This window comes from Sphingobium sp. 15-1 (assembly GCF_013375535.1).
Classification (GTDB): Bacteria; Pseudomonadota; Alphaproteobacteria; order Sphingomonadales; family Sphingomonadaceae; genus Sphingobium; species Sphingobium aromaticivastans.
Window position 1 is genome coordinate 1650832 of record NZ_JABXJG010000001.1, and the last position, 55255, is coordinate 1706086.

At 65.0% G+C, this 55255-nt stretch carries 59 protein-coding genes (2 of these 59 running past the window's edge); 16 read left to right on the forward strand and 43 right to left on the reverse strand.

Annotated elements, in window-relative coordinates; genetic code table 11:
* From murB to HUK72_RS07870, 17 genes are all read right to left on the reverse strand, one after another.
* Nucleotides 1-105: the beginning of a UDP-N-acetylmuramate dehydrogenase gene (murB, locus tag HUK72_RS07795; protein ID WP_176596280.1), read on the reverse strand. Its footprint begins 837 nt before the window's first position; 105 of the gene's 942 nt are visible here — the first part of the coding sequence; the start codon lies at nucleotides 103-105; its stop codon lies off the left edge, out of view.
* Entirely contained in the window at nucleotides 102-299 is a 198-nt protein-coding gene (locus HUK72_RS07800) for a hypothetical protein (RefSeq protein WP_176596281.1), read from the reverse strand. Before HUK72_RS07800 ends, murB begins: the two co-directional genes overlap by 4 nt.
* The gene (gene murC, locus HUK72_RS07805) at nucleotides 299-1735 is read right to left on the reverse strand and encodes a UDP-N-acetylmuramate--L-alanine ligase (RefSeq protein WP_176596282.1); all 1437 of its coding nucleotides are present in this window, start codon (nucleotides 1733-1735) and stop codon (nucleotides 299-301) included. The genes HUK72_RS07800 and murC overlap by 1 nt, the downstream gene beginning before the upstream one ends.
* Nucleotides 1732-1860: a hypothetical protein gene (locus HUK72_RS27195; RefSeq protein ID WP_255325645.1), complete on the reverse strand. Its 129-nt coding sequence runs from the start codon at nucleotides 1858-1860 to the stop codon at nucleotides 1732-1734. The genes murC and HUK72_RS27195 overlap by 4 nt, the downstream gene beginning before the upstream one ends.
* The gene (gene murG / locus HUK72_RS07810; RefSeq protein ID WP_176596283.1) at nucleotides 1857-3023 is read right to left on the reverse strand and encodes an undecaprenyldiphospho-muramoylpentapeptide beta-N-acetylglucosaminyltransferase; all 1167 of its coding nucleotides are present in this window, start codon (nucleotides 3021-3023) and stop codon (nucleotides 1857-1859) included. Before murG ends, HUK72_RS27195 begins: the two co-directional genes overlap by 4 nt.
* Nucleotides 3020-4222 carry an FtsW/RodA/SpoVE family cell cycle protein gene (locus HUK72_RS07815; RefSeq protein ID WP_176596284.1) on the reverse strand — a complete coding sequence of 401 codons (1203 nt, stop codon included), beginning with the start codon at nucleotides 4220-4222 and terminating at the stop codon, nucleotides 3020-3022. The genes murG and HUK72_RS07815 overlap by 4 nt, the downstream gene beginning before the upstream one ends.
* 15 nt (nucleotides 4223-4237) lie before the next feature.
* Nucleotides 4238-5626: a UDP-N-acetylmuramoyl-L-alanine--D-glutamate ligase gene (gene murD, locus HUK72_RS07820; RefSeq protein WP_176596285.1), complete on the reverse strand. Its 1389-nt coding sequence runs from the start codon at nucleotides 5624-5626 to the stop codon at nucleotides 4238-4240.
* Nucleotides 5627-5631: 5 nt separating this feature from the next.
* On the reverse strand, nucleotides 5632-6705 hold the full coding sequence (gene mraY / locus HUK72_RS07825; protein ID WP_176596286.1) for a phospho-N-acetylmuramoyl-pentapeptide-transferase: 1074 nt from the start codon (nucleotides 6703-6705) through the stop codon (nucleotides 5632-5634).
* The gene (gene murF / locus HUK72_RS07830; protein WP_176596287.1) at nucleotides 6705-8081 is read right to left on the reverse strand and encodes a UDP-N-acetylmuramoyl-tripeptide--D-alanyl-D-alanine ligase; all 1377 of its coding nucleotides are present in this window, start codon (nucleotides 8079-8081) and stop codon (nucleotides 6705-6707) included. The genes mraY and murF overlap by 1 nt, the downstream gene beginning before the upstream one ends.
* On the reverse strand, nucleotides 8078-9520 hold the full coding sequence (locus HUK72_RS07835; RefSeq protein WP_176596288.1) for a UDP-N-acetylmuramoyl-L-alanyl-D-glutamate--2,6-diaminopimelate ligase: 1443 nt from the start codon (nucleotides 9518-9520) through the stop codon (nucleotides 8078-8080). Before HUK72_RS07835 ends, murF begins: the two co-directional genes overlap by 4 nt.
* Nucleotides 9520-11220 (reverse strand): penicillin-binding protein 2, encoded by a 1701-nt coding sequence (locus tag HUK72_RS07840; RefSeq protein ID WP_176596289.1) that lies wholly within the window; start codon nucleotides 11218-11220, stop codon nucleotides 9520-9522. The genes HUK72_RS07835 and HUK72_RS07840 overlap by 1 nt, the downstream gene beginning before the upstream one ends.
* Nucleotide 11221: 1 nt before the next feature.
* A complete protein-coding gene (locus HUK72_RS07845; RefSeq protein WP_176596290.1) occupies nucleotides 11222-11875 on the reverse strand; it encodes a colicin transporter in 654 nt (217 codons plus the stop codon).
* A complete protein-coding gene (rsmH, locus tag HUK72_RS07850; RefSeq protein ID WP_336950536.1) occupies nucleotides 11872-12819 on the reverse strand; it encodes a 16S rRNA (cytosine(1402)-N(4))-methyltransferase RsmH in 948 nt (315 codons plus the stop codon). Before rsmH ends, HUK72_RS07845 begins: the two co-directional genes overlap by 4 nt.
* Nucleotides 12816-13313, reverse strand: coding sequence for a division/cell wall cluster transcriptional repressor MraZ (locus tag HUK72_RS07855; RefSeq protein ID WP_176596291.1), 498 nt, complete (start codon nucleotides 13311-13313; stop codon nucleotides 12816-12818). Before HUK72_RS07855 ends, rsmH begins: the two co-directional genes overlap by 4 nt.
* Before the next feature lie 185 nt (nucleotides 13314-13498).
* The gene (locus tag HUK72_RS07860) at nucleotides 13499-14806 is read right to left on the reverse strand and encodes a GldG family protein (RefSeq protein WP_255325646.1); all 1308 of its coding nucleotides are present in this window, start codon (nucleotides 14804-14806) and stop codon (nucleotides 13499-13501) included.
* Between the two features lie 17 nt (nucleotides 14807-14823).
* Nucleotides 14824-15129, reverse strand: coding sequence for a hypothetical protein (locus HUK72_RS07865; RefSeq protein WP_044660141.1), 306 nt, complete (start codon nucleotides 15127-15129; stop codon nucleotides 14824-14826).
* A 41-nt stretch (nucleotides 15130-15170) separates the two neighbouring features.
* The gene (locus tag HUK72_RS07870) at nucleotides 15171-16166 is read right to left on the reverse strand and encodes a cysteine synthase A (RefSeq protein WP_176596293.1); all 996 of its coding nucleotides are present in this window, start codon (nucleotides 16164-16166) and stop codon (nucleotides 15171-15173) included.
* Between the two features lie 229 nt (nucleotides 16167-16395).
* Between HUK72_RS07870 and HUK72_RS07875 the strand changes: the two genes are divergently transcribed.
* Nucleotides 16396-17295 (forward strand): cell wall hydrolase, encoded by a 900-nt coding sequence (locus HUK72_RS07875; RefSeq protein WP_255325647.1) that lies wholly within the window; start codon nucleotides 16396-16398, stop codon nucleotides 17293-17295.
* 394 nt (nucleotides 17296-17689) lie between these two features.
* Entirely contained in the window at nucleotides 17690-17818 is a 129-nt protein-coding gene (locus HUK72_RS07880; RefSeq protein ID WP_025546951.1) for an entericidin A/B family lipoprotein, read from the forward strand.
* A 47-nt stretch (nucleotides 17819-17865) separates the two neighbouring features.
* On the opposite strand, the gene tatC is transcribed toward HUK72_RS07880, so the two are convergent.
* The 9 genes from tatC to HUK72_RS07925 form a co-directional block, all read right to left on the reverse strand.
* On the reverse strand, nucleotides 17866-18651 hold the full coding sequence (tatC, locus tag HUK72_RS07885) for a twin-arginine translocase subunit TatC (RefSeq protein ID WP_176596294.1): 786 nt from the start codon (nucleotides 18649-18651) through the stop codon (nucleotides 17866-17868).
* Nucleotides 18648-19076, reverse strand: a complete 429-nt coding sequence (gene tatB / locus HUK72_RS07890; RefSeq protein WP_176596295.1) for a Sec-independent protein translocase protein TatB — start codon at nucleotides 19074-19076, stop codon at nucleotides 18648-18650. The genes tatC and tatB overlap by 4 nt, the downstream gene beginning before the upstream one ends.
* Nucleotides 19077-19105: 29 nt before the next feature.
* The gene (locus tag HUK72_RS07895; RefSeq protein WP_176596296.1) at nucleotides 19106-19357 is read right to left on the reverse strand and encodes a twin-arginine translocase TatA/TatE family subunit; all 252 of its coding nucleotides are present in this window, start codon (nucleotides 19355-19357) and stop codon (nucleotides 19106-19108) included.
* A 117-nt stretch (nucleotides 19358-19474) separates the two neighbouring features.
* A complete protein-coding gene (scpB, locus tag HUK72_RS07900; protein WP_176596297.1) occupies nucleotides 19475-20068 on the reverse strand; it encodes an SMC-Scp complex subunit ScpB in 594 nt (197 codons plus the stop codon).
* Nucleotides 20065-20859, reverse strand: coding sequence for a ScpA family protein (locus HUK72_RS07905; RefSeq protein ID WP_176596298.1), 795 nt, complete (start codon nucleotides 20857-20859; stop codon nucleotides 20065-20067). Before HUK72_RS07905 ends, scpB begins: the two co-directional genes overlap by 4 nt.
* A gap of 142 nt (nucleotides 20860-21001) precedes the next feature.
* Entirely contained in the window at nucleotides 21002-22015 is a 1014-nt protein-coding gene (gene nagZ / locus HUK72_RS07910; RefSeq protein ID WP_176596299.1) for a beta-N-acetylhexosaminidase, read from the reverse strand.
* Between the two features lie 255 nt (nucleotides 22016-22270).
* Nucleotides 22271-22984, reverse strand: a complete 714-nt coding sequence (locus HUK72_RS07915; protein ID WP_176596300.1) for an SPOR domain-containing protein — start codon at nucleotides 22982-22984, stop codon at nucleotides 22271-22273.
* A 20-nt stretch (nucleotides 22985-23004) separates the two neighbouring features.
* Nucleotides 23005-24732 carry an arginine--tRNA ligase gene (gene argS / locus HUK72_RS07920; RefSeq protein WP_176596301.1) on the reverse strand — a complete coding sequence of 576 codons (1728 nt, stop codon included), beginning with the start codon at nucleotides 24730-24732 and terminating at the stop codon, nucleotides 23005-23007.
* A 114-nt stretch (nucleotides 24733-24846) separates the two neighbouring features.
* On the reverse strand, nucleotides 24847-25455 hold the full coding sequence (locus HUK72_RS07925) for a hypothetical protein (protein ID WP_176597785.1): 609 nt from the start codon (nucleotides 25453-25455) through the stop codon (nucleotides 24847-24849).
* A gap of 139 nt (nucleotides 25456-25594) precedes the next feature.
* Between HUK72_RS07925 and ispH the strand changes: the two genes are divergently transcribed.
* The 3 genes from ispH to rnhA are packed head-to-tail and all read left to right on the forward strand — an operon-like array spanning nucleotide 25595 to nucleotide 27982.
* The gene (gene ispH, locus HUK72_RS07930) at nucleotides 25595-26542 is read left to right on the forward strand and encodes a 4-hydroxy-3-methylbut-2-enyl diphosphate reductase (protein ID WP_176596302.1); all 948 of its coding nucleotides are present in this window, start codon (nucleotides 25595-25597) and stop codon (nucleotides 26540-26542) included.
* A gap of 4 nt (nucleotides 26543-26546) precedes the next feature.
* Entirely contained in the window at nucleotides 26547-27539 is a 993-nt protein-coding gene (gene thrB / locus HUK72_RS07935) for a homoserine kinase (protein ID WP_176596303.1), read from the forward strand.
* Entirely contained in the window at nucleotides 27536-27982 is a 447-nt protein-coding gene (rnhA, locus tag HUK72_RS07940) for a ribonuclease HI (protein ID WP_176596304.1), read from the forward strand. The genes thrB and rnhA overlap by 4 nt, the downstream gene beginning before the upstream one ends.
* 175 nt (nucleotides 27983-28157) lie before the next feature.
* On the opposite strand, the gene folP is transcribed toward rnhA, so the two are convergent.
* Both folP and HUK72_RS07950 read right to left on the reverse strand, forming a co-directional pair.
* Entirely contained in the window at nucleotides 28158-29279 is a 1122-nt protein-coding gene (folP, locus tag HUK72_RS07945) for a dihydropteroate synthase (protein WP_176596305.1), read from the reverse strand.
* Nucleotides 29280-29442: 163 nt separating this feature from the next.
* Nucleotides 29443-30567 carry a site-specific DNA-methyltransferase gene (locus HUK72_RS07950; protein WP_304413928.1) on the reverse strand — a complete coding sequence of 375 codons (1125 nt, stop codon included), beginning with the start codon at nucleotides 30565-30567 and terminating at the stop codon, nucleotides 29443-29445.
* A gap of 287 nt (nucleotides 30568-30854) precedes the next feature.
* Here HUK72_RS07950 and HUK72_RS07955 point away from each other — a divergent pair, with 287 nt between their 5' ends.
* Nucleotides 30855-31196: a helix-turn-helix transcriptional regulator gene (locus HUK72_RS07955; RefSeq protein ID WP_176596306.1), complete on the forward strand. Its 342-nt coding sequence runs from the start codon at nucleotides 30855-30857 to the stop codon at nucleotides 31194-31196.
* A gap of 100 nt (nucleotides 31197-31296) precedes the next feature.
* Here HUK72_RS07955 and HUK72_RS07960 read toward each other — a convergent pair whose 3' ends face one another.
* Together HUK72_RS07960 and HUK72_RS07965 are read right to left on the reverse strand one after the other, a co-directional pair.
* Entirely contained in the window at nucleotides 31297-32094 is a 798-nt protein-coding gene (locus HUK72_RS07960; protein ID WP_176596307.1) for a nucleotidyltransferase family protein, read from the reverse strand.
* Nucleotides 32091-33671, reverse strand: a complete 1581-nt coding sequence (locus HUK72_RS07965) for a M23 family metallopeptidase (RefSeq protein WP_176596308.1) — start codon at nucleotides 33669-33671, stop codon at nucleotides 32091-32093. Before HUK72_RS07965 ends, HUK72_RS07960 begins: the two co-directional genes overlap by 4 nt.
* Before the next feature lie 223 nt (nucleotides 33672-33894).
* Between HUK72_RS07965 and HUK72_RS07970 the strand changes: the two genes are divergently transcribed.
* The 4 genes from HUK72_RS07970 (at nucleotide 33895) to HUK72_RS07985 (ending at nucleotide 38189) form a co-directional block, all read left to right on the forward strand.
* Nucleotides 33895-36552, forward strand: coding sequence for a helicase-related protein (locus HUK72_RS07970; protein ID WP_369805983.1), 2658 nt, complete (start codon nucleotides 33895-33897; stop codon nucleotides 36550-36552).
* The gene (locus HUK72_RS07975; protein ID WP_176596309.1) at nucleotides 36545-36841 is read left to right on the forward strand and encodes an RNA-binding S4 domain-containing protein; all 297 of its coding nucleotides are present in this window, start codon (nucleotides 36545-36547) and stop codon (nucleotides 36839-36841) included. The genes HUK72_RS07970 and HUK72_RS07975 overlap by 8 nt, the downstream gene beginning before the upstream one ends.
* 204 nt (nucleotides 36842-37045) lie before the next feature.
* Nucleotides 37046-37384, forward strand: coding sequence for a ferredoxin FdxA (gene fdxA / locus HUK72_RS07980; protein WP_176596310.1), 339 nt, complete (start codon nucleotides 37046-37048; stop codon nucleotides 37382-37384).
* Between the two features lie 277 nt (nucleotides 37385-37661).
* Nucleotides 37662-38189 carry a CarD family transcriptional regulator gene (locus HUK72_RS07985; protein ID WP_007683582.1) on the forward strand — a complete coding sequence of 176 codons (528 nt, stop codon included), beginning with the start codon at nucleotides 37662-37664 and terminating at the stop codon, nucleotides 38187-38189.
* Between the two features lie 443 nt (nucleotides 38190-38632).
* Here HUK72_RS07985 and HUK72_RS07990 read toward each other — a convergent pair whose 3' ends face one another.
* Together HUK72_RS07990 and HUK72_RS07995 are read right to left on the reverse strand one after the other, a co-directional pair.
* Nucleotides 38633-38872 carry a hypothetical protein gene (locus HUK72_RS07990; protein WP_176596311.1) on the reverse strand — a complete coding sequence of 80 codons (240 nt, stop codon included), beginning with the start codon at nucleotides 38870-38872 and terminating at the stop codon, nucleotides 38633-38635.
* A 70-nt stretch (nucleotides 38873-38942) separates the two neighbouring features.
* The gene (locus tag HUK72_RS07995; RefSeq protein ID WP_176596312.1) at nucleotides 38943-39413 is read right to left on the reverse strand and encodes a hypothetical protein; all 471 of its coding nucleotides are present in this window, start codon (nucleotides 39411-39413) and stop codon (nucleotides 38943-38945) included.
* Nucleotides 39414-39541: 128 nt separating this feature from the next.
* On the opposite strand from HUK72_RS07995, the gene HUK72_RS08000 reads away from it, so the two are divergent.
* From HUK72_RS08000 to HUK72_RS08015, 4 genes are all read left to right on the forward strand, one after another.
* Nucleotides 39542-40192, forward strand: a complete 651-nt coding sequence (locus tag HUK72_RS08000) for a TetR family transcriptional regulator C-terminal domain-containing protein (protein ID WP_176596313.1) — start codon at nucleotides 39542-39544, stop codon at nucleotides 40190-40192.
* Nucleotides 40193-40313: 121 nt separating this feature from the next.
* Nucleotides 40314-40877, forward strand: coding sequence for an alkyl hydroperoxide reductase subunit C (gene ahpC, locus HUK72_RS08005; protein ID WP_176596314.1), 564 nt, complete (start codon nucleotides 40314-40316; stop codon nucleotides 40875-40877).
* Between the two features lie 242 nt (nucleotides 40878-41119).
* Nucleotides 41120-42700, forward strand: coding sequence for an alkyl hydroperoxide reductase subunit F (gene ahpF, locus HUK72_RS08010; protein ID WP_176596315.1), 1581 nt, complete (start codon nucleotides 41120-41122; stop codon nucleotides 42698-42700).
* Between the two features lie 154 nt (nucleotides 42701-42854).
* Nucleotides 42855-43154: a hypothetical protein gene (locus HUK72_RS08015; RefSeq protein WP_176596316.1), complete on the forward strand. Its 300-nt coding sequence runs from the start codon at nucleotides 42855-42857 to the stop codon at nucleotides 43152-43154.
* Nucleotides 43155-43243: 89 nt separating this feature from the next.
* Here HUK72_RS08015 and HUK72_RS08020 read toward each other — a convergent pair whose 3' ends face one another.
* The 5 genes from HUK72_RS08020 to glmM form a co-directional block, all read right to left on the reverse strand.
* Complete coding sequence (locus HUK72_RS08020) at nucleotides 43244-43879, reverse strand: L,D-transpeptidase family protein (protein WP_369805932.1); 636 nt, start codon at nucleotides 43877-43879, stop codon at nucleotides 43244-43246.
* Nucleotides 43880-44220: 341 nt separating this feature from the next.
* Complete coding sequence (locus HUK72_RS08025) at nucleotides 44221-44820, reverse strand: ribonuclease HII (RefSeq protein WP_176596317.1); 600 nt, start codon at nucleotides 44818-44820, stop codon at nucleotides 44221-44223.
* Complete coding sequence (thiD, locus tag HUK72_RS08030; RefSeq protein WP_176596318.1) at nucleotides 44813-45574, reverse strand: bifunctional hydroxymethylpyrimidine kinase/phosphomethylpyrimidine kinase; 762 nt, start codon at nucleotides 45572-45574, stop codon at nucleotides 44813-44815. Before thiD ends, HUK72_RS08025 begins: the two co-directional genes overlap by 8 nt.
* Nucleotides 45571-45795, reverse strand: coding sequence for a DUF1272 domain-containing protein (locus tag HUK72_RS08035; protein ID WP_176596319.1), 225 nt, complete (start codon nucleotides 45793-45795; stop codon nucleotides 45571-45573). The genes thiD and HUK72_RS08035 overlap by 4 nt, the downstream gene beginning before the upstream one ends.
* 54 nt (nucleotides 45796-45849) lie before the next feature.
* Complete coding sequence (gene glmM, locus HUK72_RS08040; RefSeq protein WP_176596320.1) at nucleotides 45850-47190, reverse strand: phosphoglucosamine mutase; 1341 nt, start codon at nucleotides 47188-47190, stop codon at nucleotides 45850-45852.
* A 101-nt stretch (nucleotides 47191-47291) separates the two neighbouring features.
* Here glmM and HUK72_RS08045 point away from each other — a divergent pair, with 101 nt between their 5' ends.
* Entirely contained in the window at nucleotides 47292-48665 is a 1374-nt protein-coding gene (locus tag HUK72_RS08045; protein WP_176597789.1) for a sodium:alanine symporter family protein, read from the forward strand.
* On the opposite strand, the gene HUK72_RS08050 is transcribed toward HUK72_RS08045, so the two are convergent.
* From HUK72_RS08050 to HUK72_RS08075, 6 genes are all read right to left on the reverse strand, one after another.
* Nucleotides 48662-49984, reverse strand: a complete 1323-nt coding sequence (locus HUK72_RS08050) for an aminopeptidase P family protein (protein WP_176596321.1) — start codon at nucleotides 49982-49984, stop codon at nucleotides 48662-48664. The genes HUK72_RS08045 and HUK72_RS08050 overlap by 4 nt on opposite strands.
* 126 nt (nucleotides 49985-50110) lie before the next feature.
* Nucleotides 50111-50293, reverse strand: a complete 183-nt coding sequence (locus HUK72_RS08055) for a CsbD family protein (RefSeq protein WP_176596322.1) — start codon at nucleotides 50291-50293, stop codon at nucleotides 50111-50113.
* A 297-nt stretch (nucleotides 50294-50590) separates the two neighbouring features.
* The gene (rpsI, locus tag HUK72_RS08060) at nucleotides 50591-51130 is read right to left on the reverse strand and encodes a 30S ribosomal protein S9 (protein ID WP_176596323.1); all 540 of its coding nucleotides are present in this window, start codon (nucleotides 51128-51130) and stop codon (nucleotides 50591-50593) included.
* Entirely contained in the window at nucleotides 51130-51609 is a 480-nt protein-coding gene (rplM, locus tag HUK72_RS08065; RefSeq protein ID WP_082748648.1) for a 50S ribosomal protein L13, read from the reverse strand. Before rplM ends, rpsI begins: the two co-directional genes overlap by 1 nt.
* 131 nt (nucleotides 51610-51740) lie before the next feature.
* Nucleotides 51741-52061, reverse strand: coding sequence for a divalent-cation tolerance protein CutA (cutA, locus tag HUK72_RS08070; RefSeq protein WP_176596324.1), 321 nt, complete (start codon nucleotides 52059-52061; stop codon nucleotides 51741-51743).
* Nucleotides 52058-53104, reverse strand: a complete 1047-nt coding sequence (locus tag HUK72_RS08075; RefSeq protein WP_176596325.1) for a COX15/CtaA family protein — start codon at nucleotides 53102-53104, stop codon at nucleotides 52058-52060. Before HUK72_RS08075 ends, cutA begins: the two co-directional genes overlap by 4 nt.
* Nucleotides 53105-53249: 145 nt before the next feature.
* Between HUK72_RS08075 and HUK72_RS08080 the strand changes: the two genes are divergently transcribed.
* On the forward strand, nucleotides 53250-55255 hold the 5' portion of the coding sequence (locus tag HUK72_RS08080) for a PAS domain-containing sensor histidine kinase (protein WP_176596326.1). 43 nt of this gene lie beyond the right edge of the window; the window shows 2006 of its 2049 coding nt (coding positions 1-2006); the start codon lies at nucleotides 53250-53252; the stop codon falls past the right edge of the window.

Genomic DNA, 55255 nt, shown 5'->3' on the forward strand with positions numbered 1-55255 from the left:
CCATTGCGCAAGGCCCCCCGCCTTGAACCAGACGAGGGGACCGAGCGGCGCATCCGCCTTGAGCGAGCCGCGAACCGAAGGAAGGGTCGTCGCCGCCAGCGTCAATCGCGCATCCCCCAGAGCCGCATCCAGCCCTTCATCGCCTTCATGCCCGCTTCGCCCGCCTGGGTCGCGGCGATCCCCGCATCGACATTGCGCTGGGCCGCATCGACCATCTGCTGCGCGACCTCGACACCCTGCATCTGGGCGTCGATCATGCGCTTCTGCATTTCGAGGCCGACATGGAAGAGCTCGAACATCAGGCCGCCTCTTTCGCTGCGACAGCCGGAGCCAGCCCCGCCGCCCATTTGGTGATGTCGCCCGCGCCCAGGCAGATGATCATGTCGTCCGCCTGGACATCGGCCGCGATCATGCGGGCAAGGTCGTCGGCGCCCTCGATGGTCGCGGCGTTGCGATGGCCGCGGCGCTTCAGGCCCGCCACCAATTCAGCGCTGTCGACGCCCTCGATCGGCTGCTCGCCCGCCGGATAGACCGGGGCGGCATAGACGATGTCGGCGTCGTTGAAGGCCTGCTGAAACTCGTCCATCAGGTCGCGCAGGCGGGTGAAGCGATGCGGCTGGACCACGGCGATGACCCGGCCCCCACTCCCCGAAGCAGACAGGCCTTCGCGGGCGGCGGCGAGCACCGCCTTGATCTCGACCGGATGGTGGCCATAATCGTCGATCACGGTCGCGCTGCCGCCGTCGACAGCGATTTCCCCGACCTTGGTGAAGCGGCGCTTCACCCCGCCGAACTTGGCGAAGCCGGTCTGGATGGTCGCGTCATCGATGCCCATCTGCAACGCCACGCCGATCGCCGCCATGGCGTTCAGCACATTATGACGGCCCGGCATCGGCATTTCGATGCCCTCGATCCGGCGAAGCGACCCATCGCGCTCGCGGATTTGCACGTCGAAGCGGTTGCCGCCGGGGATGGGCTGGACATTCTCGCCGCGAATGTCGGCCTGTGCCGAGAAACCATAGGTGACGATGCGCCGGTCCTGCACGCGGGGCAGGATCGCCTGCACCTCGGGATGGTCCAGGCACAGCATCGCCGCGCCGTAGAAGGGCACATTTTCGACAAACTCGACAAAGGCGTCCTTCACCTTGTCGAAGCTGCCATAATGGTCGAGATGTTCGGGATCGATATTGGTCACGACCGCCAGCGTGCCGTCGAGCCGCAGGAAGCTGCCGTCGCTCTCATCGGCCTCGACAACCATCCAGTCGCTCTTGCCGAGGCGGGCGTTGGAGCCGTAGCTGTTGATGATGCCGCCATTGATGACGGTCGGGTCCACCCCGCCCGCATCCAGCAACGCCGCGACCATAGAGGTGGTGGTGGTCTTGCCATGGGTGCCCGCAACGGCGACAGTGGACTTCAACCGCATCAGCTCCGCCAGCATTTCGGCGCGGCGGATGACGGGGACACGGCGCTCCAGCGCCAGATCGACTTCCGGATTGCCCTTCTTGATCGCGGTAGAGGTCACGACCACGGCAGCATCGCCCAGATTTTCGGCCTTGTGGCCGATCATCACGGGGATGCCCTTCTTGCGCAGCCCTTCCACGACATAGCCTTCCGCCACGTCGGACCCCTGAACCTTGTAACCCAGATTATGCATCACCTCAGCGATCCCGGACATGCCGATGCCGCCAATGCCGATGAAATGGATCGTGCCGATGTCGGTGCCGACACCCTTCATACGATATTATCCTTGCTATAATGCCCGTTCACCCTGAGCCCGCCGAAGGGCTTCACGTCTTCCTTCAGGAAAAAAGAGGGCTTCGACAGGCTCAGCCCGAACGGGGAGAGGTTGGCGTTCGTCATGCAGGAACACCCTGCAAATTGAGACTGGTCGGCGTCGGCCCGACCTTGAGCGGATCGTTCATGATCGGCGCCGGGCCGATGCTTTCCAGCAGGTCCGCCATGTCGCGCGCCGCATCCGGACGGCCGCAGGCGCGGGCGCGCTTGGCGGCGTTCTGAAGCGCGCCGGGTTCCAGCGCCATCTTCTGCATCTGCTTGGCAAGTTCGACGGCGGTAAAGCGCGCCTGCGGGATGGTCCTCGCACCGCCCGCCTCGGTCATTTCGCGGGCATTGGCGGTCTGATGGTCGTCCATCGCGCTGGGCAGCGGGATCAGGATCGCGGGCCGCCCCGCGCAAGTCAGCTCCGCCAGCGTCGAAGCCCCCGCCCGCGCAATCACCAGATGCGACCAGCCCAGCTTTTCCGGCACATCGTTGAAATAGGTCGCGAGGTCGGCGGGAATCTCAAGATCAGCATAGAGCTTGCGGACCCGCTCTATATCCTCGGCGCGACACTGCTGCGTCACTTGCAGTCGGCGGCGCAGACTCAAGGGCAACATGCCCAAGCCGTCGGGCACCACGCTTGAGAGGATCGTTGCTCCCTGACTGCCGCCGATCACCAGCACGCGGAAGACGCTCTCGTCGGTCAATGCGGGGAATTCCTCCTCGCGGAGATGCTTCACTTCCTCGCGAACCGGATTGCCGATCAGATGGACCTTATCGGCATATTTGTCCTTGAGCCGCTGCACGTCGGGATAGGCCGTCGCGATCGCATCCACCCGGCCCGCCAGATAGCGGTTCACCCGGCCCAGCACCGCATTCTGCTCATGGATGGCGGTCGGAATGCCATCGGCCAGCGCGCCGAGCAGCGCAGGCATGGCCGGATAGCCGCCAAAGCCGACCACGGCGGTCGGGCGGAACGTCTCGTTCAAGCGGCGCGCCATCGCCCGGCCCGCCAGGATCGCGTTCAACGCCCCGGCCCAGCTCTTCGGATTCTTCGTCATGCGCCCGGCGGGCATGACATGAACCTGCGCCTTATCGAAAATGCCGGGAATCTTGGCGCCGCGCTCATCCGTCACCAGCGCGACATGATGGCCGCGCGCCATCAGCTCCTCCGCGACGGCATGCGCTGGAATCATATGACCACCCGTCCCGCCTGCGGCGAGGACGAAGTGCCGGGAAATGCTCATCGACCACTCCATTTGACGACCGTGTGCCGACCCATGAAGGGATTGCGCCGCGTGAACGCGAGCAACAGGCCGACGCCGATACAAAGCGCCAGCATAGAGGAGCCGCCATAGCTGATAAAGGGCAGCGTCATGCCCTTGGACGGAAATATCTGGGCATTGACGCCCATGTTGATGATCGCCTGCAAGCCGAACTGGGTGGTGAGGCCCGCGGCGGCGAGGATGGTGAAATTATCGTCCTCATCCAGCATCCGCAGGAACACCCGCACGACGATGGCCAGATAGACGCAGGCGATGCCGATGCAGGCGAGCAGGCCGAACTCCTCCCCGATGACGGAGAAGATATAGTCGGTATGCGCTTCAGGCAGGCGGAACTTGTTCTGCCCACCGCCCGGCCCGACGCCAAGGAAGCCGCCATGGGTGATGGTGCGGAAGGCGAGTTCGGTCTGGTCCGGCCCGGTATCCTGCGCGATGCCGATGCCGAGGAAGTCGTTGATGCGCTGACGGCCATTTTCATAGAACATGTACATCAGCACCAGCCCGCCCAGCGCGGCCCCCGCCAGACCGCCAATGGCGCGCATCGACACGCCCGACAGCAGCAGCAACCCGCCCCAGCAGGCGAGGAAGATCACGGTCTGCCCGAAATCCGGCTGTTTCATCAGGATCGCCGCGATCAGCGCCGTGGTCACGCCCGTCAGCGGAATCACCGGCAGGCTCATATCCTTGCCGCGCAGCGACAGCAGCCAGGCCATGGTGACGACGTAGACGGGCTTCAGAAATTCGGACGGCTGGAAGCGGAAACCCGGCAGGTCGATCCAGCGCTTCGCCCCGTTCACCACGGAGCCCAACACGGGCACCAGCAACAGCGCCAGCCCAAAGACGATGCACAGGCAGAAGGCCAGCCGACGCGCCTGAGTCCGGGGCAGCATGGAGATCACCAGCATGATCGGCAGGCCGATGAACACCCACATCAACTGACGGTAGAAATAGATGAGCGGGGTCACGGAAACCGTGCTGGTCGACCGGTCGATCGCCGCCACGGGCGAAGCCGCCGCGACCGCCACCAGCCCGATCGCCATCAGCGCGACGATCAGCGACAGCAGCACGCGGTCGATTTCCCAGAACCAGATGGCCAGCGCCGTGCGCTCACGCGGGACGGTGCGGTTCCTGAACTCCTTTACAAGATCGCCTGCCCTCGACATGCCCCTTTTGCCCCTCTATTCCAGCGCGGCGACGGCAGCGGCGAAGGCATCGCCCCTCGCCTCGAAATCGCGGAACTGGTCGAAACTCGCACAGGCAGGCGACAGCAGCACCACATCCCCCGGCTGGGCCACCCGCGCTGCGCGACGAACGGCGGCGGATAGCATTTCCGAGTCATCCACCGCCATAGCGCCACGCAACAGCTCAGCGAACATAGGCCCCGCTTCACCGATGGTGTAGGCCTGCGCGACATGGCCGAAATAAGGGACGCACTCGTCGAGATTGTCGGTCTTGGCAAGGCCGCCGACGATCCAGTGCAGCCGCTTGCGCCCCTCGACTGGCGGATAGGCGGCCAGAGCGGGCGCGGTCGAGGCGGCGTTGGTCGCCTTGCTGTCATTGACGTAGAGGACGCCGTTCAGCTCCCGCACCCGCTGCATCCGGTGCGGCAGGCTGGCATAGCTTTGCAGGCCCTTCTCGATGGTCGCTTCATCGATACCGAGCGCCTTTGCCACCGCAATCGCAACGGCAGCGTTCTGGGCATTGTGCGGACCTTGGAGGGACGGCCAACCGGCTTGTGCGTCGGGATTGATGTCGCTCGACTGCACCTCCACAACCCCGTCATCCCCGCGAAGGCGGGGATCCATCTCCCGAGCGTCGCGTCCAGATGCAAGGTCCGGAGATGGATTCCCGCCTCCGCGGGAATGACGGACGGAAGAAAGAATCGCACGACTCGGCTCATCCTCCGTAGCAATCACCGCGACATGTCCCGCCGACTGCATGTCGAACAGCCGCGCCTTGGACGCCACATAGCCCTCAAAGCCATTATAGCGGTCCAGATGATCCGGCGTGATATTGAGCAGCACCGCCACGTCGCAATCGAGGCTCTGCGTCAGGTCGATCTGATAGCTCGACAGCTCCAGCACATAGACGCCGCCCTCCGGCAGCGGGTCCTGCCCCAGAATCGGCAGCCCGATATTGCCGCCCATGCGGGTCGGAATGCCCGCCGTCTCGATGATATGATGGACCAGCGCCGTAGTGGTCGACTTGCCGTTGGTGCCGGTGATCCCCACCACCCGATGCCCAGGCAGCGCCGGGCGAGCCAGCGCGAACAGCTCTATGTCACCGATGACCGGCACGCCTGCCAGCTTCGCATGCATGGCGATCGGATGCTTGTTGAGCGGCACGCCGGGCGAAACCACCACGCCATCGAAGCCCTTGAGGTCGATCTCCGTCGGATCGCCCAGCTCCGCCTTGCCCGCGACGGCGGCGCGGGCTTCATCGCGACTGTCCCAGGCGACGACCTGCGCTCCGCTCGCCGCCAGGCATTCGACCGTGGCCAGGCCGGAACGCGCCAACCCCAGCACCGCATACCGTTTGCCCGCAAAGACGTCCGAAATGATCCCCATGGCGCTCACCGCAGCTTCAGCGTTGCAAGGCCGGCCAGCGCCAGCACGAAAGAAATGATCCAGAAACGGATCACGACGGTCGGCTCGGCCCAGCCCAGTTGCTCGAAATGATGGTGGATCGGCGCCATCTTGAACACGCGCTTGCCGGTCCGCTTGTAGAAGAAGACCTGGATGATGACCGACATCGCCTCCACCACGAACAGCCCGCCGATCACGCCCAGCACGATCTCATGATGCGCGGTGACGGCGATCACCCCGATGGTGCCGCCCAGCGCCAGACTGCCGGTATCGCCCATGAAGACGGCGGCGGGCGGCGCGTTGAACCAGAGGAAGGCCAGCCCCGCCCCGATGATCGCGCCGCAAAGAATCGTGAGGTTGCCCGCCCCCGGCACATGCGGAATGCCCAGATAGGTCGCAAAGTCGGCGCGCCCGACCAGATAGACGATCGCCATGAAGGCGAGACAGGCGATGATCACCGGCATGGTCGCGAGGCCGTCCAGACCGTCGGTCAGATTGACCGCATTGCCAAACGCCACGATTACGAAGGCTGCGAACAGGAAGTAGAACGGCCCCAACTCGATCGCCGGGCCATTGTAGAAAGGCAGATAAAGCGCCGTATTGCCATGCTGGTTGACGATCAGCCACGCCGCGAAGCCCGCGATCAGAAATTCGAAGGCAAGGCGCATCTTGCCCGAAAGCCCCTTGTGGCTGGCCTTCGTCACCTTGTCATAATCGTCCAGGAAGCCAATGGCGCCAAAGCCCAAGGTCACGAACAGGCAGGCCCAGACATAGATGGAGGAAAGATCCATCCACAGCAGCACCGACGACACCATGGAGGTCAGGATCATCAACCCGCCCATGGTCGGCGTGCCCCGCTTGGCGAGGTGGGTCTGCGGGCCGTCGTCGCGGATCGGCTGGCCCTTGCCCTGCCGCACGCGCAGCCAGCCGATGAAGCGCGGCCCGATCACCAGCCCGATGATCAGGGCGGTCGCGATCGCCGCGCCGGCCCGGAAGCTCAAATAGCGGATGAGGTTGAAAACACCCGCGAAATCCATGGTCTGGGCCAGCCAGTAGAGCATCAGTTCGTCTTTTCCTTGAGCGCGGCGACCAGACGCGACAGGCCGATGCCGTTCGAGCCCTTGACCAGAATCGCATCGCCAGCGCGCATTTCACTTTGAAGGAGGTCGGTCGCCTTCGCCGCGTCCGGCACGTGATCGAAAGCGATCACGCCGCCTAAAGCCTCGGCCAAAGGCTGCATTTCGTCCCCGACCAATATGGCATAGTCGACCTGCCCCGCCGCCAGCGGCGCGACCAGCCCGGCATGCAGTTCCCGGCTGCGATCGCCCAGTTCGCGCATCCCGCCCAGCACGGCAATGCGCCGACTGGCCTGTTCGCGGCCCAATTGCTTGAGCGTCGCCGCCATGCTCAGCGGATTGGCGTTGTAGCTTTCATCGATCAGCAGCGCCTCGCCACCCGAGACCGGAACGATGCGCCGCTCGCCGCGCCCCGGCAGCCCCGGCATCTCCGCCAGCGCCAGGCCCGCCGCCGCCAGATCTCCGCCCAGCGCCTCAACCGTCGCCAGCACAGCCAGCGCATTGGACACCCAATGTTCGCCCGGCGCCCCCACGGTGAAGCACAGTTCCACCCCTGGCAACGCCGCCGTGACCAGCGTGCCCCCGCCCGCCGCAGGCACCATGTCGCGGGCATGGACGTCCGCCTGCGGATCGAAGCCGAAGGTCAGGATGCGCGCGGCATGTTGCTCCGCCTTGGCATAGAGGGTCGCGACATGCGGGCTGTCATAGGGGATGACCGCCGTGCCGCCGGGTTCCAGGCCCTCGAAAATCTCGGCCTTGGCCTCTGCGATCTTCTCTTCGGTGCCGAAAAATTCGATATGGGCGGGCGCGATGGCGGTGACGATGGCGACATGCGGCCGCACCTGCCGTGTCAGCGCGGCCAGCTCGCCCGCATGGTTCATGCCCATTTCGAACACGCCGAACGCCGATTCCCGGGGCATGCGCGACAGGCTGAGCGGGACGCCGACATGGTTGTTGTAACTTTTGACCGAACGATGCACCTCGCCGGGGCAGATGCGGTCCAGCGCATGGAACAGCGCTTCCTTGGTCCCGGTCTTGCCGACCGATCCGGTGACGCCAACCACCTTACCCTGCATCCGGGCGCGTGAGGCGCGGCCCAGCGCTTCCAGCGCCGCCGCGCTGTCGGGCACCAGCACATGCGGCTGCGCGATGGGTTCGCTGACGATGGCCCCCGCCGCGCCCTGCCCAAACGCCTTGTCGACGAAGCGGTGGCCGTCCGTGGCCTCGCCTTTCATCGCAACGAACAGATCGCCGCCGGTCACTTCGCGGCTGTCGAAGGCCACGCCAGAAACGGCGAAGGGCGCCGAAGCGACGCCCCCAGTTGCCTGCGCAATCTCTTCGGCGGTCCAGAGTGCGCTCATCCGGCGCATTCCCGCGCCACGGTCACGTCATCGAAGGGCAGCACCCGGTCCCCGATAATCTGCCCCTGCTCATGCCCCTTGCCGGCGAGCAGCACGATGTCGTCCGCCCCCGCCTGCGCGATGGCGGCGGCGATGGCGGCGCGGCGCCCGCCAATCTCCTCCGCCCCCGGCGCGCCCGCCATGACGGCGGCGCGAATGGCCGAAGGCTCCTCCGAACGCGGATTATCGTCAGTCACGATCACATGGTCGGCCAGTTCCGCCGCGACCTTGCCCATTTGCGGCCGCTTGCCGGCATCGCGATCCCCGCCCGCGCCGAACAGCGCGATCAGCCTGCCCTTCGTATGCGGCCGCAGCGCCTCGATCGCGGCGCGCAACCCATCGGGCGTATGCGCATAATCGACATAGACCGGCGCACCCGCCCGCGTGATGACGGCCCGCTCCAGCCGCCCACGCACGGGCTGCACCCGGCCGAGCAGTTCCAGCACCTTCGCCACATCCTCGCCGCCCGCAATCACCAACCCGGCAGCGGTCAAGGCATTGGCCGCCTGATAGGCGCCGATCAGCGGCAGATTGACCTTGTAGGACTTGCCCTCAACCTCGACTTCCAGCGTCTGACCCAACTGGGTCGGGGTGCGGTTGGCAAGGCGCAAGGCCTGCCCCTGCACCCCGACGCTCAGCACACGAAGCCCCCGCTTCGTAGCCCGCTGGATGACCTTGTCCGACCATGCGTCGTCGGCCCAGACGACCGCCGCGCCTTGCGGCTCGACCACCTCGTCGAACAGCCGCATCTTGGCCTCGAAATAGCTGTCCATGTCGCCATGATAGTCGAGATGATCCCGCGACAGGTTGGTGAAGGCAGCCGCCGATACCGGCAGTCCTTCGGTGCGATATTGCGCCAGACCGTGGCTGGATGCCTCGAACGCGGCATGGGTGATGCCCTCGCGCTTCAGCCCCGACATGTTGGACAGGAACGTCACGATATCTGGCGTGGTCAGCCCCGTCGACACCTGATCGACCGAGGTGGTGACGCCCAAAGTGCCGATGGAGGCCGAATGATGCCCCAGCATGCGCCAAAGCTGCCGCGCCAATTCCACCGTGGAGGTCTTGCCGTTGGTCCCGGTGACGGCAACGGTCACATCGGGGAACGGCGCGAAATAGCGCGCAGCCAGTTGCGCGAACAGACGGCGCGGATTGTCGGAAGCGATATGGATCGCGCCCTCGACCTTCGCTTCAGGCCGGGCGACCACCGCCACGGCCCCGGCATGCACGGCGGCGGGAATGAAGTCCTCGCCATTCACCCGCGCACCCTGGAAGGCCCCGAACACCGTGCCCGGCGCGACCTTCCGGTTATCGATCGCAAAGCCCGACACCGGCACATCCAGAGACGTACCCGTGCCGGGCTTTGCATCCAGCCCCTCGATCAGCGACCCGAGGCGCATTATTCTTTCTCCTTGTCGCCGTGCAGCAACGGCATGAGGTCGGAAATATCGACATCGCGCCGCTCGTCGGGCAGCACGCCCAGCATCGGCCCGGTACGCTCCACCACCCGCTTCACCACCGGCGCGGCGGTCCAGGCCGCCGTGCGCAGGCCATATTGGCCCGTCGCCTCGTCCATGGTGACGAGGACCACATAGCGCGGATTGTCCATAGGGAAGGCAGAAGCGAAAGTCGTCACCAGCGAAGTCTTGTTATACCGGCCCTCTTGGGGCTTTTCGGCGGAACCCGTCTTGCCGCCCACCCGGTATCCCTTGGCGTCGGCGCTGCGACCTGTACCCGCCGCCACGATCATGCGCAACAGTTGCCGCATCCTGGCACTGGTTGCGGCGGAGAAGACCCGGCGGCCCTCCGGCACCTCATCCGCCTTCAATTTGCGCAGCGTAGCGGGCCGCCACAGGCCGCCATTCACCAGCGCCGCATAAGCCGAAGCGAGATGTAGAGGCGTTACGGCGATGCCATGGCCATAGGAAACGGTCAGCGTGGTGATCCGCCCCCAATTGGCGGGCCAGAGCGTCCCGGCGCGTTCGTTGAGTTCGATCGGGGCGCGCTGGTCGAAGTGCAACTCCCGGAAAAGATGCTGCAAAGGTTCCGCGCCCATCTGGTCCGCGATGCGCGCCGTGCCGATGTTGGAGCTGTGCACGAGGATTTCCGGCACGTTGATCCAGCGGCCGAGGGGATGGTCGTCCTTGATCCGAAACCCGGCGATGGCGAGCGGCGCGGTCGCGTCATAGGTCTTGGACATGGAGGTGACGATCCCCCGGTCCATCGCCGCCGCGATCGACAGCGGCTTGAACGCCGAACCCAGCTCATAGCGCGCCTGCACCATATGGTTGCAGAGCGGCGATTCGCTGCACGTCTTGCCCGCATAATTTTGCAGCTTGTTGGGATCGAAGACGGGAATCGACGCCATGGCGATCACTTCGCCGCTATTCACGTCCAGGATCACGCCGCCCGCGCCCTTGGCCCTGGTCTGCACCAACTGCGCGTAAAGCTCGCTCTCCAGCGCGCCCTGCACCCGGCTGTCGATGGACATGGCGAAGGGCTGCCCGCGCAGCGCCGCGTCGGTCAGCCGGTCGTTGAACGCCGCCTCCACGCCCATGCCGCCCTTGCCGTCCGCATTGGGCGCGAAGCCGAGCACGTGCGCCGCCAGGGTGCGCTGCGGATAGAGCCGCTCCTTCTCACGCGGAAATTCGATGCCGATCTCGCCCAGCGCATTCACCGCCGCCACTTCTTCAGGCAGGGCGCGGCGGCGCAAATAGGCCCAGCCCTTGCCGGTCAGCTTCTTGTAGAAGGCCGCTTCCGGCTCATCGGGGAAGATTTCGTGCAGCTTGCGCGCAAGATCGGAAGGATCGCTGATCAGCTTGGACGGCCGGGCGGCGATGGAATAGGCGTCCATCGTCCGCGCCAGCGGCACACCGTTGCGATCCACGATGTCGGCGCGTGCAGGCAGGCCCGCCGCCGCATCGCCCCCGCGTCCGCTCCCCGAAAAAATCCCGACCCAAGTCAGCCGCAGGATCACCACGGCGGTGATCAGCATGAACAGGATCAGCAGCAGCATCAGCCGGTTATGCGCGATCGCCGTCAGGTCGACGCGCTGCTTGCCCGCTCGCGCACCCCCCGGCTGGACGATGATCGTCGCCATTTCAGCGATCCCCCTTCCGGCGCTCACGCTTTGCCCGCGCCGTCAGATCGCCCAGGGTGCTGTCATCCAGCAGCTTCGCGTCCAGCATCGCCATCCGCTCGGCGCGGCGGGCGACGGGATTGGGCTTCGCGCTATCGGCGTCGTCCTGCGCCTTTTCCTTGGCGGTCTTGACGGGCACGGCCTTGGCGATCTTGTCGACATTGTCGGCGGCATGGGCTTCGCGGATCACGGCGATGTCGCTGCGAATCTGCGTCGCGGCCGGGCTGGCCGGGGCAGCCTGCGGGGCCGAGGGCAGGTCGGCGGGCGTCTGCACCATCGCCACCATCACCGGCGGCGCGACATAGTCCGGCCCGTTGGGCTGCACCCCGTCCAGATGCGCCAAAGCACGCTCGCCCGCCAGATATTGCTGGGCGGTCGGCGTCGCATACATGAAGTCGTCCTGATTCCAGCGCTCCAACTGGCGCATGTTCGCCCGCGCGCTGAACTCCGTCTCCAGATAGCGGATATCCGCCTTCGCCCGCGCAATCTGCACCCGCACCTTCATCAGTTCGTTACGCTCGGTCGCCACCTTCAGCGACACCATATAGGCCCCCAGCGCGCCCAAGGCGACGAGAAGAATCCAGATCAGGCTCTGCAATCTCTTGACCGCGATCATGGACGGGCACTCCGGGGAGAAACTGGGGCAGAAGTACGAATGGCGCTGCGCAACGTGGCGGAACGGGCTCTGGGGTTGCGGGCCAGTTCCGCCTCTCCCGGCCGCACCGCCTTGGCGGGCTTGGCGAAGGTCGGCAGCGGCCCGGTTTGGCGTTGGGGCATATGACGCGAACCGCCCGCCTCCCCGCCGCTGCGGTTGCGCAGGAACTGCTTGACGATGCGGTCCTCCAGGCTGTGGAAGGTCACGACGGCCAGCCGCCCGCCTTCTTCCAAAATCGCCTCGGCCGCCTCCAGCCCGCGCTCCAGCTCCTCCAGCTCGCGATTCACATGGATACGGATCGCCTGGAAAGTCCGGGTCGCCGGGTCCTTCTTGTCATGCGGCTTGTAGCCAAGCGCCTTTCGCACGACATTCGCCAACTGCCCGGTGCGCTCCAGCGGGCGCGCCTCGACAATCGCCTTCGCCACCCGGCGCGAGCGCGGCTCCTCGCCGTAACGATAGAGGACGTTAGCGATTTCCTCTTCAGGGGCATTGTTCAGGAAATCGGCGGCGTTCATTCCGCTCTGGCTCATCGTCATGTCGAGCGGACCGTCGCCCTGAAAGGAAAAGCCCCGCTCCGGCCGGTCGAGCTGCATCGAGGAAACGCCAATATCCAGCGTCACGCCCGCAACCGAGGTCACGCCGCGTTCGGCCAGCAGCTCCTCCATCCGGGAAAACTCGCCCGCGATCAGGGTGATGCCTTTTTCATCGGCCAGCGCCTGCCCTTCGCGGATCGCATCGGGATCGCGGTCGAAGGCGAAGACCTTCGCCCCCTTCTCCGCCATCGCGCTGGAATAGCCGCCCGCGCCGAACGTGCCGTCGACATGCGCCTCGCCGGGGTTGATGGCGAGGGCGTCGAGCACTTCGTCGATGAGCACCGGAACATGGCGGTCATCGGCGCCGCTCACTTGCCGCCTCCCGCTTCGCGCTGGTCGAGCCAGCGGCGCACCTTGTTGCGGATCAGTTCCGGCCGGTCCTTGCTGTCGACCAGCGTTTCGGGCTTCCAGATCTGAATGTAGCGGCCCACGCCATAAAAGAATGCGACGTCGGTGATGTCATATTCTTGCCTAATGTCGGGGTGCATGGCGAAGCGGCCGCCTTCGTCGAAATTCACCTCCTCAATGGTGCCGAGGCGGCGTTCCAGTTCCAGATCGGCGTCATAGGCGCGGCCAGCGGCGCGCGCTTCGCGGGCCAGTTCCTCGACCTCAGTGAACAGGAAGCGGCGGTGCGACTCTCCAAAGGCCGTGGCGCAGGGGTTGCCGCCATGTACCGAAAGGAAAAGCCGCGTTTCATTGCCGCTGGACAGCTTGACCTGCCGGCGCATCTCCAAGGGCAGCACGAAACGGCCTTTGCCGTCCGCGACGCTGAACGCGTTGCCCGTAAAGAGAATGACTTCCGACACTTTTGGACCGCTGCCCCTCTGTTCCCAGGGCGCAGGCCGTCGCCAACCGGATCGCCATGACGACGAACCGGCTCACAGGACTAGCAAAGCCTGACAAACCCCTATGGCCTTCAAATACCAAGCCACGGGGTTCAAGAAAAGGGATATTTTGGGAAAAGCCGGGAAATCCTGTTTTGTTCTGGTATTTAATCCTCTTTTGCCGGTTTCGAGAGGGCCAGACGTTGCAGAGGAAGGCCCGAAGGAGGCTCCGGTCGCCGCCAGAACAGCGCCGTTCCCAAACCTGCCCAGAAAATCCCGGCCAACATCGCCCAACGAACGGCATTGACCAGCGCATCGCCCGACCGGACCCAGCGCCGCCCGTCGGGAAGCGCCCCGCCCAACAGCCCGGCGATGAATTGCGGCGTGTCCGCAGTCCATTGATCCGGCTCCAGCGGCGCGGCGGGATCGGCCAGCCAGAGCCGGTCATCGAGCAGGTCCGCATCGGCCACGATCGTCGCTACGCCCCTCCCCATGGCGCAACGCGCCACCAGGTCGCGCCCGACGATGCGGCAATTCGACCCCGCATCCGCGAACCGGGAGGCTGCATATGCAGTCAGAACCCGCCCATCGCCCAGAAAATGGCGCTTCTCTCCGGCTGCGGGCGGCAGTAATTTCACGCCCCAATATTCGATCATCGCCGCGAGCAAGGTCACAGCCGGAGGCCGGCGCCGGTCCCCAAGCGGCAAGTCCATCGGCCAGCGCAATTGCGGATCGGCCAGGATCAGCGCCTTGCCGCCCTTGCTGATCCAGGCGTCGAGGGCGACTAGCTCATCCATCGAAAAGGCGCGCGGCTGGGCGAGCAGCAATATCTTGGCGCTGCCCTTTTTCAGAGCGAGAGGACTGTCGACTGGTTGCACGTCAAAGCGCTGGCGCAGGACAGTGATGATCGGCGCGTCCGCTTTGACGCCATTCTCACGCCAGAATAACGGCAGGCCGCTGATGACCGCCAGTTCAGGCTGTTTTCCCGGCAAGCGTTCGATGCGAGGTTCATTCGCGAACCAACAGACCGCCAAGGTCAACAGAGCCAACCCAAGCCCCACACTATGCCGTGTTCCTGCGAAGGCACTCGAACGAGACGCGTGGCTCGTGAGAGCCCAGTTCAAACGGCGGAACTGGGTTCCTGCCTTCGCAGGAACACGGAACATTAATCCGGCAACCGTCGCCGCCAAAACCGCAGCCAAAAACCATAGCGTCGGCACCAATCCCGGCACCCGCCAAGCCGCCAGAAACGCACAGGACAGCACTGTCCCAACCGTTCCCAGCCCGACCCACCAAGCCGCCCCCTCACCCCGCCGCGCTTTCAACAAAGCCGCCGCCGGAACCAACAGCAGCGCCGGAACCATCCACCCACGCGGGTCGACCTGCCCCGTCCGCAACAGCGCAGGCAAGCCGCCAAGCAGCACCGCCACGCCCGGCAGGCCCAGCATCAAAAATGTCCGAAGCGCAGCCTTCAAGCCCGACCCGCCGCCAATCAGCGCGAAGCCGGCGGAATCTCGCGATCCATGGGTTTCTTCAAATTCGGGTCCGGCTGCAAGTCCGGCACGATCGGCGCCTGTTCCGGCGCGGGTTGCACGCCCAGTTCGGCCAGCGGCTCCTTGGGCGACACGGCATTGACGTCCAGCGTCGGCACGGTCGGCGGCGGCACGGTCGGATCGTCGATCCGCGCCTTGTCGATCACGATATTCGCCAGACCCACGAGCAACACCACGCCCGCCAGCCCGGTGAGGCCGATCTGGACACGCTGCAACCCTTCCTGTTGGCGGGGTGTTTCAGCCATGAAGCGCTCTTTTTTCTCGCTGTCGAGACCCGTATCGACAGTCAACGAGTGTGCGCGAGCCAGGGGAAGACAGTCAAGCCCTTCGATTCCAGCCACTCGCGATTGTAGAGCGTTGAAAGATAACGGAATCCGGTATCGCACAGGATCGTGACGATCCGCTTGCCCGGCCCAAGCTGCTTCGCCAGCGCCACCGCGCCCGCGACATTGATGCCCGACGAGAGCCCCAGGCACAGCCCTTCCTCCGCCAGCAGACGGCGGACCCAGAGCAGCCCTTCCTCATCCGAAATGCGGAACTGGGCATCGATCGGCGCGCCCTCCAGATTGGCGGTGATGCGGCCCTGCCCGATGCCTTCGGCCACCGAAGACCCTTCGGCCTTCAGCTCGCCATGGGCGTAATAATTATAGAGCGCCGCGCCGTGCGGATCGCTCAAGGCAATGGTGATATTCTCGTCATGCGCCTTCAGGCCCAGCCCGACGCCCGCAATCGTCCCGCCCGTCCCCGCCGCGCAGGTGAAGCCGTCGATCTGCCCGTCCATCTGGGTCCAGATCTCTTCCGCCGTGCCGATGATATGCGCCTTGCGATTGGCGATATTGTCGAACTGATTGGCCCAGATCGCGCCCTCCGTCTCCTCGGCCAGACGGCGCGAGGTATGCACGAAATGCCCCGGATTCGAATAGGGCGCCGCCGGCACCGTCACCAGCTCTGCGCCCAGGGCGCGCAGCGTGTCCATCTTCTCGCGGCTCTGCGTCTCGGGCATAACGATGATCGTCTTGTAGCCCTTGGCATTGGCGACCAGCGCCAGACCGATGCCGGTATTGCCCGCCGTGCCCTCGACAATGGTGCCGCCAGGCTTCAACAGCCCCTTTTCCTCGGCATCGTTGACGATGAACAGCGCCGCGCGGTCCTTCACCGAGGCGCCGGGATTGGCGAATTCGCATTTCGCGTAAATGTCGCAGCCCGTCTCTTCCGAAGGGCCAGTGAGGCGCACCATCGGCGTGTTGCCAATCAGGGCGAGGCTATCTTTCTGAACCAGCATGGCTTCCGCATAGCGGACCAAAGGCGGACTTGCCAAGCAAGGGAATGATGACCGCGCAAAAGTCCGGTTTGTCCCGTACTCCGTTAAGCTTTGCTCCGCCCGCCGTCCCATTGGGGGACAGGCCATAATCCTGGGAGGAAATAGCAAGGCTTTTCCCTTATGGCCGGTATCAAGCTACGGATTCTCCGAGGGAATTGGTCGGTTGGCAGGCGGCGGCACAGCGAGGGCGTTGAAGGCAGGACATGGCGCGGTCGCCGCATTGGCGCTTCTCGCCCTGGCGGCGCCGCGCCTGATCACCGCCGCGCCGCTCGACCTGCTGGCTGCCTCCGGCACCGAGGATGACCATGCGGAAAGGGCGGGCGAAAATTTCCCCGGCGCAGCCTTTTTCTTCGCTGAGGGCGCCTTCGATCCCGTTCCCGGCGCGGCCACGCTGCGCAGCGAGCATGTCCTGGGACTCGACGCGGTGCAGGCGGCTTTCCGCGGCCTGACCGCGCTCGACAGCTACCGGGCGCTCAATTGCCTCACCTCGGCCATCTATTATGAGGCCGGAAGCGAACCGGAGGACGGCCAGCGCGCCGTGGCGCAGGTCGTGCTGAACCGCGTGCGCAACCCGGCCTGGCCGAAAAGCGTGTGCGGAGTCATCTATCAGGGGTCGGAGCGGACCGATTATCGCTGCCAGTTCACCTTCAGTTGCGACGGTTCCATGGCGCGCATGGCCAGCGCCGAGGGCTGGGCCCGCGCCCGTCGTATCGCCGCCCAGGCTCTTTCCGGCCTCGTCTACAAGCCCGTCGGTCTCGCCACCTATTATCACACTCTGGCGGTGCACCCCGATTGGGCCGGGGCAATGCGACCCGTCGCGGTGATCGGCGCGCATATCTTCTACCGCCCGTCCGGCTTCGGCGGCACGCCCGCGGCTTTCCGCGCCGCCTATATGGGGCGGGAAACGCTGTCGGGACCATCCCGCCCGGCGACGTTCGCAAAGCCCCTGCCGTTCGACCCGGCCATTCCCGTATCTCCCTTCCCCGCCCCCTACGATCCAGCGATTGCCGCGCCCCTGCCTGGCGCCGCTGCCCTGCCCCAATCGACCGTCCGACCCGAATATCGCAACAGCGGCCGCCCGCTGATTTGACCGATCCCGGATTTTTTCGCCGGGCCAGGGAATATTTTATAATTACCCCATCATAAACCATCTAATGCATTGAAAAATAACAATTTAAAAAACTTAGGATTTTTCGTGGGCGGCGGAACCTAATGCGCTATCCGATAGTTCTGCTCTTCGGATAGCAAATCTTTTGCCCCCCGCTCTTGCTATCCAAAAAAACATGAGCCCGGAACGCATCTCCCCCCCCGACGCGTTCCGGGCTCAGAATTTTTGGGGCTATCTCACGGAAATCAGAGATATTTTCGCTTTCGGAACGCTTTTCCGGCCGATGGGTTGTTCTCTCGTCGCCGGCATGGCGCCGGTTGAGATTTTCCCGTCACGCACAAAGGCGGGACATGAAAGCTCTGAAAAGGAGAGGATGATGACCAGGAAGATTTTAGCCGCCCTGCTGCTGACGGGCTCGCTGATGGTCGCGGCCTGCAATACGGTCGAGGGCGCAGGCAAGGACGTGCAGAGCGCAGGCCAGGCGGTCGAGAACGCCGCCAACTGACCCGCTCATAGGCAAAAGGCTCGCCTCCCCGGCGAGCCTTTTTCGTTTCAGCTCGCGGTGTCGGCCGCTTCGGTCGCCGCCAATTCCTTCGCCTGCTTCCGGTCGGTGAACCAGATGGCGATGATCGTGATCTCATAAAGCGCCAACAGCGGGATCGCGAGCATCAGTTGCGACACGACATCGGGCGGGGTCAGCACCGCTGCCAGGATGAAGGCGGCAACGATCATGTAACGGCGCATGCCGATCAACTGGGCCCGGCTGACGAACCCGGCCCGATTGAGCAGCATCAGCAACACCGGCATCAGGAAACTGATGCCGAAAGCCAGGATGAACTGCATCACCAGCCCCAGATAGGCGTCCGCGCTCGGCAATGCCTCGACTTGCAAGCCGCTGCTATTCCCCTGAAATTCCAGGAAGAAATGGAAGGCTGTCGGCATCACCACGAAATAAGCGAGCGAAGCGCCGAGGCCGAAGAGAAAAGGCGTGGCGATGATGAACGGCAGCAGCGCCTTCTTCTCCTTCGCGTAAAGCCCCGGCGCGACGAAGGCCCAAAGCTGGTTGGCGATGATCGGAAAGGACAGGCAGAAAGCCCCGAAAACCGCGATCTTCACCTGCACGAAAAAGGCTTCGTAGAGCTTGGTGTAGACCAGCCGCCCGCCGCCGTCACCAAAGGCCTCCTTCAGCGGATGGACGAGGATGGCGAACAACTGCTCCGAAAAATAGAAGCAGATCGCGCCCGTGATGAACAAGGCATAGACGCATTTGAGCAACCGCCCACGCAGTTCGATCAGATGGTCGAGCAACGGCGCCTTGCTATCATCGATGTCCTTCATGCCGCCGCGTCACCCTTCCGCACCGGTTCCTGCGCCACATAGGGCGGACCGTCCGCCGCGGGCTGGACCGCCGACGGAGCAACCGGCGCCTCACTGGCCGCTACGGGCGCGGATTCCGCGACGAAGGGCGGATGCGTCCCGGCCTCATCCACCGGCGCGGGCAGCGCTTCGGGCGCTCCGGTCGTCTCCGGCGGATGCTCTTCCATGATCCGCTTGTTCTCCGCGGCCCATTTCTTTTCCAGCTCCTCCAGCTCGACTTCGCGAACCATCGCGTCGATGCCGGTGCGGAAATGGCGCGCCATGCCCTGCGCCTTCCCCACGATCTGCCCCACCTTATAGAGCGCGCGAGGCAAGTCCTTGGGGCCGATGACGATCACCGCAATGATCACGATCACCAGAAATTCGGACGAATCGATGCCAAACATGCGTGCCTACCGCCCCGGCCTGAGGAAAATCAGGCCTTGGTCTTTTCGTCTGTCGCCGTCGGCGCGGCAGTCGGCGCGTCCTGCTCAGGCACGCGATGGCCCTCGATGCGCGTGGCGGGCTTGGCCTGCGCGACATCGTCGTCATCATCGGCCATGCCCTTCTTGAAGCTCTTGATGCCCTTGGCGACGTCACCCATCAGCCCGGAGATCCGGCCGCCGCCGAACAGCAGCATGACCACCAGGAGAACGATGACCCAGTGCATCAGCGAAAAGGAACCCATTTTAACTTTCTCCTGAAACCCAGCCTATCTAGAGTGATTTCGAAGGAAATGGAACATTTCCCGGCTCAGAAATCACGGCAAACAAAGCGCGCAGATCATGTTCTCTAAGAACATGATCTAAGCGTCTTCCTCGTCATTTTCCACAACGGATTGGGCGCCAAGACCCTCAAGCGCCAAATCCACCGGATCGAGCAGCCCAGCGGCCCGCAGATCGTCGATGCCCGGCAAGTCCCGGCGGCTGCTAAGGCCGAAATGTGACAGGAATTCTACCGTGGTGGCGTAGATGAGCGGCCGTCCGGGCACTTCCCGCCGTCCCGCGGGCCGCACCCAGCCTGCCTCCATCAGCACGTCCAGCGTGCCCTTCGCCACCTGGACGCCGCGAATGGCCTCGATCTCGGCGCGGCTCACCGGCTCATGATAGGCGATGATGGCCAGCGTTTCCATGGCGGCGCGGGACAGTTTGCGCGTCTCGTCCTTCTCCCGGCGCAGGATATGGGCGAGGTCGGCGGCGGTCTGGAAATGCCAGCGCCCGCCCCGCTCGAGCAGGTTGATGCCGCGCCCGGCATAATGATCGCTCAGCGTCGCCAGCGCGGCCGCCAGATCGCCCGCCTCCCCCACATGCAGCTTGAGTTCGCCAAGGGTCAGCGGCTGTTCCGACACGAACAGCACGGCTTCGACCGCGCGGAGGAAATCGTCATATTCTTCGATCACAATAGGCGCCCCGCAGTCGGTTCCGGCACGGCGGCGCGCAGGAAGATAGGTTCGAAAATCCCCTCCTGCTGGATTTCCAGCCGCCCCTGCCGCGCCAGTTCCAGCGCGGCGACGAAGCTGCTGGCGAGCGCCGATCGTGCCATCGGCCCATCCTGCCCGCTCGGCAGGAAGGCTTCAAGCGCGGTCCAGTCGATCGCCGCGCCGACCAGCGTGCTGACCCGCTGGATCGCTTCGTCCAGCGTCATGACCGGCCGCACCGCGACCATATGCACCACCGGCTGGGTCCGGGCGCGAATCTGGCCGTAGGATTGGATCAGGTCGAACAGGCTCGCCGCCCATTTCGCCTTGCGGACAAGGCGCAGCCCTTCCGGCTTTTCCCGCACGAAGACATCGCGGCCGATCCGGTCCCGCGCCATCAGCCGCGCGCCCGCCTCCCGCATCGCGTGCAGGCGCTGGAGCCGCAATTGCAGCCTGAGCGCGAGGTCCTCGGGGCTGGGTTCAGGCTGCGCCTCCTTCGGCAGCAGCAGCGCGGATTTGAGATAGGCCAGCCACGCCGCCATCACCAGATAATCGGCGGCCAGCTCCAGCTTCAACTTCCGCGCACCCTCGATATAGGCGAGATATTGCTCCACCAGCGCAAGGATGGAAATTTCGCGCAGATCGACCTTCTGCGTCCGCGCCAGCGCCAGCAACAGGTCGAGCGGCCCCTCCCAGCTTTCAAAGCTGAGCATAAGGGTTTCAGGCAGCGTTTCGGGCCGGGGGACGGCGGGAGGGGTGAAAAGATCGTCCACCCTCAATGCCTCCCCGGGACGGGGAGGGGGACCGTTGCGCAGCAATGGTGGAGGGGGCGCGCGCTATCGATGGGGTGATACCCCTCCACCGGCTTCGCCGGTCCCCCTCCCCGTCCCAGGGAGGTATGACAGCCTATAGCTTTCACGCCGCAACCATCGCCAGCAGCGCATCACGGGTGGCGAGCAATTCCTCCAGCGGCGGCCCGTCCGGTAGCCTGTGCGTCGACGCCATCGCCCGATCGAGCCGCGCCTTGGCTTCGGGCGTGATCTCCGGCAGCAGCTCCGCAATCCCCACCATATCGTCCATGCGCCCCCAGCAATTGAGCGCCAGATCGCACCCCGCCGCGACGATCGCCGCCGCCAGTTCGGGGATGCTGCCCTTCAACGCCTTCATATCGAGATCGTCGGACATCAGCAGCCCATCGAAGCCGATGCGCCCGCGAATGATCGTCTCGATCACGGAGGGAGACAGGCTTGCCGGCAGATCCGGGTCCCATGCGGTATAGACGACATGCGCCGTCATCCCCATGGGCGCATCCTTGAGCGCCTGGAACGGCGCCAGATCGACCGCCAGCGCATCCTCGTCAGCAGTGACGATGGGCAGTTCATGATGGCTGTCGACCATCGCCCGGCCATGGCCCGGCATATGCTTGACGATGCCGACCGCGCCGCCATCGGCCAGTCCCTCGATCACCGCCCGGCCCAAAGCCGCGACCCGCATCGGCTCGGCCCCCAGCGTCCGGTCGCCCATGATGTCGCTCGCCCCCTCGTGCCGCACGTCGAGCAACGGCAGGGCGTCGACGGTGATGCCGACCTCCGCCAGCGTCGTCGCGATGGCGCGGGCATTGGCGCGGGCGGCGGCGATGGCGCTGGACGGCGCAACCTCATAGAGCCGGTCGAACGCCGCTCCGGGCGGAAAGCTCGGCCAGACCGGCGCCTGCATCCGCGCCACTCGGCCGCCTTCCTGGTCGATCATGATAAGCAGATCGTCGCGACCATGCAGTGCGCGCAGATCATCGGTCAGCGTCCGGAGCTGTACGCGATCCACGATATTGCGCCGGAACATTATATATCCGGCGGGCTGGGCCTCCGCGAAGAAGGCGCGTTCATCGGGCGTCAGAGTCTCGCCGGAAAGGCCGAAGATAACGGGTTTCATGATAGGGATGGTAGCGGCTGAAAGAGGCTCTGTCGAAGGGGTTATTCCGGCCTTGGCACAGGATTTGTGGGATTTGGCTGAGGGATAAAAATGGGTGGTTGGCGGACCGTCTGCTCCTTGAAGCAAAACGTGCTCCTGCGAAGGCAGGAGCCCAGTTCAGACGGTGCGATGATTTACTGAGGACAGGCCTGGGCTCCTGCCTTCGCAGGAGCACGGCGCGCTTAACGGCAGCTCCTGGCCATTTCAGGCCAAATCCTAATTCACCACCATGCAGCTCTCGCCCGCCACCTTCAACTTGCCGCAGAGCGTGCTCGCCTGCCCGCCCGCCGCAGCGCGCAGGCGATAGACGGTGCTGCCGCCGACCTCCGCCTGTTCGATCGACATGGGCAGCGGTTCCAGATAGGTGAAGCGCTTGGACAGCCGTTTCCACGCATCCTTCGCGAAGGCCTGGTTGCCATAGGCGCCAAGCTGGATGGTGCCGCCCCCGGAGGAACGGGCCGCCGCCGCGGCGGGCTTGGCGTTGGTCTCGTCAGCCACCTTCGCCGTCACGCTCTGGGCAGGCTTGCCGGGAACGGGCTTGGCGTCGCCTGCGGCCCCCGTCGGCGTGATCGGCGCCTCCGGCACCCGAGTCGGGTCGATCCGTCCATCCCGCGCCACGCCCTCGCTCGCGGCATAGCTGGCGTCGCCCTCGCCGTCGAACTTCTTGGCGTCGGCTTCCTTGGCCGGAATCTTATAGTCCCCGGCGGGCGCGGCGATCAGCTTGCCCTCGCCGCCTGCCCCGCCCGAACGATTCTGGATCAGCCACACGCCCGCGACGACCAGACCGATCAGCACCAGCCCAAAGAGAATGAAGCCCAGCAGCCGCAGCGGCGAGAGCCCCTGATCCTCCTCATCCTCGATGGCGGGCTCCAGCCAGGGCAGACGCTCATCGTCGTCCAGGTCCAGCCTGCCCCGCGCATAATCGCCCATCTCGTCCGTGCCTCCGCCGGTTACTGCATCTCGGTCAAGGCTGCGACGCCCATCAGCGCCAAGCCGTTCCGGATGATTTGCCCGATTCCCCGGCTCAAGAAAAGCCGCGCAGAGGTGGTGGCCGGATCGTCCATCAGGATGACCCGCGCCTGCGGATTGTCGTTGCCCAGATTCCACCAGCTATGGAAAGCCGAAGCCAAGTCATTGAGATAGAAGGCAATACGGTGCGGTTCGCGGGCCGAAGCCGCCCCCTCCACCACACGCGGGAACTGCGCGGCGAGCTTCACCAGCCCCAGCTCCTCCGTCCCAAGGCGGGACAGGTCGGGCGCGGGCAGATCGATCCCCGCCTCCTCCGCCCGCCGTCCAAGCGAGGAAATCCGCGCATGGGCATATTGCACATAGAAGACCGGATTGTCCTTCGACGCCTCCACCACCTTGGCGAAATCGAAGTCCATCTGCGCATCGGCCTTGCGCGTCAACATGGTGAAGCGCACCACATCCTTGCCCACTTCGCGGACCACATCGGCCAGCGTCACGAAATTGCCGGCGCGCTTGGACATCTTGACCGGCTCACCGTCGCGCAGCAGACGGACCATCTGGATCAGCTTGACGTCGAAGCGCGCCTTGCCCTCGGTCAGCGCGGCGACGGCGGCCTGGATGCGCTTCACCGTGCCGCCATGGTCGGCGCCCCAAATGTCGATCAACTGGTCGGCCGTCTGCGCCTTCTGGAAATGATAGGCCATGTCGGCGCCGAAATAGGTCCAGCTTCCGTTGGATTTCTTGATCGGCCGGTCCTGATCGTCCCCGAACTGGGTCGAGCGGAACAGCGGCAGTTCGACCGGCTCCCAATCCTCCGGCGTCTCGCCCTTGGGCGCTTCCAGCACGCCGTCATAGACGAGGTCATGCTCGCGCAGCCATTTTTCCGCCGCTTCGGGCTTCCCGGCCGCCTGCAATTCGGCCTCGGAGGAGAAGATGTCGTGATGGATGCCCAGCAGCGCCAGGTCGCTGCGGATCATCTCCATCATCGCGGCGACCGCTTTGGTGCGGAACGGCACCAGCCATTCGCTCTCCGGCGCGCCGACATATTTGTCGCCATATTCGGCGGACAGCGCCTGCCCCACCGGCACCAGATAGTCGCCCGGATACAGGCCTTCGGGGATTTCCCCCACATCCTCGCCCAACGCCTCGCGGTAACGCACATGCGCCGACCGGGCGAGCACGTCGACCTGCCCGCCTGCGTCGTTGATATAATATTCGCGGATGACCTTGTGCCCGATATGCTCCAGCAGGGTCGCCAGCGCATCGCCCACCACCGCGCCCCGGCAATGGCCCATATGCATGGGGCCGGTCGGGTTGGCGGAGACATATTCGACGTTGACCGTCACGCCCTCGCCCGTCGAGGAGTGGCCATATTCCTCCGCCTCCGCATGGATCGCGGCCAGTTCGGCGCGCCAGGTGGCGTCGGTCAGCCTGAGGTTGATGAAGCCGGGACCGGCGATGGAGGCGCCCTCCACCTCGTCCAGCCTTTCCAGGCCCGCGACGATCTTGTCCGCCAATGCACGCGGATTGGTGCCCGCGGGCTTGGCCAGCACCATCGCGGCATTGGTGGCGAGGTCGCCATGGCTGGCGTCGCGGGGCGGCTCGACCGTCACCGGCTTGCGGTTCAGGCCTGCAGGCAGCGTGCCGTCGGCCTCCAGCGCGTCGAGCACGGCGTCGAGATGGGCGGTGAAGCGGTTATACAGAGACAAGGGGCCAACTTTCCAACAGGCGCCGTTCGCCCTGAGCCTGTCGAAGGGTCGCCCTTTCTTCCAAGAAGTACGGGGCTTCGACAAGCTCAGCCCGAACGGGGAAATGAACTGAGCTTAGCGGGTGGCGTTATATTTGAGCTGATCCGGGGTTAGGTTGAACCCCACGAGCAGCTCGAAGCTGGTTCGCTGCAGGGCCGCCTTGACGTCCGGCTGCGCGAAGGGATCGATCGCCGCGTCGGCGTCGCCCGCCTTGCGCTTCTGCGTGATCATCGCCTGGATGGGCGCGGGCAGCGTCGCGGCGGCCTTGTTCACATAGGAACCGGCCTTGGCGGTCGCGCTGGCGCGATATTGCCCTGCCGGGAAGTCCAGCACCACCTGGCCCACGCGCTTGGCGACCACGGCGTTGCCGCCCCGCACCACGGCGGAATAATAAGGCAGCGTCACCTGCCGCGCCGCGCTCGCATCGCTGCGGCGGGCGTTCACGGTGAAGGTCGCCTCGGTATAAAGCTGTTCCCCATCGGCGCAGCTCGAGCGCAAATTGGTGATGTCCGCCACCACGTCGATGGCGCGGGCCTCAGTGCTGCTCGCCGGATTGAACAGGGTGACATCGCCGGTCTGGGCCGGGATCGCCGCCACCGGGCAGGCCGAACGAACAGCCACGATGCCGCCCGTAGGATCGATTTCGCCCCGCTGGGAGCAGCCCGCCAGGGCCATGGCGATCATTCCGGTCAGCGCAATTCGAGAAAAGGTCACAGGCAATCCCTTGGGAACAGGCGTTGGGCTTCTTATCCATAGCCTGCTTCCCACGCAACCGAAAGGAAGCGGCTTTCATCCAAAGCCACATTAGCCTAAGCGGCAAGCCATGACCTCTCACCCGCCCATGAAGCTGCTGATCGCTGCCCCGCGCGGCTTTTGCGCCGGCGTCGACCGCGCCATCGTCATCGTCGAACGGGCGATCGAGAAATATGGCGCGCCGGTCTATGTGCGCCATGAAATCGTCCACAACAAATATGTGGTCGACAGTCTGAAGGCGAAGGGCGCGATCTTCGTGGAGGAACTGGACCAGGTGCCCGACGGCGTGCCGGTGGTCTTTTCCGCCCATGGCGTGCCCAAGGCGGTGCCCGCCAAGGCGGAGGAACGCGGACTGGACTATCTGGACGCCACCTGCCCGCTGGTCAGCAAGGTCCATCGCCAAGCCGAACGCCAGGTGGAGGCGCGGCGCCACATCCTCTTCATCGGCCACCGGGGCCATCCGGAGGTGATCGGCACCTTCGGCCAGGTCGATGCGGGCCACATGACCCTGATCGAAACGGTCGAGGATGCCGAAGCCTTCACCCCCGCCGATCCGGGCAATCTGGCCTTCCTGACGCAGACGACGCTGTCGGTGGACGACACCGCCGCCATCGTCGCGACGCTTCTGCGCCGCTTTCCCGCCATCCATGCGCCCAAGGGCGAGGACATCTGCTACGCCACCTCCAACCGGCAGGCGGCGGTCAAGGCGATCGCAGCGCGGTGCGACGCCGTCTATGTGATCGGCGCGCCCAACAGCTCCAATTCGCTGCGGCTGGTCGAGGTGGCGGAGCGCGAAGGCACGCCCGCCCGGCTGATCCAGCGCGCCGACGATATGGACTTCGCCTGGCTGGAAGGCGTGCGCACGCTGGGCCTCACCGCGGGCGCCTCCGCCCCCGAAATACTGGTGCGCGAAGTGGTCGACCGGCTGGCCACACGGTTCGACGTGATCGAGGAGCAGGTGGAAACCGCCCGCGAAAACATTGCCTTCAAGCTCCCCCGCGGACTGGAGGCCGCGTAAATCCATGGCCGTCTATACCCAGGTTCCCGCCGAAGAGATCGACGCCTTCCTCACCCGCTACGACGCTGGACGCCTCGTGTCGGCCAAGGGCATCGCTGAGGGGGTGGAAAACAGCAATTACCTGCTCGAAACCACCGGCCATGACGGCGCCTTGGGTTCCGGGGGAGGCCACCGCTATATCCTCACCCTCTACGAAAAGCGGGTGAATGAGGCGGACCTCCCCTTCTTCATGGACCTGCTCGACCATCTGGGCGCGCGCGGCTGCCTTGTCCCCCGCTTCATCGCGGATCGCGAGGGCAAGCGGCTTCAGCAGCTCGCCGGTCGTCCCGCCTGTCTGATCGAGTTCCTGACCGGCATCTCCGTCAGCGAACCGACCATCGGCCAGGCCCGTGCCGCCGGCGCGGCGCTGGGCGAAATGCACCGCGCAGCGGAAGGCTTCACCGGCGAGCGGCGCAACGCGCTCGACCTGCCCGGCTGGCATGACCTCGCGGCCAGATGCGGCGAGGATTTCGACCAAATCGCCTCCGGCCTGGGTGCGCGGGTGGCGGAGGAACTGGCCTTCCTCGACGCGCATTGGCCCGCCGACCTGCCCCGGTCGGTCATCCATGCCGACCTCTTCCCCGACAATGTGCTGATGCTGGGCGATGAGGTGACGGGCCTGATCGACTTTTATTTCAGTTGCACCGACATTCGCGCCTATGATCTGGCCGTCACCCACAGCGCCTGGTGCTTCAGCAATGACGGCGCGATCTGGTTCGCGGACCGCGCCGCAGCCCTGGGCGCAGGCTATGCCGCGACCCACGGCCTGTCCGAAGCCGAACGCGCCGCTTTCCCGATCCTCTGCCGGGGCGCGGCGCTGCGTTTCCTGCTGACGCGGGCTTATGACTGGATCAACACGCCCGCCGACGCGCTGGTGACGCGCAAGGATCCGCTGGCCTATCTGCGCCGCCTCGATTTCTACGCCAGCGCCGACCCGGCGGCGCTGCTCGGCGCATGAGCGAGCTTCCAGCGGTCGAAATCTTCACCGACGGCGCGTGCAAGGGCAATCCCGGCCCCGGCGGCTGGGGCGCCGTGCTGCGCTTTGGGGACAAGGAAAAGGACATTTCCGGCGGAGAGGCGCAGACCACCAATAACCGCATGGAGATGATGGCGGCGGTGCAGGCGCTGGAGACGCTCAAGCGGCCATGCAAGGTGACGCTCTACACCGACAGCAAATATGTGATGGACGGCATCACCAAATGGGTCTTCGGCTGGCAGAAGAACGGCTGGAAAACGGCGGACAAGAAGCCGGTGAAGAATGCCGAACTGTGGCAGCTACTGGTGAAGGCCGCCGCCCGCCATCAGGTGACATGGCAATGGGTCAAAGGTCATGCGGGCCATCCGGAGAATGAGCGCGCCGATCAACTGGCCTGCGCGGCGGCGGAGAGTTTCCGGAAGTAGCGGCTGTAACGGGTGGAAGGCGGACCGTCCGCTTTCCGTGAAGTACACCGTGCTCCTGCGCAGGCAGGAGCCCAGTTCGGCTGTTGCGATGACACACTAAGGTGGGACTGGGCTCCTGCCTGCGCAGGAGCACGTGCCGCTTAATGGCGGCTACTGGCCAAACCCACCCCCACCCTCAAACCGCGCTCAACCCTGCATCCGCCAACCCGCGCCACAGATGCAGCGCCTGCACGCTTTCCTTGACGTCATGCACCCGCACCATCTGCGCGCCCAGTTCCACCGCGCGGAAGGCCAGGCCCACCGATCCGCCCAGCCTTTCCGCCGCTGGTGCCTCATTGGACAAAGCCCCGATCAACCGCTTGCGGCTCCCGGCGAACAGCAACGGCACTCCCAGCCCCTGGAACAGCGCCAAGCCGTTCACCAGCGCCAGATTGTCGCTCAACGACTTGCCAAAGCCCAATCCCGGATCGACCATGATCTTCTCGCGGGCCACCCCGGCCGCCAGACAGGCCTCGACCCGCGTCTCCAGCATATCGAACACATCGGCCACGACATCGCCATAACCGTCCGGATTCGCATGCGGATCGTCCCCAGCCGAGGGCGCATGCATCAGGATCACCGGACAGCCCGCCGAAACCACCACGTCCATCGCCCGCGAATCGTGCCGCAACGCGCTCACATCGTTGACGACCGCCGCTCCCGCCGCCAGCGCAGCCTCCATCACCGCCGCCTTGCGCGTATCGATGGACAAGGAAACGCCCGCCGCCGCGAGCTTCTCGATCACCGGCACGACGCGGGCGATCTCATCCCCTTCCCAGAGTTTCGGCGCCTTGGGACGGGTCGATTCCCCGCCTACATCAATTAGCGAAGCCCCCGCCGCCGCCATGGCGAAGCCCGCATCCGCCGCCGCCTGCGGATCGTCCATATGCTTGCCGCCATCGGAAAAGCTGTCGGGCGTGATGTTCAGGATCGCCATCACCTGCGGCGCGTCGAAGCGGATCGTCCTCCCGTCCAGCACCAGAGGCGGCCGCTGCGACGAGATATTGGCCGCCAACCGCTGCGCCCGCTCAGCCAGCGCATCGGGCAATCCCTCGACGGCATCGGCAAATTCCGCGACCGGCACCGTCACCCGAGCCACCCGCCGGCCATCCTTCCGCGCAGTCAGCTCATAGCCCTGAAACCAGATCAGCCCATTGCCCATCCGCGCCGCCGACCCTTCGGCCAAGCCGATGGGCGACGGCACGAACCAAGTGGGGCGCAGGTAAAGCCGGGCATCGGCAGGGATTTGGGAAAGCATTGCCATGTCCTTCGATCGGATCGAGAGCTTCCCTTAGCGTCCCGCCGTGCTCCTGCGAAGGCAGGAGCCCAGTTCTGCGGTAGCGCGCATAAACCAGGGTCTGAACTGGGTTCTCACGAGCCGCTTGTCTCGCTCGAACGCCTGCCCAGGAACACGGAGCCGCTTAAGGCTCGTTCGCCAGCAAATAGGTCTGCCGCAGCGTATCGATCGGCTTTAGCGCCCCATCGATCTCGATATGCCAGAAGGTCCAGCCGTTGCAGCTTGGCGCACCCTGGAGTGTGGCCCCCATCTTGTGGATAGACCCCGTATCCGCCCCGACGCTGAGCGAACCGTCCGCCCGCACCACCGCCTGCCAGCGGCGCTTGCTGTCCGTCAGCACCGCGCCGGGCTGCAAATAGCCCGTCTCGACCAGCGTGCCGAAGGCCACCTTGGGCTGCTGCCGCGCCGTCTGCATGATGGTGAGCGCGCTTTCATCCAGCGGCAACGCCGCCTCGATCCGCTCCAGCGCAACCTCGATATAATCGTCCTCGCGCTCGATCCCAATCCAACGTCGCCCCAGACGCTTGGCCACCGCGCCCGTCGTCCCCGTCCCGAAGAAGGGATCGAGCACCACATCGCCCGGCTTGGTACAGGCCAGCAACACGCGATAGAGCAAGGCCTCCGGCTTCTGCGTCGGATGCGCCTTGGTGCCGTTGCGTTTCAGCCGCTCCTGCCCGCCGCAAATCGGCAGCACCCAGTCCGAGCGCATCTGCAACTCGTCGTTGAGCGTCTTCATCGCCTTGTAGTTGAAGGTGTACTTCGCATCCTCGCCCTGGCTGGCCCAGATCAGCGTCTCATGCGCGTTGGTGAAGCGCGTGCCCTTGAAATTGGGCATGGGGTTGGACTTGCGCCAGATGATGTCGTTCAGAATCCAGAAGCCTTCGTCCTGCAGGGCCGTGCCGACGCGGAAGATATTGTGATAGCTGCCGATCACCCAGATCGAGCCGTTGGGCTTCAAAATGCGCCGCGCCTCACGCAGCCAAGCCTTGGTGAAGCGGTCATAGGACCCTAGCGTGTCGAACTTGTCCCAATCATTGTCGACAGCATCGACGCGGCTACCCTCGGGCCGGAACAGATCGCCGCCAAGCTGGAGATTATAGGGCGGGTCGGCAAAGATCATGTCGATGCAGGCGTCGGGCAGCTTCGCCATTTCGGAGATGCAATCACCCCGCAGCAGGCGGTCGGCCTCGATCGAGACCGGCGCAATCGCCTTTTTCCGCCGCGGCGCGACGCGTTCCATGACACCCATTAGTGACCCCCGTTTGCTTCTGAGGCCCAGCGATGAGTCCTCGGGAGTCCGCCGTCAAGATCAGCGGCTTAGGGTTCGAGCCTCACACAATGGTTAACGTCGCGGAGAACGAACCGGGTAGCCACTAGATATTGAGTCGAACGCGACTCGAAAGACTCAAGATCGGCTAGTGTGACGCAAAAGACTCAGCAGGAAAGGGCCAAAAAGTTTTTTGGTTAACGCCGCTTCAGAGCGCAAAAACGGACCTCCGCTTGACCATTTCATAACCATTTGATTATATTAAAACGATGATAGAACATATTTTGAGGGGGGACCGGTCCGCCTCCTGCGACGAACTTTTCAAGGCCCTGTCCGACGGCACAAGGCGGGCGCTGCTGGAATATCTGGTGCGCGAAGGGGAACAGAGCGTTCACGCCCTCACCGCCATTTCCGGCGTATCGCAACCTATGGTGTCCCGCCACCTCGGCAAGCTGAAACGCGCCAGCCTCGTGACGGCCCGTCGGGCTGGGCGCGAAACCTACTACATCGCCCGCGCCAAGGGCCTTGCTCCAGTGGTGCAATGGATGGCGGTCTATGGCGCACTCTGGTCGCAGCGCTTCACGGCGCTGGAGGATCTGGACGGCTATTAAGGAACATCGTGCTCCTGCGAAGGCAGGAGCCCAGTCCCGCCGTCTGAATGCCACACCACGGTCTGCACTGGACTCCTGCCTCCGCAGGAACACGAAAGTTCTATTCGACTGCGTTAGCCAAAATCGCCTCGATCAGCACCACATCATCAGGCTTGTCGGCATCGATGCAGGCCTCAGCCTTCTCCATCGCTACCAGCCGCGCCACCAGCCCGAACCGCCGCCCCACCCGCGCGATCCCGTCCCGCAGCGTGGAAATCCTGAGCACCGCCCCCAGCAAGGCCAAGGGCCCGAAGGCTGACAATATCTTCCACCCCTTCTTCCGGTCCTGCTCGACCTCCTGCCAGAGCGCGATCACCGGCCGCGCCTTGCCGCTGCCGAACCAGAAGATATTCGCACCCGACCACCAGCCGTCACGGAACTTCAGCCAGGTCCGCCGCGACTCCGGATAGCGCGCCAGCAGGGTAGCCCGCTCCACCATCGCCACGGCAATGTCCGCTCCGGACGCCTGCCTTACCATCTGGTCGAGCATCGCCACATCCAGCAGCACATGATCCGCCGTGGTCATCAGCAGCGGAAAGGGCAAATCCGCCCGGCCCAATAACGGCAGCAGCGAGGACGCGATCCCACCCCCGCTCCTCTCGAACCGCACCCTGGGATGCGCCGCCAGCCAGGCCGTCGCCGGATCGGCCGCGAACAATTCCGGCGCCTGCGTCAGCACGATCACCCGTCCGATCGCCGGATGCGCCAATAATGCCCGTGCCGGACGGTTGATCATCGGCTCGCCCGCGACCGGCACGAGCGGCTTCACCGCCACCCCGGCCGCAACCGCCAAGGGATCGGGAACCGGTCGCCCCCCGGCCAGCAATATTGCGGTGATGTCGGAAGCGGGTGCGTTCATGCCCGCGCGTTAGCGGACAGCATCCGCCACGAAAAGCTATTTCCCGGAAGCCGCCGGCGCCGCACTCGGGCCGGCTGCTTTTGAGCCACCTGCACAGGCAAGCCCACCCGCAGGCTCTTCAACTGCACCAGCCGCGCCCGGAAAGCCGCCAATTCCTGCCCGGCCAATTGCGCCGTGGTGGTGAAGCGCACCGACAGCGGATTGATCGTCTGCCCGTTGCGATACAGTTCATAATGCAGATGCGGCCCGGTCGACAGGCCCGAGGAACCGACATAGCCGATCACCTGCCCCTGCCGCACCCGCTGCCCCGGCGCGGCCGCGATCCGGCTCATATGCGCATAGCCGGTGGCAAGGCCACTGCCATGCTCCAGCCGCACATAATTGCCATGTCCGCCATGCCGCCCGGCATAGGACACCACGCCGTCGGTCGCCGCATAGATGGGCGATCCATAGGCCGCCGCGAAGTCGATCCCCGCATGCATCCGGGTATAGCCCAATATCGGGTGCCGCCGCATGCCGAAGCTGGACGACATGCGCCCCGCGACCGGCGCGGACAGCACGCCCCGCCGCTGGCCCACGCCCGACGCCTCGAACCATTGGGTCCGGCCATCCTGCGTCCATTTCAGCATGTCGATGCCGCGCCCGCTCGCCCGGTGCAACCCGGCAAACAACAGGTCGCCCACCTCGACATCGCCGGTATCGGCGCGATGATATTCGGTCACGATGTCGTAGCGATCGCCTGCCGAGATCGACCCCAGATCGACCTGCTGCGCGACCACCCGCAGGAATGTCTGGATCGCCTTGGGCGGCGCTCCGGCGGCCCGCGCCGAATGATAGAGGCTCTCCCCCACCACGCCCTGGATGCGCAGCGGCGTATTATCGACATGAATGGCGGTCCGCTGGACCTGCAACACCCCGCCGGCCCGCGAAACCTCTATCCCCAGGTCCAGCCGCGCCCGGAAGGCCAGCTTATCCAGCGGACGCGGCATGTCCCGGCTTGCCCGGCGGCCCAGCACGATGTCCAGCGGCGTGCCCGGCTTCATCCCCGCGCCGACATCACTGGCCACCAGACTCATCACCGTCGCCACATCGCCGCCGCTCACCCCGGCGCGGGTCAGCGCGCTGCCCAGCGAATCGCTCCCGCCAATCTGGGCGCGCAGCTCGATCTGCGGCCGCTCCGGCGTCTCGCGCAGCGGCTGCACCGCGTCGGTCGGCCCCATGCGCCGTCCACTGTCCGCGCCCATAGCGAGCGGCATGATCATCTGGCTGCGCACTTCGTCAAATTGCTTGGAGGCCATCAGCGGCTGCGGCTCGCCCGGCAGCGCGTGGAAGCCCGGCGACAGGTAGAGCGCCGCCGCGCATAGCCCGAAACAGCTCGCAAGTCCCCGGAACCAGGTGAAACTTCCGACCCGCTGCCCCAGGTCGGGAACCAGCTCGACATCCTCGGCCCAGTCGCGCAGCTTCTCGCGCCAGTCGCGCAAGTCCGCCGCCGGTCCCGGATTGCGCAGCGAGTCAGTCAGCCACAGGGACGCGGAGGCGCCCCCCTGTTGGGCGTTGATCTGACTGCCATGAAACACGGAAAAACAGGCCCCCGAGGCAATATCGCCACGACCCCCGCCGCGCGTTCATCCGGGATTTTGTAAAAGCACAAGGTTAAAGTCAAATAAACGCGGCTTTTTTAACCCTTTTTCTGCGCCCAGACGTGCCACATGGCGGACCGGCGGACCAATTTGGAGCATGGCGCCGATTTACCAAGCCTTTGCCCTTGCCCTTCCTTTCGCCATGCCCGACATGAGGGTCATGGCCCAGTTCGCCCGCTCGCCCATCACCGCCGTGTTGGGCCCGACCAATACCGGCAAGACCCACCTCGCCGTCGAACGCATGTGCGGCCATAGCTCCGGAATGATGGGCTTTCCGCTGCGCCTGCTGGCGCGCGAGGTCTATGATCGGGTCGTCGGCATGAAGGGGCCGCAGCAGGTCGCCCTTATTACCGGTGAGGAAAAGATCGTGCCGCCCGGAGCGCGCTATTTCCTCTGCACGGCGGAATCGATGCCGATCGGTGGGGGCCGCGAACCTGCGCAGGACGGCCTGAAGGATTACGCCTTCGTCGCCCTCGACGAAGCCCAGCTCAGCGCCGATCCGGAACGCGGCCATATCTTCACCGACCGCCTGCTGCGCGCGCGCGGCCGCGAGGAAACCATGATCCTCGGCTCCGCCAGCATCAGCCGGGTGGTGAAAGCGCTCGTCCCCGACGCCGAGATCATCGGCCGCCCCCGCTTCTCCACACTCAGCTATGCGGGCGCGAAAAAGCTCTCCCGCCTCCCCAAGCGCTCCGCCATCGTCGCCTTCTCCGCCGAGGAGGTTTACGCGGTAGCTGAAATGCTCCGCCGCTTCCGGGGCGGAGCGGCGGTGGTGATGGGCGCCCTCTCCCCCCGCACGCGCAACGCGCAGGTGCAGATGTTCCTGAACGGAGAGGTCGACTATCTGGTCGCCACCGACGCGATCGGCATGGGGTTGAACTTGGACGTCGCCCATGTCGCCTTCGCCTCGCTGCGCAAATTCGACGGCCGCCGCGCGCGCCGCCTGACCGTCAGCGAAATGGCGCAGATCGCCGGGCGCGCAGGCCGTCACCACAGGGACGGCACCTTCGGCAGCCTGGGTCATGAAGATGGCGACGCCGCCTTCACCCCCGAAGAGATAGAGGCGATCGAAGCCCACCGCTTCCCCCCGCTCGAGCAACTTTTCTGGCGCGACGGCACGCCGCGCACCGACAGGCTCGATCACCTTCTCTTCGACCTTGAACAGAAACCCGAACGCCCCGAACTGCGCCCCGCTCCCGAAGCGGTCGACCTGGCCGTCCTCAAGCGCCTGGCCGACGATCCGCTCGTCATCGAGCGCGCCAAGGGTCAGAAACAGGTCGAACGCCTCTGGTCCGCCTGCGGCCTGCCCGATTTCCAGAAGCTGGGCGCGGAGCACCACGCCCGCACCGTCAGCCGCATCTGGCGCTTTCTCTCCGAAGGGACCGGCCATATCCCCCGCGACTGGTTCGCCCAGCAGATCGCCCGACTCGATTCGGTGCAGGGCGACATCGACACCCTCTTCGGCCGGATCGCCGCGGCGCGCACCTGGTCCTATATCGCCCATCGCGCCGACTGGCTCGCCCATCCGGCGGAAATGGCCGAACACACCCGCACCCTGGAGGAAAAGCTGTCCGACGCGCTGCACGCCGCGCTGACGCAGCGTTTCGTGGACCGCCGCACCACGGTTCTGCTAAGGGATATTGGCCAGAGCGCGGCCAATCTGCCGGTCGACATAGAGCCGGATGGGACAGTCTGCGTCGATGGCGAGACGATCGGGCGACTTGACGGATTTCGTTTCTCGGTCGATCCCGCTACCCGGCATCAGGACAGGAAGATGCTGCTGGCGGCCGCTGAACGGCGCCTTGGAAGGATATTGCGAGTGAAGGCTGAAGAATTGCTGGGCGCACCCGATACTGATTTCGCGCTCATGGACGAAGCAGGACAGGCCCCCGGCATAAGCTGGAAGGGGGACGCGGTGGCCACGCTGCATGGCGGCCCCGCGCTGCTGACCCCCGAAATCCGGCTGGATCGCGCGCTTCTGGCCTTGGGTCAGGACGTGCAGAAGCAGGTGACGGCCCGTCTCGGCACATGGTTCGACGCGCAGAAGGAAAAGCATCTCCTGCCGCTTACCAAGATGGTCGCCAGTTCCTCCGATCCCGAAGTGCCTGCCGTCGTCCGCGCCGTTTTCGCGCAACTGGCCGATGCGGGCGGCGTGATCGCCCGCACCGATCTCGATTCGGCGCTCGGCCATCTCGACAAGGACCAGCGGCATCTTCTCCGCCGTGCCGGCATCGATATTGGCGTGCTCGACATCTACCATCCCGGCCTGTTGAAGCCCGGCTCCGCCCGCTGGCGCGCCGCCTTGCTGGCCGCCCGCCTCGGCAAGCCCTGCCTGCCGCTGCCCGGCTCCGGCCTCACCCTGATCCCGGCCGGCGAAAAGTTCGAGCAGATGGGCGCCCGCATCGCCGGTTTCCGCGGCTTTGGCGAGCAGATGTTGCGGATCGACATGGCCGAACGCATGGCCCGCACCGCCCATGAAGCCATCGCCAAGAATGAGGCCTTCACCGCGCAAAGCCCGCAGATCGTGTCGCTGGGCCTTTCCGAAGAAGCCTTCCTCCAACTGATGCGCCTCTCCGGCTTCCGCGCCGTGGAAGCGCCCGAGGAAGGCGGGCCCAACTGGGTCTTCCGCGGCCGCCAGAAGCCCCGCCCCCAACAGCAGCATCAGCGAGGCGACAAGCGCGGCCACTCGCCCCAAGGCAAGCCCCAGGGCAAAGCACGCGGCGACCGCGCCCCGCGCCCCGCCGCCTCGTCGGGGACCGCGCCCATCGGCAACCACGCTTTTGCGGGTCTTGCCGAACTGCTGGGCCGCAATGGCTGACGCGGGCATGGTGCCGGCCCACGGGCCAAGCCTGCGCATCGACAAATTCCTCTGGTTCGCGCGCCTCGCGAAAAGCCGCTCGGTCGCCCAGAAAATGGCGGAGGACGGCCATATCCGCCTCAACGGCCGCCGCATCGAACGCTCGCATGCCCCGGTGCGGGCGGGCGACCTCATCACCTTTCCCCACCCCAGCGGCGTGCGGGTGGTCCGTATCCTTCAGCTCCCCGGCCGCAGGGGCCCCGCCCCCGAAGCCCAATCCTGCTACGAGGAACTGACGGTCGGCGCCTGACGCTCCCCCTTTGTCATTCCCGCGAAGGCGGGAACCCATCTCCCCACATTGCCCCAAGTTCATCGGCAAGTGAGATGAATTCCCGCCCCCGCGGGGATAACGGGAAAAAGCCCACTACCCCCGCCCCAACAATATCCTCATTGACCTTCGCGCCGACCGCGCATAGCAGGGCGCCCATTGTCCCGTTTCCAAGAGTGTTGACCCATGACCTACGTCGTGACCGATAACTGCATCCGCTGCAAATATATGGATTGCGTCGAGGTTTGCCCCGTGGACTGTTTCTACGAGGGCGAGAATATGCTGGTCATCAATCCGAACGAATGCATCGACTGCGGCGTGTGCGAGCCGGAATGCCCCGCCGAGGCGATTCTGCCCGACACGGAGAACGGCCTGGAAAAGTGGCTGGAGCTGAACACGAAATTCTCCGCCGAATGGCCGAACATCACCGTCAAGGGCGACGCCCCCGCCGACGCCGACGCGATGAAGGGCGTCGAAAACAAGCTGGAGCAGTTCTTCTCGCCCGAGCCCGGCACCGGTAGCTGATCTGCCGCGCCGCAGCGTCAGCCGTGACCGGTCCGGCGCTGCCTCAAACAAGCTGTTGCGTTTAATTTGCAAGGCCACTCCCGGATTTTGTGTCCAGGGGTGGCAATTTTGTTACGAATCTGCTAAATAGGCGCCAACAGGTGGACATGGTCGCGTCCGCTACGGAGACAAATGCCTGATGAATTGATGGTGGCGCCGCATCCCCCTCGGCTCGTGCACCTGTTCGCACTTGCAACGCGAACGCCACCGCTCCCCCGGTAATATGGAAAGGTTTCAAATGGCTGCCAAGGCGCTGTCCTTTGACGTTGGTGATTATGTTGTTTACCCCAAGCATGGCGTTGGCCGCGTCATCGAGCTGCAGAAGGAGCAGATCGCGGGCATGGAGCTGGAGCTCTATGTTCTCCGCTTTGAAAAGGAGCGCATGACGCTCCGCGTGCCCACGAACAAGGCCGAAGGCGTCGGCATGCGCAAGCTGTCCTCCAACAAGACGCTGGAGGAAGCGGTCGAGACGCTGAAGGGCAAGCCCAAGGTGAAGCGTACCATGTGGTCGCGCCGCGCTCAGGAATATGAAGCGAAGATCAATTCGGGCGACCTGGTGTCGATTGCCGAGGTGACCCGCGACCTGTTCCGCGCCGACGACCAGCCGGAGCAGAGCTATTCCGAACGGCAGATCTTCGAGGCCGCCTCCAGCCGCCTCGCCCGCGAACTCGCGGCGATGGAGGAGACGGACGAGCCGAGCGCGCTCAAGAAGATCCTGCGCATCCTCAACGAAGCCGCCCCCAAGCATGCGAAGGTGGAAGGCTGACACGCTTCGGCTGAGCCGGCAACGGCATGCCAAAGAAAAGGGCGTCCCTTGATGGGGCGCCCTTTTTCATGCCGGGGATCATGCGGTGCGTCCGTTCGCTTCGAGCGAAGCCGGAGAGCATATATGTGCCTCGATTGCGCTCTCCACAGACGACACCGGCCCAAGCTGCATGGAGATTTAACTCGAGGATGATGCCTTATTGATGCCCGCCACTCCCCACTTCGTCACCCCGGACTTGATCCGGGGTCCCGCTATTTTTTCATCCGCAGCGTTCAGCCCCAGGCAGCGGGACCCCGGATCAAGTCCGGGGTGACGCGGGGGAATAATCCCCACATAGCCTAGAGCATGCCCCGATCGGATTGAATCGGAACATGCTCGACTTCTTCTGTTTCCGTAATTTCCGGGTCACCGGGTGGTCCATCCGGCTTGCATTCACTCTATTACTACTGATCCTTCACGGCTCCAGCCGCATCCTTGGCTGCATCACCGACATCGCTCGCGGCCTGCCCGACTTGCGTCGCGGCGCTTTCCACCGCGCTGTCCTTGCGGCTTTGGCTGCTGATCAGGAAGAAGGCGGCGATCGCCACCACCACGACCAGCAAGAGAACGGCTACCATGGTACCGCCGCCGCCACGCTTTTCGATGATCGTGGTCGTCGCGGGACGCTCCTGATAATCCGCCATACAAATCCTCCTCGTCTTCACGCCACCCGATGGCATAAATGCGCAAGCTGGCGGACGGGTTCCTGCACGGTCAGCGGCAATAGCCTTCCCGCCCCGGCGCCACGATCAGGCAATCCTGCCTGTCCGCCAAATATTTGAACCCCGTCTCTGCCCCCTTGCCCGGCCGGATGCGCAGTTCCTTGCCGTCGCGCACGAAGCGGATCGCCGCCCCTTCCGCCACCCCGGCATAGTCGCCCTGCCGATCCAGCATGTCCTTGTTCGCAATCGCATAATGGCCGCGCTGGCCATTGGGAGATGGCTGAATATCGAGGAAAAGGCCCTCCGGCCCGGTCCACCGCCCCACCCAGTCGTCGGTGGGCAGGCCTGCCGCCTCATTGGACGCAGCCCCTACGGCATCCGGCTCCTCGATCGCTTCCACATCCAGCGTCTGCGCGGCATTGTTCGCCACGGAACCCTCGTCCACGCTCTTCGCGCAACCGGACAGGGACAGGCCCGCCAGCATTAGCGGCAGCAACGCGCGGCTCAGATCAAGACGCCTCATTCATCTTTCTCCTTGCAATTGGCCCCATAAACGGCTGAACGCCGATCTTCGATCCATTTTCCTGAACGGGGGAGGGACCGCTTGCCAGCGGCTCCGGCGGGGAGCAGGATCATGGGCGGGGAAAAGAAATGGAGCACAAGGTTGAGGGGCGCCCGGAAAGGGCGCGTTTCGTTCGCGAATCCGCGGATGTCCGGCGGCTGGCCTTGATCGAGGCGACAGCGCGTTGCCTGGCGGAAAAGGGCGTGGGCGGCACATCCGTCCGGGCGATCTGCGCCTATGCGGGCGTGTCGGCCGGTCTGCTCACCCATTATTTCGACGGCGTCGACGCATTGATCCTGGCCACCTACCGCGATGTCGGGGAAAAAGTCGCCGCCGCCATGGAACGCGCCGTGGCGGAGGCAGGCCCCGATCCGCGCGACCGCCTCTGGGCCTATCTCCGCTCCAATTTCCAGCCGCCGGTGCTGGACCCCAATCTGCTGGCGACCTGGATTTCCTTCTGGAGCCTCAACAAGACCAATCCGGAAATCGCCGCCACCCATGCCGAAACCTATGGCGGCGGGCGCGAACGGATGGAAGTGCTGCTGCGCGAAGCCGCGCCGCAAATTCCCCGTCCCGACGCGCGCATCGCCGCCATTGGCTTGACCGCGATGATCGACGGCCTCTGGCTGGAACTGTGCCTCGATTCGTCCACCTTCACCATCGGGGAGGCATTGGGCATGATCGAGGAAGCGATGAACTATGTCCTGCAAAAGCCGAGAAACGGTCCGGTCGATCAATAAACCGGGCAGTGATCGCTTTTATCAATCAACCTGGCCAAGAAAACCAATTTCACGCCCCCATGCGCTTTCCCTACATGGGTCGGGCAATCAGCAAAGCCCCTAAAAAGGAACTGGAAAGCCCATGGCTCTTATCAACACGACCATCAAGCCGTTCACCGCGACCGCCTATAAGCAGGGCAAGTTCGTCGACGTCACCGACGCCGACGTGAAGGGCAAGTGGGCCGTTTTCTTCTTCTACCCCGCCGATTTCACCTTCGTCTGCCCGACGGAGCTGGAGGATCTGGCCGACATCTACCCCACCCTCCAGAAGCTGGGCGTGGAAGTCTATTCGGTGTCGACCGACACCCATTTCAGCCACAAGGCCTGGCATGACACCTCGCCGGCGATCGGCAAGATCAACTATTATATGCTGGGCGACCAGTCGGGCACCATCACCAACAATTTCGACGTGATGCGTCCGGGCGTCGGCTTGGCCGACCGCGCCACCTTCCTGGTCGATCCCGAAGGCGTGATCCAGTTCATGGAAATCACTTCGGAAGGCGTCGGCCGCAACGCGACCGAACTGCTCCGCAAGGTGAAGGCCGCGCAATATGTCGCCGCCAACCCCGGCGAAGTCTGCCCGGCCAAGTGGGAAGAAGGCGAAGCCACGCTGGCGCCGTCGCTCGACCTGGTCGGCAAGATCTAAGACCTGACAAGAAACCTGCCGGATCGGGTCGGGCACCCTTCCCGATCCGGCGGGGCAATTATACGCAACGTGCTCCTGCGAAGGCAGGAGCCCAGGCCCCGGCGTTGGACTGGACTCCTGCCTTCGCAGGAGCACGCCGCATCCGAATCTACAAAGTTTCGCAAAAACGCCGGGCCTTAGGTCGCACCACTCCGGCGAGCGGACAGCCGCGCCCCTGGCGCGCCCAACCCATGGAGAACAAGATGTTGGACGCAAATCTCAAGGGCCAGCTCAAGGCCTATATGGCGAACATCACCCAGCCGGTCGAACTGGTCGCATCGCTGGACGACGGCCCGAAAAGCCGTGAACTCAAGACCCTGCTGGACGAGATCGCTGAACTGTCGGACATGGTGTCCATCGCCACCGGCAATGACAAGCGCGTCCCCAGCTTCATGATCCGCCGCACCGGCACGGACATTGGCGTCACCTTCGCCGGCCTGCCCATGGGCCATGAATTCACCTCGCTCGTCCTCGCCCTGCTGCAAGTCGGCGGCCACCCCTCCAAGGCGGCGCAGGAGCTGATCCAGCAGATCAAGGATATTGACGGCGATTTCGCCTTCGAAACCTATTTCTCGCTCTCCTGCCAGAACTGCCCCGACGTGGTGCAGGCGCTGAACCTGATGGCCGTCCTCAACCCCCGCATCAGCCACACCGCCATCGACGGCGCACTGTTCAAGGAGGAGGTCGACGCCCGCAAGGTCATGGCCGTGCCCACCGTCTTCCTGAACGGCGAACCCTTCGCCTCGGGCCGCATGGAACTGGAGCAGATCGTCGCCAGGATCGACAGCAGCGCGGCTTCCCGCGCGGCCGAGAAGATCAAGGCCCAGGACCCGTTCGAGGTGCTGGTCGTCGGCGGCGGCCCCGCTGGCGCGGCGGCGGCGATCTACGCGGCGCGCAAGGGCATCCGCACCGGCGTCGCGGCGGAGCGGTTCGGCGGCCAGGTGCTCGACACCATGGACATCGAGAATTTCATCTCGGTCAGCCGCACCGAAGGCCCCAAGCTCGCCTCCGCGCTGGAGGCGCACGTCAAGGATTATGATGTCGAGATCATGAACCTCCAGAAAGCGGCCAAGCTGATCCCCGCCAAGACCGAGGGCGGCTATCATGAGGTGGTCCTCGAAAATGGCGCCTCGCTGAAGGGCCGCACCGTTATCCTCTCCACCGGCGCCCGCTGGCGGCAGATGGGCGTGCCCGGCGAGGACGACTATCGCAACAAGGGTGTCGCCTACTGCCCGCATTGCGACGGTCCGCTGTTCAAGGGCAAGCGCGTGGCGGTGATCGGCGGCGGCAATAGCGGGGTCGAGGCGGCCATCGACCTGGCCGGCATCGTCGCCCATGTGACGCTGATCGAGTTTGACAGCCAGCTCCGCGCCGACGCGGTACTCCAGCGCAAGCTCGCCAGCCTGCCGAACGTCAGGATCATCACCTCGGCCCTCACGACCAAGGTGGACGGCAATGGCGAGCGCGTCACCGGCCTCAGCTACAAGGACCGCAACAGCGGCACGGAGCATGATGTCGAGCTGGAGGGCATTTTCGTCCAGATCGGCCTCGTCCCGAACACCGAATGGCTGAAGGACGCGATCGCCCTCTCCCCTCGCGGCGAGATAGAGATCGACGCGCGCGGCGAAACCAGCCAGCCGGGCATCTTCGCGGCGGGCGACTGCACGACCGTGCCCTACAAGCAGATCGTGATCGCGATGGGCGCGGGTTCGACGGCGGCGCTGTCGGCCTTCGATTATCTCATCCGCCTGCCCGCGACGGAGGAAGCCGCGCAAGCGGCCTGATCGTCCAGGCAGAGAATCAGGGGCGGCTGACTCCGATGGGTCGCCCCCCTTTTAATATCCAAGCCATTTGAAAGACACGATATTGTAAGGTTAATGTCTTTTTCACCATGATCAGCGATCCTTGGCGGCGTCAATTACGCAAGCAGGTGTCGTCATGGCGCTATGTGCCTATCGCAATCCGGAATGGCTGTCGGCGGTCTACGCCATGGTGGATGAAGTCTGCGTCCAGGACGGCGCGCTTCCTCCCGGCACGATCGGCGCCCTGACCCGCCTTATCGACAGTGCGCATGGCGAGCGTTCGACAGATAATTTCCTTTCCCGCGCCCAGGACATGCTGCTCGCCATCCATCGCCTGCGCGCATCCCTGACGCATCGCGACGCGCGGGCGGCCGCCATCCGCGCCGAACTCCGCCTGATGTGCAACGACTGGATCAAGTCCGCCCGCTTCTGCTGACCCCCCAAAAATCCCCCCATCAAAGATGGGGAGGGGGACCATGCGCAGCATGGTGGAGGGGAGCGCCCGCAGGACGCCAATGGTCAAGCCTACCGCCGCATCAAGCGCAGCCGGAAAATCCCCGGATCGACCTCCAGAATCGGCGGCGCCGCCGCCTCATCCCGCTGCGCCAGCACCACTGGCGCTGCTTGGGGCGCGAAAGTCACGACGCCACTTCCCGGATCGCTCGCCACCAGCGCGTCCACCATCAGCACCGGACTCAAACGATCCGCCGTCACGCTGACCAAAGTCCCGACCTCCGTCATCCCGAACAGCTTGCGTGCAAAGGCATAAGGCAGGCGAATGCACCCATGGCTCGCCGGATAACCCGGATTGTGCCCCGCATGCAGCGCGATTCCGTCCCAGGTCAGCCGCTGCATGAAGGGCATGGGCGCATTGGAATAAATGTTCGACCGATGCCATTCCCGCTTCTGCAACACGGGATATTCTCCGGTTGGCGTGCGATGCCCATGCATTCCCGTCGACACGCTGGCGATCCCGACCAGCCGATCGCCGTCATAGACGTGCACCTTCTGCTTTTCGATGCTGATCACCAGATAGAGCGGCCCGGCGAAGGGCCCCTCCTCCAGCCAGCGATAGCCACCCGGCGCCACCGGCTGCTGCGCGGCGGCGGGCATGGCGATCCCGCAGAGCAGCAACAGCATCCAGGTCAAGAGGGCGCGCATAAACACTTTCTTAACCATAAGAAACGGCAGCGCCAGCCCCGAAAACCGGAAGCCCGGTGTCAGACCGGGACGACATTGGTCGGCGGTCCTGCGTTACTATGGCTTCGGATCCGCGAGCCTGCTTGTGCTATATAAAAGCGGTGTAAAGCTGATCCAACGCCTGGACTGGGTTCCTGCCTGCGCAGGAACACGGCGTAAAAGTGGAGATACCGTTGACAGAGCGGGGCGCGGAACTGGCCCGGCCTGTCTTGACTCCTCCCACCGCCCGGACCGGCATCTCTCCCACGCTTTCAGCACCATTCATGCCGATGGCAAGCCGGATGCGCTATGCCGCCGACACCTTACAGCAGGCTGAGCTGCGCGACCGGCGCAAAGCTCCTGCGATGCAGCGGCGTCGGCCCATATTCCCGCAGCGCCGCCAGATGCTTGGCGCTGCCATAGCCCTTGTTGCTTTCCCAGCCATAATGCGGATGGACGGCCGCCGCCTCGATCATCATCCGGTCCCGCGCTTCCTTGGCCAATATGGAGGCGGCCGCGATCGACAGGCATTTGGCGTCGCCCTCGACCACCGCCGTCGACGCCCAGCGCCATTGCGGGCAACGGTTGCCGTCCACCAGCACATGGGCGCAATCCTCCGTCAGCGCCTCGACCGCCCGCGTCATCGCCAGCATGGTCGCCCAGAGGATGTTGAGGCTGTCGATCTCCTCGACCGAAGCGATGCCCAGCCCCCAGCACAAGGCCCGCGCCTTGATCTCCCCTTCCAGCACGGCCCGCCGGGCAGCGCTAAGCTGCTTGCTGTCGTTCAGGCCTTCGGGACAATCCTCCCGCCGCAGGATCACCGCCGCCGCCACCACCGGCCCGGCCAGCGGCCCGCGTCCGGCCTCGTCCACCCCGGCGACCAGCCCCGGATGGTGCCGCAGTTCATGGACGAAATCAGGCATGGCGGTGAAATCCGAAAGGCGCGCCCATTGGCCCATGTCCCTGCCCCAGCCCCGGAGCAAGGGTCAATGCCTCGCGCACATATTTGCGGCCACGCTCGATCGCGGCGATCAGGTCCAAGCCCTGCCCCAGCCCGGTCGCGATCGCGCTGGCCAGCGTGCAGCCAGTGCCATGGGTGTGCGGCGTGTCGATCCGCGCATCGCTCCATGCTTTGAACACGCCCTGCGGCCCGATCAGCCGGTCGGTCAGCATCGGTCCCTCGCCATGGCCGCCCTTGGCCAGCACATGGGTGGCGAAACGGATCGCGATCCCCTCGCCGCCCAACGCGTCCAACTCCGGAATATTGGGTGTCACCAGAGTGGCGAGCGCCATCAGCCTTTCGAAAGCCGCGATGGTCCCCCCGTCCGCCAGCATGGAACCGCTGGTAGCGACCATGACAGGATCGAAGACGATCGGCACGCCCTCCAACGCCGACAAGCGCTCCGCCACCGCCGCCGCCGTTTCCGCCGATCCGATCATGCCGATCTTCACCGCATCGACGCCGATGTCGCTGATGACGCTCTCCATCTGCCGAAGCACCATATCGGTCGGCACGGCATGGACGCCCTGCACGCCCAGCGTGTTCTGCGCGGTGATCGCGGTGATCGCAGTCATGGCGTGACCGCCGAGCAGCGTCACGGTGCGGATGTCCGCCTGAATGCCCGCGCCGCCGCCGCTGTCGGAACCGGCGATGATGAGGATGCGGGCGGCGGTCATCCCTTGAAATGCCGCTCCGTCGAAGCGGGATGGCGCTTCAACGCGTCCCCCGCCCGCGTCGGCCGGTCCATCAATTCGCCGCCGCAATTGGGGCAACGGTCGTCCAACGCCTCCGCGCAAGGCGCGCAATAGGTGCATTCGAAGGAACAGATGAACGCCCCCGGCTCATCGGCGGGAAGATCGGCGCCGCAACGCTCGCAATCGGGGCGCATTTCAAGCACGCCCCTGCTCCATTCCGTCACCCATGCGGAGGCGGGAAGGACAATGACGATGAATCACGCCGCCGCCTTCGCCACGGCGTCGCAGATGCGCTCGACCACATCCTTGACCTGTTCCTCCCGGTCGCCTTCGGCCATCACGCGGATCACCGGCTCCGTGCCCGACGGCCGGATCACCAGCCGCCCGCTGCCGTTCAGCTCCGCTTCGGCCTGCGCGATCACCCGCTTCACATCCGCATGCTCCAGCGGCTTGCCGCCGGAAAAGCGCACATTCTTGAGCAATTGCGGCACTGGATCGAACTGGTGCAGCACTTCGCTGGCGGGCTTGCCCGAACGCACCAGCGCCGCCAGCACCTGCAACGCCGCCACGGTGCCATCGCCGGTCGTCGCATAGTCGGACAGGATCATATGCCCCGACTGCTCGCCGCCGACGTTGAAGCCGCCCTCGCGCATCCGCTCCAGCACATAGCGGTCGCCCACCTTGGTCCGCTCCAGCGCCATGCCCTGCCCCGCAAGGAAGCGCTCCAGACCCAAGTTCGACATCACCGTCGCCACCAGCCCGCCACCGCGCAACGTGCCCGCCTTCGCGAAATTCCCCGCGATCAGCGCCATGATCTGGTCGCCATCGACAATGGTGCCATGCTCGTCCACGACGATCAGCCGGTCGGCATCGCCGTCCAGCGCGATGCCGATGTCCGCGCCCGCGGCCACGACCGTTTCCTGCAAGGACTGCGGCGCGGTCGACCCGCACTTATCGTTGATATTGATGCCGTTGGGCGTAACGCCGATCGCCACCACCTCCGCCCCCAATTCCCAGAGAGTGGACGGCGCCACCTGATAAGCCGCCCCATTGGCGCAATCGATGACGATCTTGAGGCCATCCAGCCGCAGATCGGCCGGGAAGCTGGATTTGACGGCATGGATATAGCGCCCCCTGGCGTCCTCGACGCGGCGGGCGCGGCCGATGTCCTGCGACGCGGCGAGCGGGATGTCCTGACCCAGCATCGCCTCGATCTTCAGCTCATCCTCGTCCGACAGCTTGTAGCCGTCCGGGCCGAACAATTTGATGCCATTGTCATAATAGGGATTGTGACTGGCGGAGATCATCACGCCCAGATCGGCGCGCATCGAATGGGCAAGCAACGCCACGGCAGGCGTCGGGATCGGCCCGAACTGCACCACATCCATGCCGACCGCTGTGAATCCCGCGACCAGCGCATTTTCCACCATATAGCCCGACAGGCGGGTATCCTTGCCGATCACCACGCGATGGCGATGCATACCGCGCTGAAAATGCTTGCCCGCCGCCATGCCGACCTTCATCGCCAGTTCGGCGGTCATCGGCCATTGGTTGGTGCGCCCGCGAATGCCGTCCGTGCCGAAATATTTTCTGCTCATCGTCCTTACCCGCTTGTTCCCGCCCGCACGGTGAAGCCGCTCATCCTTCCCATAGCAATCTTTGTTCGACTTTCCAGCAAGGAGCGGCCATCCCTTTGCAAATGGACGGATTCAATGCAGCGGTCGACGCCCTTTCCGGCGCGGTGTTCTTCAAGGTGCCAGTGCTGGGGACGCAGATCGAACTGATCGTGCTTTATCTGGCCTTGCCGATGCTGTTCTTCACCGTCTGGCTGGGCTTCCCCAATCTGACCGCCGTAGGCAGGGCGCTGCATATCCTCAAGAGCCAGCCGCATGAGGGCGAGGCGAAGGGCGACGTCAGCCAATGGGGCGCGCTGTCCACGGCCCTGTCCGGCACCATCGGCCTGGGCAATATCGCCGGGGTAGCGGTGGCGCTGACCATGGGCGGTCCTGGCGCGATCCTCTGGATGTTCATCATCGGCTGGTTCGCGATGACGGTGAAGATGGCGGAGGTGACGCTGGGCCTCAAATATCGCACATTCGACAGCCGCGGCCATGTGCATGGCGGGCCGATGTATGTGCTCAAAGCCGTCGGCGCGGCGCGGGGCTGGCCGAAGATCGGGTTGGCGCTGGGCGGCCTCTACGCCTTTTTCGCACTGTTCGGGGCGATCCCCATGGTGCAGGTCAACCAGAGCTTCGCGCAGGTGAAGGTGGTGACGGGTTTCAGCAATGGCTGGGCCTATGGCACGATCCTCGCCGGGGCGGTGGCGCTGGTGACGCTGGGCGGCGCGGCCTGGCTGGGTGAGGTGGCGAAAAGGCTGACCCCGCTCAAGGTGGCGGTCTATCTGATCGGCGTGGCGACAGTGCTGATCCTGCATGCCGCCGCCATTCCGGGCGCCCTTGCGGAAATCTGGGAGGGTGCCTGGAGCGGACAGGCCGCGACCGGCGGCGCGGTCGGCGCTTTCGTCGCGGGAATGCGCCGCGCGGTGTTTGCGAGCGAAGCGGGCGTTGGCTCGGCAGTGATGGCGCACAGCCTGGCGCGGGCGCGCCATCCGGTGTCGGAGGGGCTGGTCGCGCTGCTGGAGCCGTTGCTCGGCACGATGATCGTCTGCGCCCTGGGCGGACTGGCGCTGGTGGTCGCGGGAACCTGGAAAAGTGGGCTGGAGGGCATAGCCATCACCTCCGCCGCCTTCGCGCAGGTGTCGCCATCCTTCCCATGGCTGCTGGCGGTGGTCGTGGTGCTGTTCGCCTATTCGACGCTGGTGGCGTGGGGCTTTTATGGCTTGCAGGCCTGGGGTTATCTGTTCGGCAACGGCCCCAAGGCGCAGTGGAGCTACAAGATCCTCTATATCGTAGCCCTGCCCCCGGCGGCTGCCATCGATCTGGGCCGGGTGGTCGGCATTGTCGACAGCAGCTTCTTCCTGATGGCGATCCCCAATGTGATCGCGCTCTACCTCTGCGCCGGGGAATTGCGGCGCGACGTACGCTCCTATTTGCAGACGCCCGAGGAGGATTAACGCGCCATCGCCGTTTCGATTTCCTCGACGGTTCGGGGAATGCCTTCGCTCAGGCGCTGCGATCCGGTCGGTGTGATCAGATAGAGATCCTCTATCCGGATGCCATAATTGGCGGATTGGACATAAAGGCCCGGCTCCACGGTAATGACCGCGCCCGCCGGCAACGGCTTGGACATGTCGCCCACATCATGGACATCAAGGCCGACCAGATGACCGAGGCCATGAGTGAAATCATCGACCCGCCCGGCCTTGCGGAAAACATCCTTCGCCGCCTCCACCAGATCCTCATAATAGACCCCGGCCTTGAGCTTGGCCACGGCAGCGGCCTGAGCGGCGAGTACCAGTTCATAGGATGCGCGCTGTTCAGCAGTGAACTTGCCGCTGGCGGGGAAGGTCCGCGTCACGTCGCAGGCATAGCCACCGACCGAAGCGGCCGCGTCGATCAGGATCAGGTCATTGGGTCCGATGACCCCGCTGCCGCCGGTATAATGCAGCGACGCCGCGTTGCGCCCGGTGGCGACGATGCTGTCATAGGCCAGCCCCTCCCCTCCCCCGGCGCGGAAACCATCCTCCAATATCGCCTTCAACTGCTTTTCGGTCATACCGGGGCGCGCCTGCTTCATCGCCGCGATATGTCCCCGCGCCGTCGCCGCCTGCGCCTTGCGCATCAGGTCGAGTTCGCGCGGCTCCTTGACGATGCGGAGCGAGGGAAGCAGGCCGCTCTCATCCTTCAGCGAGACGCCCGGCACGCGTTGCATCACCTTGCCGTAAAGCTCCAGCACCTTGGGCACCGGCGCCGAAGCGCTGACGATGGGGCCAAGGAAATGCAACGTCTTGGACCGCTCGGCCAAAGCGGTGACGAGACCCCCAAGGCTGCCAGTGCGGGATACGCGCGCAAAGCCGGTGCGGCGCTCCAGCTCCGTGCCCAGGGGCAGGCGCTCGACATCCCAGCGTTCGGCCTCCGCATCACGCGAGGGCAGGAGCAGCCATTCCTTGATCGTCCGTTCGGCGGGGGCCATGACCAGAATCGCGCCGGGTTCATCGACGATGCCGGTAAGCCAGGCGAAGTCGCCATCCTGCACGAAGGGCGGCGCGACCGCGGCGCTGCTTTCCACCGGCCCCGCGCCATGGACGACCGCGATGCCGTCCTTCAGCATCTCCATGACGCGGCGGCGGCGCTCGCGAAACACGTCGGGCGTGAAAGGCGACGTGCCCGCCGGGGTCGCGAAGCCCTGCGGCGGGAGTGTCTGTGCGATGAGTCGCGTGGAAAGGGCCAGCGACGCCGTGGCGCCCGCCAGCATGGTCCGCCGATTATACATAAGCATCTCCCTTGCTATGGCGGACAGGAGCATGAATGGGCGCGGGCGGCAAGAGGCGTATGAGGACGCTGATACAGTAAAGGCCCCGCCGGATGGCGAGACCTTTGGTGACGGTCGGAACCCGGATCAGATCTTGTCGCCAAGAGCGCCTTTAACGGAGCCTTTGATGTCCTGCACGGTGCCCTTGCCCTTCTGGGCCTGGCCCTCTGCGACCAGATCGGGATCGCGCTGGTTGCGGCCTACGGCTTCCTTGACGGCGCCAGCCGCCTTGTTGCCTGCGGCCTTCGCCTTGTCGGTCAGTTCGCCCATGGTGTCTCTCCTGTAGGTTGCTGTCGCAGGGTCAACCAGCGAGGCGCGCGGAAGGTTGCCATCGGTGCGGATGCGAAATGGTGGGCTTGGGTGGGGAATGGATGGTTTGCTTGTGCGTTTGCTCGCGACGTGCTCCTGCGAAGGCAGGAGCCCAGTTCAGACGGTGCGATGATCCACTAAGGGCGGGACTGGGCTCCTGCCTGCGCAGGAGCACGTGCCGCTTAAGGGCTTGATATACCCAATAAAGAAAAGGGCCGGAAAATCCGGCCCTTCCCAAAAATCCGTCTGATCGGAAGATCAGCGCTTCGAGAACTGGAAGCTGCGGCGGGCCTTCGCCTTGCCGTACTTCTTACGCTCGACGGCGCGGCTGTCGCGGGTCAGGAAGCCTTCAGCCTTGACCGCGCTGCGCAGCGCCGGCTCGTACTTCGACAGAGCCTGGGCGATGCCGTGCTTCACAGCGCCGGCCTGGCCCGACAGACCACCGCCCTTGACGGTGGCGATCACGTCATACTGACCTTCGCGCTCGGTGACGCCGAAGGGCTGGTTGATCACCAGACGCAGGGTCGGGCGAGCGAAATAGATTTCCTGATCGCGGCCATTGACCGTGATCTTGCCGGTGCCGGGCTTCACCCAGACGCGGGCGACGGCGTCCTTACGACGGCCGGTCGCATAAGCGCGGCCGAGGCTGTCGATTTCCTGGGGGCGCAACGGGGCCGAAGGCTGAACCGGAGCGATCGGCGCGTCGGTGGCAACGGTCTCGGCAGCGGCGGGCGCAGCGACCGGAGCGTTGGCGGCCAGCGAAGCGAGGTCGGACAGGGACTGGCGGTTATCGGACATTATGCACCCACCTTGTTCTTGCGGTTGCGCGACGCGAAATCGAGCACTTCGGGGTTCTGCGCTTCGTGGGGATGCTCGGCGCCGGCGAAAATGCGCAGGTTGCGCATCTGCTGGCGGCCCAGCGGACCACGGGGGATCATGCGCTCAACGGCCTTTTCGAGCACGCGCTCGGGGAAACGGCCTTCCAGGATTTTCTGGGGGGTGGTTTCCTTGATGCCGCCGGCATAGCCGGTGTGCTTGTAATAGACCTTGTCGGTCAGCTTGCGGCCGGTGAACTTCACCTTGCCCGCATTGACGATGATGACATTGTCACCGCAATCGACATGGGGGGTGAAGCTCGTCTTGTGCTTGCCGCGCAGGATGTTCGCGACGGTCGAGGCGAGGCGGCCGACGACGAGACCTTCCGCGTCGATCAGGATCCACTTCTTTTCGACCGTGGCCGGGGTTGCCGGCTTGGTGGTCTTCATCAGCGCCTTCATGGTGCCAATCTCCAGTTAAATGCATAAACCGATCGCCGTCGCCGGCTTTTCGGAAGATGCGCGCTAATGACGGGTGGGGCCGCCCAAGTCAAGAGATTCGGCGGCTTTGCTGACGGGTAAAATAATACCTGTCAGTCCGCGACCTGATCGTCCACCCATTGGGCGAAGGCGGCGTGGGCGGCGTCCACGGGCAGAGCGAGGATCGCGGGAACATCATAATCGTGCAGTTCCGCGATGCGCGCCATCAGCGCGTCGCGGCGCGAAGGCGCGGTCTTGAAGAGGACAGGCACCTCCGCCGCCGTCTCCATCGCGCCATTCCATTGGTAGAAGGAGGTCGCATCCCCCAGCAGGTTCGCGCAGGCCGCCAGCCGTTCCTCGACCAATTGCCGCGCGATGCGGGCCGCGGCCTCGCGCGAGCCGAACAATGTGTAGACGAGCGCGACGGCGCTCATCCCCGGCGTTCGCCCAGCGCATGGGCGCCCCAGGTCGCGGATGCGACCACCAGCGCACCGACCGCCTGATGCAGCACCGCCAGTGGCAGCGCGATGCCGCTGATGACGGTGGCGATGCCGAGGGCGATCTGCGTGCCCACCGCTGCGTTGATCGCGATGGAGGGGCCGCGTTGCCCCGCCTGTTTCGCCATGCGGGCGAGCATGATCAGCATGAATGCGGCGACCCAGGCCCACCAGCGATGGATGAAATGGACGAGATAGGGATCGCTGGAGAGCGTCGCCCAGAGCGAGCCGAGCCACGCAATACCCTCCGGCACCAGATGGTCGTTCATCAGCGGCCAGCTGTTGGAGACATAGCCCGCGTCCAGCCCGGCGGTGAACGCGCCGAACATCAACTGCACCAGCAGGACCAGCAGCGCGACCACGGCGAAGGGGTGCAGCATGGCGGGCTTCGCGAAGGGCGTCTTGGCGCGGGTCAGCAGGTCGAGCGCGGTCCAGATCAGCCCGCCCATGATGAACAGCGCCGTCAGCAGATGCACCGCCAGCCGGTAATGGCTGACGTCGGTGCGCACCGACAGGCCCGACTTCACCATCCACCAGCCGATCGCGCCCTGCAATCCACCCAGCGCCAGCAGCGCGACGAGACGGAAGCCATAGCCCTGCGGGATCGCACGTTTCCACGCGAACCAGAGCAGCGGCAGCGCGAAAGCCACGCCGATCAACCGCCCCAGCAGCCGGTGCACCCATTCCCAGAAGAAGATGAACTGGAAATCGCCCAGCGTCATGCCCTGCCGCAACTGTTGATATTCAGGGATCTGCTGATAGGCGCGAAACGCCTCCATCCACTGGTCGTGGGTCAGCGGCGGGATGGCGCCGGTGATCGGCTTCCATTGGGTGATCGACAGGCCGGATTCGGTCAGGCGGGTGATGCCGCCGACCACCACCATGCAGAAGACGAGGGTGGCGACCGTTAGCAGCCAGCGCGCGATCGGCGCGGGGCGCGGGACGGCGTTGGCGGGGCGGATCAGGGTCAGCGCAGTCATGGCGCCGATCCATGCGCGCTTGTTCCGCCTGTTGCAAGGATAACCGGATCGTTGGACAAAAGGTCATAACGCCTTGTGCATGAACGGATACAATTGATGGGACAGGCGTATCTGGCCCTATGGGAAAATTGATGCAGGATAATCGATGAGCGGGACGCAAGGCATTGCGGCCATGATCGCCGCGCAGGGGCCGCTGGGCGCCCTGACCGCGCGCATCGATGCCGGGTCGCCGCTGGGGCCGGTGGTGGGATGGTCCCCCGCTTTGGTGTCCACCGTGCGGCTGATGCTGTCGTCCCAGGCGGAAATCGTGCTGTTCTGGGGCCCCGATCTCTGCGCTCTCTATAATGAGGCCTATGCGCCCACCATCGGGGACAAGCATCCCCGCGTGCTGGGCCGCCCGGCGCGGGAGGGATGGTCGGAGCTGTGGGACGATCTGGAACCGCTGCTGCGGTCGGTGGTCGAGGGTGGGCAGTCCGTGCACGCCAAGGACCGGCCCTTCTATATCGAGCGGGACGGCCGCCAGGGCGAAGAGGTGTTTTTCGACATCAGCTACTCCCCGGTGTTCGAGGCGGACGGCTCGATCGGCGGTGCGCTCTGCATCGTCAGCGAGACGACCAAGCGCGTATTGGCCGAAAAGGAGATGCGGGCCGACCGCGCCCGGTTGTGGGCGCTGGCGCGCGATCCTTTCCTGGTCGCGGACCGGGACGGCGTGTGGCTGGCCGCCAGCCCCGCCTGGACCGAGATATTGGGCTGGAACGAGCAGGAGCTGATCGGCCGCACGTCGGAATGGATGGAGCATCCCGACGATCTGGCCAGGACGCGGAGCGAGATTTCCGGCCTGGCCAGGGGCATGCCGACGGTGCGCTTCGAAAACCGTTTCCGGGCGAAGGACGGCAGCTATCGCAATTTCAGTTGGACGGCGGTGCCGGAAAACGACCTCATCTATTGCGTCGCCCGCGACGTGACGGAGCAGCGCGCCCATGCCAGGGCGCTGGCCGACGCGGAAGCCGCGCTGCGGCAGGCGCAGAAGATGGAGACGCTGGGCCAGTTGACCGGCGGGGTGGCGCATGACTTCAACAATCTGCTGCAGATCGTGACCGGCAATCTGGAGCTGTTGCAACGCGGGCTGGAGAAGATCGGCGGCGACGATCAGGCGCGACTGCGCCGGGCGGCGGACAATGCGATGGGCGGCGCCGAGCGCGCCGCGCTGCTGACCCAGCGGCTGCTCGCTTTCTCCCGCCGTCAGCCGCTGGCGCCCGAGCGGATCGACCCCAATCGCCTGGTGAGCCGCATGTCCGATCTGCTCAACCGCACGCTGGGCGAGACCATCGAGATCGAGACGATTCAGAGCGCCCGCATCTGGCCGGTCGAGATCGACGTCAACCAGATGGAAAACGCGCTGCTCAACCTGGCGGTGAATGCCCGCGACGCCATGCCGGGCGGCGGCAAGCTGACCATCGAGGTCGCCAACACCCATATCGATGCCGATTATGCCGCGCAGGAGGCGGAGGTATCGCCCGGCCAATATGTGCTGATCAGCCTGTCCGACACCGGCGAAGGCATGGACGAGGAAGTGCTGAGCCACGCCATCGAACCCTTCTTCACCACCAAGGAAGTGGGGCGCGGCACGGGCCTGGGCCTGTCGATGGTCTATGGCTTCGTCAAGCAGTCGGGCGGCCATATCCGCGTCTATTCGGAGGCCGGGCATGGGACGACGGTGAAAATCTATCTGCCCCGCTTCTACGGGCCGCTGCCGGACAATGATACGGGCGCGGTAGACCGCCGCGCGCCGATCTGCCCCGGCGACGAGACGGTGCTGGTGTGCGAGGATGATGAGAAGGTCCGGGCCTATACCGTCGATGTGCTGAAGGAGCTGGGCTATCGGGTGATCGAAGCGGGCGACGGCCCCGCCGCGCTGCGGGCGCTGGAGGAGGCCGCGCAACCGATCGGCCTGCTGTTCACCGACGTCATCCTGCCCGGCGGCATGACCGGGGCGGATATAGCGCGGGAGGCGCAGGTGCGGCAACCCGGCCTGCGGGTGCTGTTCGCGACCGGCTATGCGCGCAATGCGATCATCCACCACGGCCGGCTCGATCCCGGCGTGGAATTGCTGACCAAGCCGTTCACCTATGCCGAGCTGGCGGCGAAGGT

What these genes read in the sequence shown, in the direction of transcription:
- HUK72_RS07800 (WP_176596281.1), bottom strand. Translation starts at nt 299, where the DNA reads ATGTTCGAGCTCTTCCATGTCGGCCTCGAAATGCAGAAGCGCATGATC.
- murC (WP_176596282.1), bottom strand. Translation starts at nt 1,735, where the DNA reads ATGAAGGGTGTCGGCACCGACATCGGCACGATCCATTTCATCGGCATT.
- HUK72_RS27195 (WP_255325645.1), bottom strand. Translation starts at nt 1,860, where the DNA reads ATGACGAACGCCAACCTCTCCCCGTTCGGGCTGAGCCTGTCGAAGCCC.
- murG (WP_176596283.1), bottom strand. Translation starts at nt 3,023, where the DNA reads ATGAGCATTTCCCGGCACTTCGTCCTCGCCGCAGGCGGGACGGGTGGT.
- HUK72_RS07815 (WP_176596284.1), bottom strand. Translation starts at nt 4,222, where the DNA reads ATGTCGAGGGCAGGCGATCTTGTAAAGGAGTTCAGGAACCGCACCGTC.
- murD (WP_176596285.1), bottom strand. Translation starts at nt 5,626, where the DNA reads ATGGGGATCATTTCGGACGTCTTTGCGGGCAAACGGTATGCGGTGCTG.
- mraY (WP_176596286.1), bottom strand. Translation starts at nt 6,705, where the DNA reads ATGCTCTACTGGCTGGCCCAGACCATGGATTTCGCGGGTGTTTTCAAC.
- murF (WP_176596287.1), bottom strand. Translation starts at nt 8,081, where the DNA reads ATGAGCGCACTCTGGACCGCCGAAGAGATTGCGCAGGCAACTGGGGGC.
- HUK72_RS07835 (WP_176596288.1), bottom strand. Translation starts at nt 9,520, where the DNA reads ATGCGCCTCGGGTCGCTGATCGAGGGGCTGGATGCAAAGCCCGGCACG.
- HUK72_RS07840 (WP_176596289.1), bottom strand. Translation starts at nt 11,220, where the DNA reads ATGGCGACGATCATCGTCCAGCCGGGGGGTGCGCGAGCGGGCAAGCAG.
- HUK72_RS07845 (WP_176596290.1), bottom strand. Translation starts at nt 11,875, where the DNA reads ATGATCGCGGTCAAGAGATTGCAGAGCCTGATCTGGATTCTTCTCGTC.
- HUK72_RS07865 (WP_044660141.1), bottom strand. Translation starts at nt 15,129, where the DNA reads ATGGCTGAAACACCCCGCCAACAGGAAGGGTTGCAGCGTGTCCAGATC.
- HUK72_RS07870 (WP_176596293.1), bottom strand. Translation starts at nt 16,166, where the DNA reads ATGCTGGTTCAGAAAGATAGCCTCGCCCTGATTGGCAACACGCCGATG.
- HUK72_RS07880 (WP_025546951.1), top strand. Translation starts at nt 17,690, where the DNA reads ATGACCAGGAAGATTTTAGCCGCCCTGCTGCTGACGGGCTCGCTGATG.
- tatC (WP_176596294.1), bottom strand. Translation starts at nt 18,651, where the DNA reads ATGAAGGACATCGATGATAGCAAGGCGCCGTTGCTCGACCATCTGATC.
- tatB (WP_176596295.1), bottom strand. Translation starts at nt 19,076, where the DNA reads ATGTTTGGCATCGATTCGTCCGAATTTCTGGTGATCGTGATCATTGCG.
- HUK72_RS07895 (WP_176596296.1), bottom strand. Translation starts at nt 19,357, where the DNA reads ATGGGTTCCTTTTCGCTGATGCACTGGGTCATCGTTCTCCTGGTGGTC.
- nagZ (WP_176596299.1), bottom strand. Translation starts at nt 22,015, where the DNA reads ATGAAACCCGTTATCTTCGGCCTTTCCGGCGAGACTCTGACGCCCGAT.
- HUK72_RS07915 (WP_176596300.1), bottom strand. Translation starts at nt 22,984, where the DNA reads ATGGGCGATTATGCGCGGGGCAGGCTGGACCTGGACGACGATGAGCGT.
- HUK72_RS07925 (WP_176597785.1), bottom strand. Translation starts at nt 25,455, where the DNA reads ATGATCGCCATGGCCCTGGCGGGCTGCTCCCAGCGGGGCGAAATCGAT.
- ispH (WP_176596302.1), top strand. Translation starts at nt 25,595, where the DNA reads ATGACCTCTCACCCGCCCATGAAGCTGCTGATCGCTGCCCCGCGCGGC.
- thrB (WP_176596303.1), top strand. Translation starts at nt 26,547, where the DNA reads ATGGCCGTCTATACCCAGGTTCCCGCCGAAGAGATCGACGCCTTCCTC.
- rnhA (WP_176596304.1), top strand. Translation starts at nt 27,536, where the DNA reads ATGAGCGAGCTTCCAGCGGTCGAAATCTTCACCGACGGCGCGTGCAAG.
- folP (WP_176596305.1), bottom strand. Translation starts at nt 29,279, where the DNA reads ATGCTTTCCCAAATCCCTGCCGATGCCCGGCTTTACCTGCGCCCCACT.
- HUK72_RS07950 (WP_304413928.1), bottom strand. Translation starts at nt 30,567, where the DNA reads ATGGGTGTCATGGAACGCGTCGCGCCGCGGCGGAAAAAGGCGATTGCG.
- HUK72_RS07955 (WP_176596306.1), top strand. Translation starts at nt 30,855, where the DNA reads ATGATAGAACATATTTTGAGGGGGGACCGGTCCGCCTCCTGCGACGAA.
- HUK72_RS07960 (WP_176596307.1), bottom strand. Translation starts at nt 32,094, where the DNA reads ATGAACGCACCCGCTTCCGACATCACCGCAATATTGCTGGCCGGGGGG.
- HUK72_RS07970 (WP_369805983.1), top strand. Translation starts at nt 33,895, where the DNA reads ATGGCCCAGTTCGCCCGCTCGCCCATCACCGCCGTGTTGGGCCCGACC.
- HUK72_RS07975 (WP_176596309.1), top strand. Translation starts at nt 36,545, where the DNA reads ATGGCTGACGCGGGCATGGTGCCGGCCCACGGGCCAAGCCTGCGCATC.
- fdxA (WP_176596310.1), top strand. Translation starts at nt 37,046, where the DNA reads ATGACCTACGTCGTGACCGATAACTGCATCCGCTGCAAATATATGGAT.
- HUK72_RS07985 (WP_007683582.1), top strand. Translation starts at nt 37,662, where the DNA reads ATGGCTGCCAAGGCGCTGTCCTTTGACGTTGGTGATTATGTTGTTTAC.
- HUK72_RS07990 (WP_176596311.1), bottom strand. Translation starts at nt 38,872, where the DNA reads ATGGCGGATTATCAGGAGCGTCCCGCGACGACCACGATCATCGAAAAG.
- HUK72_RS07995 (WP_176596312.1), bottom strand. Translation starts at nt 39,413, where the DNA reads ATGAGGCGTCTTGATCTGAGCCGCGCGTTGCTGCCGCTAATGCTGGCG.
- HUK72_RS08000 (WP_176596313.1), top strand. Translation starts at nt 39,542, where the DNA reads ATGGAGCACAAGGTTGAGGGGCGCCCGGAAAGGGCGCGTTTCGTTCGC.
- ahpC (WP_176596314.1), top strand. Translation starts at nt 40,314, where the DNA reads ATGGCTCTTATCAACACGACCATCAAGCCGTTCACCGCGACCGCCTAT.
- ahpF (WP_176596315.1), top strand. Translation starts at nt 41,120, where the DNA reads ATGTTGGACGCAAATCTCAAGGGCCAGCTCAAGGCCTATATGGCGAAC.
- HUK72_RS08015 (WP_176596316.1), top strand. Translation starts at nt 42,855, where the DNA reads ATGGCGCTATGTGCCTATCGCAATCCGGAATGGCTGTCGGCGGTCTAC.
- HUK72_RS08020 (WP_369805932.1), bottom strand. Translation starts at nt 43,879, where the DNA reads ATGCGCGCCCTCTTGACCTGGATGCTGTTGCTGCTCTGCGGGATCGCC.
- HUK72_RS08025 (WP_176596317.1), bottom strand. Translation starts at nt 44,820, where the DNA reads ATGCCTGATTTCGTCCATGAACTGCGGCACCATCCGGGGCTGGTCGCC.
- thiD (WP_176596318.1), bottom strand. Translation starts at nt 45,574, where the DNA reads ATGACCGCCGCCCGCATCCTCATCATCGCCGGTTCCGACAGCGGCGGC.
- glmM (WP_176596320.1), bottom strand. Translation starts at nt 47,190, where the DNA reads ATGAGCAGAAAATATTTCGGCACGGACGGCATTCGCGGGCGCACCAAC.
- HUK72_RS08045 (WP_176597789.1), top strand. Translation starts at nt 47,292, where the DNA reads ATGGACGGATTCAATGCAGCGGTCGACGCCCTTTCCGGCGCGGTGTTC.
- HUK72_RS08050 (WP_176596321.1), bottom strand. Translation starts at nt 49,984, where the DNA reads ATGTATAATCGGCGGACCATGCTGGCGGGCGCCACGGCGTCGCTGGCC.
- HUK72_RS08055 (WP_176596322.1), bottom strand. Translation starts at nt 50,293, where the DNA reads ATGGGCGAACTGACCGACAAGGCGAAGGCCGCAGGCAACAAGGCGGCT.
- rpsI (WP_176596323.1), bottom strand. Translation starts at nt 51,130, where the DNA reads ATGTCCGATAACCGCCAGTCCCTGTCCGACCTCGCTTCGCTGGCCGCC.
- rplM (WP_082748648.1), bottom strand. Translation starts at nt 51,609, where the DNA reads ATGAAGGCGCTGATGAAGACCACCAAGCCGGCAACCCCGGCCACGGTC.
- cutA (WP_176596324.1), bottom strand. Translation starts at nt 52,061, where the DNA reads ATGAGCGCCGTCGCGCTCGTCTACACATTGTTCGGCTCGCGCGAGGCC.
- HUK72_RS08075 (WP_176596325.1), bottom strand. Translation starts at nt 53,104, where the DNA reads ATGACTGCGCTGACCCTGATCCGCCCCGCCAACGCCGTCCCGCGCCCC.